The following is a 56540-nucleotide window of genomic DNA, read 5'->3' as shown; positions in this document are numbered from 1 at the left end:
ATGTAGTCGACGTCCTCCGGGTCCGTCCTCGCCTCGTCCAGCGCCGCACGGATCGCCTCGGCCATCTCCCTGCCGTCAGGGCGCAACCCGGTCATGTGGAAGGCGTTGCACCGCGAGGCGTACCCGGCGATCTCGGCGTACAGGTGGGCGCCGCGGCGGCGCGCGGCGCCGAGCTCCTCCAGGACGAACATCGCGGCGCCCTCGCCGAGCACGAAGCCGTTGCGCGTACGGTCGAACGGCCGGGAGGCGTGCGCGGGATCGTCGTTGCGCGGCGTGGTCGCCTTGATCGCGTCGAAGCACGCCACGGTGATCGGCGAGATCGGCGCGTCCGTGGCGCCGGCGATGACCACGTCGGCCGAGCCGTCACGGATGAGTTCGGCCGCGTAGCCGACCGAGTCCAGCCCCGAGGTGCAGCCGGTGGAGATCACGGTGGCCGGGCCCTCGGTACCGGCCGCCCAGGCGACCTCGGCCGCGAAGGAGCTCGGCACGAAGTAGTCGTAGAGGTGGGGAACGGCGTACCGATGGTCGACGAGGTCGAGCCGGCCTCCGTCGCTGACCACGCGGTACTCCCGGTCCAGGCCCATGGTGGCGCCCACGGCGCTGCCGACGGTCACCCCCGCGCGATGAGGCTCGATCTCGCTCAGCTCCACGCCGCTGTCGGCCATCGCCTCCCGCGCCGCGACGACGGCGAACTGCGCCGCCCGGTCCATGCGGCGTATCTCCTGCGGCCCGAGGCCGTGTTCCCAGGGATCGAAGTCCGCCTCCGCCGCGACCCTGGAGCGGAACGCGGACGGGTCGAAGAAGGTGATCTCTCTCGTCGACGTCCGGCCCTCGCTGAGCAGGCTCCAGAAGTTCTTGACCCCGATGCCTCCCGGCGCGAGCACCCCGACCCCGGTGATGACCACTCGTCTGCCGGTCACGCGGACTCCCAGCTGTAGAACCTCTTCGCCATGGCGTCCGCCGGCGATCGCCAGGTCGCCGGGTCGTAGGCCTCGATGAACGGCTTGAGGTCCTCGCTGATCCGGATGAAGCGCGGGTCGGTCTTCGCCTCTTCGATGAGCTCTCCGCCGTTGTCGGCGTCGAAGTCCTGGAGGTGGAAGTACAGGCCGCGGAACGAAAAGAGCTGACGTCGCCGCGTCCCCATGCGATGGGGCATGTCGGTCTCGTCGAAAGCGCTGAAGAGCGCGGCCACCTCGGCACTCGAACGAGGGTCCATCCTGGCCACGATCAGATTACTGTGCATTGCACCGCCACCTCGTTTATTCATGGCGCAACGCGCGAGTCCGCCGGCGGGGAGCGTCCACCTCTGATGTCAAGGACCCAGGCCCTCAGATCGCTCGTCCCCGGCGCACTCCGCCGTCACCTGTCCTAGGGCGGGAAATCAGCCATCGCCAACCTTGCGACGCGGCTCTCAAGAAGGAGCCGAGAAAGCGTCGAAGGTCGCTGGAGTCGCGGGCCGGGTGAGGGCGGGCGGGCCGGTCCCCGCGCCGACACGGGAAAGGGGGTGACGCCGGTGGTGCTGGAAACCTGTCGGTGCCGCGTGGGACGATCTCGCACGTGACCAGCAGATCCGATTCAGCACAGGCGCAGCACCTGCGTGACCTCGCGCGGCTGCGCCGTGTCCGTGACCGGATCGACCGGGAGTACGCCCAGCCGCTGAACGTCGAGGCGCTCGCCTGCGGGGTGAACATGTCGGCCGGGCACCTCAGCCGCCAGTTCCGCCTCGCGTACGGCGAGTCGCCGTACGCCTATCTGATGACGCGGCGCATCGAGCGTGCGATGGCGCTGCTGCGGCGGGGCGACATGAGCGTCACCGAGGTCTGCTTCGCGGTCGGCTGCGCGTCACTGGGCACCTTCAGCACCCGTTTCACCGAGCTGGTCGGGGTTCCACCCAGCACCTACCGGCGGCAGGCCGCGCGCGCGATGGCCGGCATCCCGTCGTGCGTGGCGCAGCAGGTGAGCAGGCCGCTCAGGCATCGAGAGGCACGGCTCTTGGAGCTCCAGCCGGTGTGACCGGCGCGGAGCGCGCCGTTTCACCGGTGCCGCTCACGCGGGACGCCTCGTTCGTGACGTCATCGCGCAGGCCCGGCTCCATCGCGCAGGCCCGGCTTCGGCTCAGGTGGTGGCGAATCCGACCAGGACGCGGGCGAGGATCTCCGTCTCGATCCGGTGCCATGACCCGGGCAGTTCCATTCCCCAGCCGTTCGGCAGCGCGGTCGCGGTCGCCCGCGCCGCGGCGCGCAGCCAATCGCCGGTGCCGTCGCTGTTGACGACCAGCGTCGGCGTCCGGAGGGAGGCCAGCCGCTCGACCGGGACCTGGAAGTCGCCGCAGATCCGGGTGTCGTACGGGAGGGTGTGGGCGTTCGCCTCGTTCGTCGCCCACAGCGGGCCCTGGCGCCAGTCGGCGATCATCTCGGGCGGAAGGCCCAGCAGTTCGGCGAGGAAGTACTCGGCGGCCGCACCGCGCCGCCCGTCCGCCAGCAGGTCCCGAAGGTGGTCCATGAAGTCGGCCGGGGGCTTCTGATAGCCCTCGACCCGGTAGTACGGCTCGTGCAGTGCCAGCTTGGTGATCGGCGCGCCGGCCATCGCCGCTTCGAGCGCCAGGTTCGCACCGATGGACCCGGCGAACACCACCGCCTGGCCGCCGGCCTCGTCGATCACCGCTTCGAGGTCCTCTATCTCCCGCTCGACGGCGTAGGCGGGGGAATCCCCGCTCTCCCCGCGCCCCCGGCGGTCGTAGACGTAGGTGGTGCAGTGCGGCGCCAGCTCGGGAACGAGGAAATCGAAGATCGTGTGATCGCGGAAAGCGCCGTTGAGAAGCACGATCGGCGGGCCGTCACCCGCCTTCTCATAAGCGATCGTCGTGCCGTCCCGCGAAACGACCTTGCGCATGACGCTCTCCTCACGCCGAATGGATGCGTTCGCGTCGTCAATTTCGCACATGCCGGTTGACGGCCGGTCGAGAATCGGTCACACCCATCGCGTACTTGGCAAGCGTAATGACTTCTGTGCAGCGAGTAGTCAGAGGGCCGAAAAGTCGACAAACCGAGACATTATCAGCCGAGCCGACTCGACAGCAAGACACAAAGCCGCACCCGCGCCGTCCTTGATCATTTACGGCCGGAACCCGCACACCGGAGACGATTCAGCAGGTCAGGACCCAGAGACGGCGCGGCGCCGGCCGGCCAATCGATCCGGTAAGCGCGCTCGATCACGGCCGGATCGGGACACGCCCCGTACGCAACCCGAACACGCGAATCGCCACACAATCCAGGTAACAAAACTATGGCTATGCCAGGCAGAGTCCACCAGATTAGTCTCTTATGCCCCGGTTCAAACCCTAGATGCACCGTTCCCGGCACCTTTTTCCATATGTGACATTCTCACTGGAAATTTGAGCCGTCCTAGAGGCATGCTCAGCGGGACAGAGATCCGCCTGTTACACGAGGGGTATGAGGAGACGGCATGAACCGGGATCCCAGGCCGCTGAGCATCGGGCTGCTCGGCCCCCTGTCCCTGCGCCTCAACCAGACGCCGGTGAGGACGAGCGCGCCCAAGCAACGTCAGGTCCTGGCGGTGCTCGCGCTGAATGTGGGCCGGGTCGTCACGGTACCGACGCTCATCGAGGAACTCTGGGCGGACTCCCCACCGCGCAGCTACGCCACGACGTTGCAGACCTACATTCTGCAGCTGCGGAACGCACTCGCCGCCGCGAACTCCGGCGACCCGGACGCGCGGCAGATGCTGAGCACCCACCACAACGGTTATCTGCTCGAGGAGGACGCCTGCCGGACGGACGTCGAGGTGTTCGACCGCCACGTCCGTGCCGGCCGCGGGGCCGCCGAGGCGGGTGATCACCGGCTCGCGTCAGAGGAGTTCAATCGCGCGCTCCAGCTGTGGCGCGGCCCGGCGCTGGTGGACGTGCGGATGGGGCGTGTCCTGGAGATCGAGGCGGCCTCGCTGGAGGAGAGCCGGCTCGGCGCGCTCGAGCGGCGTATCGAAGCCGACCTGGCCCTGGGACGGCACGCCGACCTGCTGGGCGAGCTGACGCTCGTGGCGGCCAGGAACCCGATGAACGAGAACCTCTGCGCGTTCTTGATGACCGCTCTGTACCGCGCGGGGCACGTCGGGCGCTCGCTGCAGGCCTTCCACCGGCTCCGGTCCGTGCTGAACCGCGAACTCGGGGTCGAGCCCTGTCCGAGACTGCAGCGCCTGCAGGCGGCCATCCTGTCGGGGGATCCCGCCCTGGTGCTCCAGGGCTGAGTACGACCGGGTCCGGGAGCCGAGCCCGAAGAGGACAGGCCCACGGGGTCACCGCCGTAACGACGTCGACCGAGGTCGATGAACGGCGGGGCTCCGTGGGCCTTCGGCCGTCGGCGGGCCGGTACGCGCGTCGCCCCGGGATGCGGATGGCGCCCAGGGCGGCTCGAACCGGCGGACCGGGAACGGGAGCGTACGGCGCTACGGGTTCAGCACCCAGGCGGAGTCGTGCCGGCTGAAGCCGATGTGCGGATAGTATTCCGTCGCCGCGGGCGCCGACAGCAGCACGATCTTGGCCTGCGGCGCCTCTTTGCGGGTCGCGTCGATGAGCGCCCTCCCGATCCCGGCCCGCTGGTGCGCGCGGGCGACCGCGATGTCGGAGAGGTACGTCACGTAGGAGAAGTCCGAGACGCTGCGCGCGATGCCCACGAGCGCGCCGTCGATCCGGCAGGTCACGACGAGGTTGGCGTTGCGCACCATCGCCGCCATGCGTTCGATGTCCGCGATCGGCCGGCGTTCACCGAGTCCCGAGGACCGGTAGACCTCCAAGACGTCGTCCAGGTCCAGCTCGGCGCCGTTCTCGCGCTTAATGTCCCAGGTCACGCAGGGCTTCCAATCGCTCGAAGATGACGTCATGGTGCACGAGGAAACGCTCCGGCCGCAGCGGACCGATGTCGATCCCCTCGGCACCGAGAAGAGTACCGAGGTCATCGCCGCCGGAGATCGCGCCGTTCGCGGCGGCCTGGATCGCCCGGTAGGCACGTTCGCGCTCGGTGCCGCCCTCCAGGAGGTCGGCCAGCACCGCGGAGCTGTACGCCAGGCCGTTGGTCCGGTCGATCGCGGCGCGCATCCGGTCCGGGAACACCTCCAGGCCCGCCACCAGGTCCGCGGCGGCGGTCGCCTGGTAGTGCGCGACGATCAGCGCGTCCGGCATGGCGACCCGCTCGACGGACGAGTGGGACAGGTCCCGCTCATGCCAGAGCGCCACGTCCTCCAGCATGGTGCCCGCGTACCCGCGCAGCAGCCGGGCCAGCCCGGTCAGGCGCTCGCCGGTCGTCGGGTTGCGCTTGTGCGGCATGGCGCTCGACCCCTGGTAGGCGGCCGTCCGGGGCTCCTCCACCTCGCGGACCTCGCTGCGCGACAGCAGCCGGACCTCGATGGCGATCTGCTCGACGCAGGCACCGAGCGTCGCCACCGTCTGCAGGAGCTGGGCGTGCCGGTCGCGAGCCACGACCTGGCTCGGCGCGGGCTCGACCCCGAGGCCGAGCTCCGCGCACACGTACTTCTCCACGAAGGGGTCGATCAGCGCGTACGTTCCGACGGAGCCGGAGATCGTGCCCACCGCGACCTCCTTACGCGCGGCCTCCAGCCGGCGTACGGAACGGTCGATGGCGAAGGCGAACCCCGCGAGCTTGTGGCCGAACGTCGTCGGCTCCGCGTGCATCCCGTGGGTGCGCCCGATGCAGACCGTGTCCCAGTGCTCCACCGCCCTGTCCGCCAGCACGCCGCGCAGCCGTGCCGCCGCCTGGAGCAGGAGGTCGCAGGCGCGGGCGAGGGTGTGCCCGAGGGCGGTGTCCACGAGGTCATAGCTCGTCATGCCGAGGTGCACCCACCGAGCGGAGTCGTCGGGGATGTCCTCGCAGAAGGCGGCGAGGAAGGAGAGGATCTCGTGGTCGCGCTCCCGCTCGAGCTCTGCCACCCGCGCCGCGGCCGGCACCCGGGCACGCCGGATGTCGGCCAGAGCGGCCTCGGGGACCCGGCCGAGCAGCGCCTGCGCCTGAGACGCCAGGACCTCCACCCTGGTCCAGGTGGCATAGCGAGCCTGATCAGACCACAGCTCCGCCATTTCGGGCAGCGAATAACGGGAAATCATGATCGCAGTGCCTCCGAAATCATAACCGCCTGATCGAAAGAATACCGATTCGCTCGGCACGGTGCATAGCACGCTTTCGCCGGTACGCGCTTTTTCTCCGTGCGTGCCGTCGTTCGACTGCTGATTCCGCGCAGTTGAACCGGGCGGACCCGCCGACTCCCGGAAATACTTATCCGAGGTTGCCGCACCCGACCTGTTCTCCGGCGTCCGCGACTTGCACGGCGTTCCACCGGCGTCATGTAGTTGGGTCCGTGTCAGTCTCCACCGCCACCGTAAACAGGCAGCCGATCTGCCGCAGCATTCATGAAACACGACAGTTGTTTCTCCAGGGTCATTGCACGGTCGCCGAGCACGTGCGGTCCGTGCTCACCGCCATCCGCGAGACGAACGCGGGCCTCGGCGCCTTCGTCGCGGTCGCCGACGATCGCGTACTCCGGGAGGCGGAGGCGGCCGACCGGCTCATCGCCGACCTCGGCGCGGCCGCCTTCCGCGACCGGCCGCTCCTCGGCGTGACGATCTCGGTGAAGGATCTCATCCAGACGCGGGACCTCCCCACCAGGCGGGGTTCGCTGCTGCCGAACCGCCGCGCCGCCGCGGACGCCCCCGCCGTCGCCCGCCTCCGGGCGGCGGGCGCGATCGTCGTGGGGAAGACGGCGACGTCGGAGTACGGCTGGAGCGCGAGCACGGTCAGCAGGGTCGCCGGTCCCACGCGTAATCCCTGGGCGCGTGACAGGTCCGCGGGGGGCTCGAGCGGCGGCTCCGCCGCCGCGGTCTCGGCCGGGCTGTGCACCGCGTCGGTCGGGACGGACGGAGCGGGCTCGGTCCGCATTCCCGCGGCGTTCTGCGGCGTCGTCGGGTTCAAGCCGTCCTTCGGCCGGATCCCGTACGTGCCGCCCTGCGCCGAGCGGCTCTCGCACGTCGGGCCGCTCGCCCGGAGCGTGGCCGACGTCGCCGCGCTCACGTCCGTGCTGACCGGGCCGGACCGCCGCGACCCGGACTCGCTCACCCGCCCGCCCCTGCCCGGGGCACGGCCCGCCCCGCTGCGGATCGGCTGGCTCGAGTTCCCGCGGACCTCCGGTGAGGTGCGCCGGGTGACCGAGGACGTCCTGCCGGCGCTGACCGGGCTGGGACACCGCGTCGACCGTGTCGACGTCCCCTTCCCCGACCCGTACGCCGCCCTGGTGGACGTCCTCGCCGCCGCCGAGGCGAGCGGCACGGCGCCCGAGGACGAACAGTGGTGCGACGAGGGCCGGCTCGCGGTCGTACGGTACGGGCGCTCCCTGAGCGGCGCGGCGGTCATGCGCGCCGAGGAGACGCGGCTCGCGCTGCGGGCCAGGCTGGCCGCCGTGATGGAGGACTACGACCTCCTGGCGATGGCGACGGTCCCGGCCGAGCCCTTCGCCGCCGACGCGATCGCCCCGCCGTGGGCCGCCGCCCCGGACGACCTGCTCTGGCTCGCGTGGTCGCCCGCCACCTACCCGTTCAACATCACCGGTCAGCCCGCCCTGTCCCTTCCCGCCGGCGTCACGTCCCACGGGCTCCCGGTCGGGCTGCAGCTCGTCGGCCGGGTCGGCGACGACGACCTGGTCCTCTCGGTCGCCGGCCGCGTCGAGGCGGAACTCGCTCTCACGATGGTGCCTCCCGCCGGGCACCCGAAAGGGGAAAGATCATGATCTCCAGGCCATGGTCCCGGCACGGCGACGAGAGCGGCGTCGGACGCCCCTCGTTCGTGGCCGAGTTCGGGCTCTGGGACGACCGGCAGGTCGCCGCGGCCGAGCAGGTGGAGGTGGCGCTCGACGAGGTCGACCTCGTACGGGTCGTGTTCTGCGACCCGCACGGGCTGGCCCGGTCCAAGACCGTGCCCGCGCACGTCTTCCGCACGGTGCTGCGCAACGGCATGGACTTCAGCGCGGGACCGTTCCTCTTCGACACCGGGCACGCCGTGGCCGTCGACTTCCTCGCCGACTCCGGCGTGGGGGTCGGCGAACTGCTCGGCGCGGGCGACTTCGTGCTCGTCCCGGACCCGCGCACCTTCCAGGTGCTCCCCGGGACCGGGACGAGGACCGCCTGGGTGCTCGGGAACGAGTACCTGCGCGACGGCTCGCCGCACCCGCTCGCCTCCCGTGACGTCCTGCGCCGTGTCTGCGCCGAGTACGCCCGGCACGACCTGGCCCCGGTCATCGGGCTCGAGGTCGAGTGGTACCTCACGCGCCTCATGGGCGGGCCGCCCGGCAACGCGGGGAACGGCTTCGGCCTCCAGGGGCCCGCCCCGGCCGTGGAGGCCGTGAACCCCGGCTACCAGTTCAACCTCGACGCGTACTACGACTCGGTGGCCGAGGTCGCGGACCCGATGGCCGCGATGCTCATGGCGCTCGGCCTGCCGCTGCGCACGATCGAGCACGAGTCCGGCCCCGGGCAGCTCGAGACGACCTTCGGCCCGATGCTGGCCCTGGACGCGGCGGACGCGATGCTGCTGTTCCGGACCCAGGTGAAGCGGTTCTGCGGGCGCCGCGGCTTCCACGCGTCCTTCATGACGCTGCCGCGCCTGGACTCTTTCGACCCCAGCGGCTGGCACCTGCACCAGTCCGTCACGAGCACGAAGACGAACGTCAACGTGTTCGCGCCGGACGGCGGCGCACAGGACACGATCTCTCCCGAGGGAGAGGCCTACGTCGAGGGCCTGCTGTCCCACGCGCGGGAGTTCTGCCTGCTGTCCGTCCCGACCGTGAACGGCTACCGGCGGATGGATCCGCGGTTCACCCTGTCCCCCACCTCGGTGGACTGGCGCTTCGAGGACCGCAGCGCCATGGTCCGGGTGCTCAGCGGCGACAGTTCGACGCACGTCGAGAACCGGATCGGGGAACCGTGCGCGAACCCCTACCTGGCCATCGCCGCCCAGCTCCACGCCGGGCTGGAGGGCCTGGTCGCCGGCCCGCCCGCGACCGGCGCCGAACCTCCGGCGCTGCCGGGATCACTCCGCGAGGCGCTCGACGCGTTCCGCGCGAGCGGCGCCGCCGAGGACCTGCTCGGAACGCCGCTCAAGACCTGCCTGACGAAGCTGAAGGAGAGCGAGGCGTCGCGGTTCGACGCGTGGTGCGCCGCGGAGCGCCCCGCCGCGGACCAGGTGACCGAATGGGAGCACCGCGAGTACTTCGGCGTCTTCTGAGCACCGCGGCCCACCGCCCCCGTAATGAAAGGAAGAAGCGTCATGTCTCGGTACGAATGGGGAGAGACCAATCCCGCCATCGAGAGGCTCAAGGACTCCATCGAGCCCGCCCGTCAGAAAGTGGTCCGCCACCCGCTGTATCACCAGCTGAACAGCATGGACGCGGTGGTCGCCTTCATGGAACACCACGCGTTCGCGGTGTGGGACTTCATGTCGCTGCTCAAGTCGCTGCAGCGCACGCTGACCTGTGTCCAGGTGCCCTGGGTGCCGTCCGGGCCGACCGGCAGCCGCAGGCTCATCAACGACATCGTCCTCGTCGAGGAGAGCGACGAACTCGGAACCGGCTTCATCAGCCACTTCGAGTTGTACCTGCAGGGCATGCGGCAGGCAGGCGCGGACACGACGCGCGTCGACGCCTTCCTCGATCTGCTGCGCACCGGCCGGCCGGTCCTGTCGTCGCTCAAGGAGGCCGGCGCGCCGGAGCCGGCGGCCGAGTTCGTGGCGACGACCTGGGAGTTCATCGAGAACGCCCCGGTCCACTGCCAGGCCGCGGCGTTCGCGTTCGGCCGTGAGGACCTCATCCCGGACATGTTCGACCAGGTCGCCGCACTGAACGCGGAGTACGGCGCGCTGTCGACGTTCGTCGACTACCTCAGACGGCACATCCAGGTGGACAGCGAAGAGCACACGCCCATGGCGATGCAGATGCTCGCCGACCTGTGCGGCGACGACCACGGCAAATGGGCGCAGTGCGAGGAGACCATCAACCTCGCGCTCGCGGCCAGGACACGGCTGTGGGACGGCATTCTGGGGAGAATCCTCGAGCGCTCCCGCTGATCAGGCCTGATTTCAATTCCTCCGGGTCCGCGCCGGAAACGGGCCCGGGACGTCGCCAGAGAACCGAGGTGAGAGCACGACATGCCGTGGGCGAAGGAGATCACCCCCGCAGCGAGCACCGGGCGCGCCCAGCGAATCGCGCAGCGAGCCCGTGACGGCAACTGGAAGAAGCCGCCCCGTCGCATCGAGGCGTCGGAATGCATCACGTGCGACACGTGCCTGCGTAACTGCCCCCCTGAATTCGGGGCGATATTCGATCGCGGACTCGACGTCGTCATCATCCCCGAACTGTGCTCCGGCTGCCCGGTGTGCGTGATGGTCTGTCCCGTCGACTGCATCTACGTGGATGAGGACTGGACCCCCACCGAGGCCCAAATGTGGGACCACATCGAGCTGACCGCCGAAGGAGAGCCGCGATGACCCTGCCCATCGAGCGGGACACCGGCCTGTCCCGTAAGGCCGCGCTGGCGAAGGCGCGGCAGAGCCGCCGGCCCAGCCGGCTCGGCCGGCGGGCCGGAACGGCGGCCGAGCCGGACTACCCGGTGGCCGAGGACGCCGGGTTCCCCGGACTGCTCACGCTGGTCTGGCAGGAGGCGGTCGCCGCCCCGGACCTGCCCGCGGCCGTGGACACACTGCTCACGCTCGCCGGGCACGTCCCGGCGGACATCCAGCTACGGGCTCTGCCCGTCGCGGACGAGTGCGCGCTGAGAGTCCTGTTCGGCAGATCGTGGCGGCAGGACGGGCGGACCGCCGGACCGGCCGGCGACGGCCGCGGCGCCGGCCGAGCGGCCCGCGACGTCAGGGCGGCCGGCGATGCCGCGGCGGCTCACGACCTCCGGGGGGCCGGCGACGTCGAGGCGGCGTTCCTCGGCGAGATCGGGCTGAACGCGAGCGGCCGGGTCGTCCTGCGCGTCCCGTCGAGGGGCCCGCTGTCCGGAGAGGAGGATCTGGTCGGCGGCGTGCTGCGCGTGCCGTGGTCCGCCCATGCCCTGGCGGAGTACCAGGCCGAACTCGCCCGTGCCACCGCGGGGGCGCGCGACTCGGTCGCCGACTGCCGCGCATGGCTGGCGGCGGCCGGCCGCGACGGCCGCCGGGACATGCTGGAGACCTTGAAGGAGGCGGCCCGCCGGACGGCACCCTTCGTGCTGTACTCCGGGGACCGGCAGTACACCAACTTCCGCGACCGGAACACGCTGACCGGGAAGACGCTGTGGCCCGGCCATCCCGACTGCGCGCTGAGCAGCCTGGCGACGGTCCCCCTCGAGCTGTGGTCGGACAGCGACGCGCTGATGGTCGCCTGCCTCACCCTGCTCGTGCGGTCGGCCGGATTCGCCCGGATCGAGGAGGCCAACGGGACACAGCTCACGATCGACCACGTGGCCCACCTCCTCGAGCGGACACGCCTGGCCTACAACGGCGTCCCCGGCGGGCAGCGGGTGCCGCCCGCGCCCTCGAACCGGGTGGCGGCGCTGAACGACCTCGCGGAGGCGGTCGCCCGGCGACGCCGGGAGATCACCGCGAAGGTCCGGCTCTACCGTGAGATCCACGGTCCCCTGATGCACAAGATCGAGCGGATCGCCGGCGCGCCCGCCGACGAGGCGCGACGGCTGGAGGCTGACCTGTGCGCGCGCGTGCGCGACAGGCTCCCGGTCACCGGCGGCACGCTCGACGAACTGGGCGCCGGCCTCGAGGAGGCACCGGGGTGGCTGGCCGAGCCGCACGGCGGGTTCGCGACGGGCCTGGAGTCCCTCGTCTACGAGACCGTCCGCGCGGCGGCCGCGGCGTTCGACGCCGACTTCGCGATGAGCCGCGGGATGCGGTCGCTGACGGCCCTGACCACGGCGCTGCGCGAGCGGCGGTGGCCGGAGATCGCCGCCTGGGACCTCCCTCACTTCTTCTGCTGCGTCGTCCCCGTGCCGGAGGCCCGCCGGTACTTCGCGGACTCGCCCGCGCGGCTGGCCGACACCGCCTGGTCGATGTCCGCTCGAATGCAGTACAACTCGTGGCACTTCCTGGTCGGCAACCTGCCGAAGGTCCCCGAGATAGCCGCCCGTGACTACTTCGTCCCGCCCACGATCCCGGACGTCGCGTACTACTCCGACCAGCACCACCACGGCCACGTCGCCGCCAAGGTGCGCTTCAGCATCCGCAGCCCGCAGGCGGTCGAGGTGATGGGCCGGACGTTCAACGGCTTCGTCGACCTGCGGCTGCTGCGCTGCGAGGGGCTGCCGTTCGACGAGCAGGACCTGCTCGCGGCCCATCGAGCCTCGGGCTTCATCGCGCGGGCGACGAGCCTCGCGGCCGGGCTGGCCGCCGACGGCGCGGACCTCGACATCACGGCGTTCGACTCGCGCTGGCACTGGGAGAAGATCACCGGGCGCCTCCGCGGATCGGAGGATCCGTCCTGAGAGGGTGCGGCCGGACTCTGCCGTCGGCGGGGTCCGGCCGCCTGCCCGCCCGCCGGTGGCGATGCCCTCCCCGGACGGACCGAGGTCCGGTCGTGGGACCGCTCCGCGCGGGCGGCCCACGACCGGACGTCGAGCGGCGTCGCCGGACCGGTCAGGTCGCGGCGGGCTGCGGCGCCGACCGGGTGTGGACGACGCGGTAGGTGTTCCAGTCGGCGGCGGTGATCAGCGCGTTCCGCCGGTCCTGCGTCCTGCGCCGCGCGGCGGGCTGCTCGTCCTCGGCGAGCGCGCGGAACGCGTCGTAGGACGACTTGCCGTCCCACTGCGAGTAGACGACCACGAAGTCGTTGTCCGTGCCGATGGCCGCCAGGCCGCCGCCGGGGCCGGTGCCGTCGGGGCCGCGGGACCGGATGCCGCGCAGCACGGTCTGTGACCGGTAGCCCGGCACGTCCACCAGCCAGTCGTGGGCCGCTCCGAGCACGCTGACCAGGTCACTCTGGTCGGCGGGCTGCACTCCGAGGATCTCGATGACCGTGTAGTCGTCGCGGTCCGGTGAGATCTCGGTGACGTCGCCCTGCGCGGGGTGCGGCCGGCTGGACTCCACCTCCGTCTGCATCAACCGCATGTACGTCGTGATCTGCTGGAACACCGGCACCGTGTGGTGCTTGAACTCGGCGCCGTCGTACCGCGACTCCAGGTCCTGCCGGCCGCGCCACTGGATGAAGTTCGCGGTTCCCGCCCTCTCCTCCCCCCGGTGCACGGTGCTGGAGATCCAGCCGGGGAAGGCCGCGGTGTCGACGATGGCCCGCATCTCGTTGACCAGCCGGTCCACGCGTTCCGGCGCGTCCGTCTTGAACAGGTTGAGGACCGTCAGGTACCCGTCCTCGGGGTCGATGAATGGCATGCTCTCCTCGCATCCTCCGATTACCGTGCCTACGGCCGGGCGCCCGCCGCGGCGGGCGTCACGCCGTGGTGACCTTCGTGGGGCCGGCCGAACCATCGGGTCAGGGCCTCCGGCAGGCCCGCCGCGCCGGTTCCGCCGGAGCCGGTCGCGCCCGGGCTGGTCGCGCCCGAGCCGATCCACGCGATGTAGCCGTCCGGGCGCACCAGCGCGGCCTCGACGTCCGCCAGCGCGCCGTGCGGTCGGGACTCCGTGGTGACGACCTCGATCCGGTCCGCCCACGGCGCGGCGGCGGCGCGCACCTCGTCGTCACCGGCCAGGTCGAGGACGACGCCGCGCCCGGCGTTCAGGAGCCGGAGGGCGCGTACCGTGCCGGACGGCGCGAAGTCGCCCGTGAGCTCGGTGTCCGGCAGCCGCCGGCCGAGCAGCGGGTGGTCGCCCGGCCCGACGTCGTACCGGATGTCCAGGCCGGTGACCATGCCGACCAGCAGCCGCTGGACGTCCTCGTAGGCCAGCAGTTCGGTCATGACCGCCCGCATCGGGTCCATCTCGTCGCCGCCGAGGTACAGGATGCGCTGGGCGAGGGTGTTGGCCAGGATGCGTGCGCCGACGGGGTGCCGCTCGGTGTGGTAGGTGTCCAGCAGGTCCGCGGGGGCGTGCCCGTTGATCGCGGCGCCGAGTTTCCACCCGAGGTTCACGGCGTCGCCCACGCCCGCGCTCATCCCCTGGGCGCCGATCGGCAGGTGGATGTGCGCGGCGTCGCCGAGCAGGAAGACCCGCCCGCGGCGGTACTCCGCCGCCTGCCGGCTCGCGTCGGTGGTCCAGCTCGTCCACAGCGGCGTGGCGCCGCCGATGTCCTCGCCGGTCAGCCGGTTCCAGGCTGCGGCGATCTCCGCGAAGTCGGGGGCGCCGTCGCCGCGCCGCGTCCCGGCCCGCTCGTGCAGGATCACGCGGTTGATCCCCGGGCCCAGCGGCAGCACCATGACCATCCCGCCCGGAACGCGCTCGCCGGAGAAGCGCGGCCGCAGGTCGCAGCCGGCCACGTCGGCGAACCACAGCTCGATGGCCGGGTCGGTGCCGGGGAAGCCGACGCCGATCGATCGGCGGACGGCGCTGCGCGCGCCGTCGCAGCCCGCGACGTACCGGGCGCGCAGGCGTTCGCCGCCCGCCGGCGTGACGACGTCCACCTCGACGCCGTCGTCGTCGCAGGTGAGCCCGGTGACCTCGCACTCCCGGCGCACTTCGGCGCCCTGCTCGGCGGCCCACCCGGCCAGCACCCCCTCGGTGAGGGACTGCGGCTTACCCCGCGCGCCGTACGATCCGCCCTCGATGACCCGGTAGTCGATGGGCAGTCCGCCGAAGTGGCCGAACGGGATGGTCTGCAGGTCACCGAACCGCGGCAGCAGTCCGCGCTGGTCGAACTCCTCGATGGCGCGTGCGGAGAACCCCAGGGCGCGCGACTGCCTCATCGGCTCGGCCAGCCGCTCGAGGACCACGGCCCGGACCCCGGCCAGGCCCAGCTCACCCGCGAGCATGAGCCCGGTGGGGCCGGCCCCCACGATGACGACGTCCGCGTCAAAGTCTCGCATCGTCCTTGCCTCCTTCCACGCGCAGCAGCTTCGCGAGCGCTCGGTCCAGGTCCTCCTCGCCGTCGCCGGCCCAGGCGACGTAGCCGTCGGGCCGCAGGAGGAGGGCGGTGATCCCCGGGAGACGACCCTCGTGCGCGGTCGCGCGGATCGTCGGGACGGCGAACCGGCCGGGGCCGTCAGGGGTGTCCCTGAGCCGTACGCGGTCGTCAGGGGTGTCGCTGAGCCGTACCGGGTCGTCAGGGGTGTCCGTGAGCCGTACGAGGACGGGCTCGGTGCCCGTCGCCCGCAGCGGACCCGACTCCGTCCGCAGCCGGAGGTCCGTGACGCGCCGCCCGGCCAGTGCGGATCCGGGCGGGCCGTACCGGTCGTCGAGGTTGGCGGCGACCCTGGCCAGGTGGTCGCGGACCTGGCCCAGGCCGGTCAGCTCGGCGAGCACCGCGCGCAGCGGCTCGATCTCGGGACCGCCCAGCAGCAGGAACTCCTGGGCGGCGACGTGGTCGAGCACCCGGGCCGCGACGGGATGCCGCTCGGCGTGGTAGGTGTCCAGCAGGTCCGGTGACGCCCAGCCGTTGATCGTCCCGGCGAGCTTCCAGCCCAGGTTGACGGCGTCCTGGAGTCCCACGTTGAGCGCCTGGCCGCCGATCGGCAGGTGCCAGTGGGCGGCGTCGCCGGCCAGCAGCACGCGCCCCCGCCGGTAGGAGTCCGCCTGGCCCTGTGCGTTGTCGAAGGCGTCCAGCCAGACGGGGGTCCCGCCGGAGATGTCCTCGCCGGTCACCTTCTCCCAGAGCCGTACGACCTCCGCGAACTCCGGCGGCCCGGTGCGCTCGGCCACTCCCTGGCCGAACGCGTGCGTCATCACTCTCGTGACGCCGTCGCGGGTCGCCGCCACCGCGAACCCGGTCTCGAGCCGTTCGAATCGCCGGTCGCGGATCTCGACGCCCGTCACGTCCGCCCGCAGCAGCTCCTTCGTCGCCGCCGTGGCCGTCACCGGGAAGCCGCACAGCCGGCGTACGGTGCTGCGGGCTCCGTCACAGCCGACCACGTACCGCGCCTCGATCCGTACGCCGCCTCCGGGGCCCCGCACGTCGCAGACGACATGGTCCGGCAGCTCGGTGAGCCCGGTCAGCTCGTGCGCCCGCAGCAGGGTCACGCCCAGCGCCTCGGCGCGCCGGCCGAGGACGGCCTCGGTCCGGTGCTGCGGCACCTTCCAGTTGCCCGCGTGGTCACCGTCCAGGCCGGACAGGTCGAACCCCAGGCCGCCGAAGTGCGCCCGCGGCTCGTGGGCGGCCTCGGCGAGCAGCTCGCCGAATCCGCGTTCGTGCAGGAGCTCGGCGGTCAGGGTGCTGAGCTGGCTCGCCCGTGACTCGGTCATCGGGGCGGCCAGCCGCTCGACGATGACGACCGGCACCCGGGCCCGGCCGAGCTCGCAGGCGAGCAGCAGCCCGACCGGTCCCGCGCCGACGATGACGACGGGCGCGGTCGCCGCGGGCCGGGTCACGACGCCGCGCGCTCGCCGCCGGAGCCCTCGGCGTAGGCCTTCGCGGCGCGCAGGGTGGTCATGCTGTTGCCGCTGAGGGCCGTGCGCACGAACTGCCGCGCGGCCTGAACGTCGGCTCCGGCGCCGAGGACCTCGGTGATGCGCTCGGTGTTGATCCGCACCGTGTGCCGCGACGTCACGGACACCCCCGCCCCGTCGCGCTCCTCGATGAGCCAGCGCCCGGTGTGCAGCGTCATCAGCGCGGGCACGACGATCTGCTTGTACACGATGCTGGTGTACGGCCGGCAGACGCGCACGGACCGCGTGGTGTGCACGGACCCGTCCTTCGTCAGGGTGTCCATCTCGAGGATCTGCAGGCCGGGCGTCTCCTCCTCCAGCGACACCCGGGCGACGTGCGGGAGCCGCCGCGACCAGTGCTGGGCCTCGTTGATGAAGTCGTAGACGTCCTTGGCGCTGCCGTCGACCGTCACCGTGTCCTCGAACGTGATGAGCCGGTCGGGCCCGGTCAGTTCCGCGCTCGTCTTGAGCGCCTGCAGCTCCGACCTGCTGTTCCGGTCGACCGCCCGGTCGATCCAGTCGAGATCGGCGGGATCGTCGGTCGCCGCGAAGTAGTCGTGCAGCAGGCGCACCCGGCACTCGGACGCGGAGAGGGGTTCCACGATCCAGATGCCGCCCATGCCGCCGACCGGATGCTGGGACCGCTCCTGGCGGAAGGAGACGCGCCTGCGCTCCGGGTCGTGCTCACGCCTGGACGTCCAGGTCTTGGCGGTACCGTTCGCGGTCGCCCAGAGCCGGATCAGCTCGGAGTTCCCCTCCCTCTCGACGCACTCGGCGTGCACGGTCGGGGGGAAGACCTCCGGCCACCTGCCGACGTCCTCGATCAGCTCGTACACCCGGTCGGCGGGAGCCCCGACGTTGATCTCGTGCTCCGTCTCACGCACCGCGCTCGCAGCCACGATTCCTCTCCTCTGCGTAACCGAACGTCTAACGGGCGGAGGCCATCGGCTGGGAGTCCCGCGGTTCCGGGAACCCCCGCGCCTCGCCGAACCAGCGCCGCAGCGCCTCGGCGAGCGGGCCCGCGCCCGGCGCCGCCCAGGCGACGTATCCGTCGGGGCGGACCAGCACCGACTCCGTCGCGGCGCCGTCCTCTCCCGGGCCGGCCGGGATGCTCCGCACCCGGATCACGTCGACGCGGTCGGACCACCCGGCGGCGCACCGGGCGGGTTCCCCGGAGTCGTCGGCGGTGATCAGGACGCCCCGCGCCGGGTGGAGCAGCCGCGCGATCCGCGTACGGCCGCCGCCGGCGAGCTCCAGTTCGCGGTCGGCCATCCGCGCGCCCGGCAGCGGGTGCCCTTCCTGCCCGACGTCGTACCGGACGTCGAGGCCGCTCACCATGCCGGACAGGTGACGCGCCACCGCCGGGATCGCGACGAGCTCCGTCATGACGGCCCGCAGCGGCTCGACCGGTTTGCCGCTGAGGTTGAGCGTCCCCTGGGCGCGCGTGTTCCGCAGCACCCGCGCGCCGACGGGGTGCCGCTCACCGTGGTAGGTGTCGAGCAGGCCGTCCGGGGCCTGCCCCCTGACCGTCGCGGCCAGCTTCCAGCCGAGGTTGACCGCGTCCTGCACGCCGACGCTGAGGCCCTGGCCGCCGGCCGGGAGGTGGATGTGCGCGGCGTCCCCCGCCAGCAGCACGCGGCCGCGCCGGTACTCCGTGACCTGGCGCGTCGCGTCGGTGAAGCTGCTCACCCAGCGCGCCCGCCCGCCGTGGATCGACTCGCCGGTCAGCCGCTGCCAGGCGTCCGCGACGTCGGTGAAGGTCACCTGGCGGTTCCGGTCGGGCGGCGGCGTCCCGTTCTCGCAGACGATGATGCGGTGGTAGCCCTGCTCGAGCGGTGCCGACATCACCATGCCGTTCGGCACCAGCTCACCGATCATCCGGGGCCGGATGTCGCAGCCGGTGACGTCCGCGAGGTACATCTCGCGGGTGGCGTCGGAGCCGGGGAAGTCGAAGCCCGCGAGGTCCCTGACGGTGCTCCGCCCGCCGTCGCAGCCCACGAGGTAGGGGGCCGAGTGCTCGTGACGGCCGTCGGGCCCCTGGACGACGGCGGTGACGCCGTCCCCGGTGTCCTCCAGGCCGGTGAGCTCGTACCCGCGGCGCAGCGACACGCCGAGCTCCAGCGCCCAGCCCTCGAGCATCTCCTCGAGCTTGTACTGGGGCACGCCGCGCACGCCGAAGTGCGAACCCTCCAGCATCCCGAAGTCGATCGGGATGCCGCCGAAGTGCCCCTGCCGGGTGATCTCGGCGTTCTCCAGCCGCCCGAGCAGCCCGCGCTGGTCCAGCACCTCGGCCGCCCGTGCGGTGAAGCCGATGCCGCGCGACTCCCAGCTGCGCTCGGTCCGCCGCTCGAATACGGTGACGTCCGCGCCGCCGAGGCGCAGCTCGCCCGCGAGCATCAGACCCGTCGGCCCGGCGCCGACGATGATCACATCAGTGTCCATTTTCCCTCCTCGGCTTCCCGTGGGGCGTCTGGGACCGGTACCGCTCCGCGGGCCTCAGGCGGGCACCGCCTCGATGATCGAGACCGGCGCGGTGGTGGGGACCGCCCCGACGACCTTCAGGCCCGCCTTGGCGAACAGCTCGGTGTACTCCGGCAGCGTGCGCTCCCGGGCGCCGAGGAGCAGGAGGAGCCAGAGGTCGATGATGTTGCCGATGTGCCGCTCGTTGTTCCCGCCCAGCACGTACTCGATGACGAGGACCCGGCCGTCGGGAGCGATCGCCTCGCGCACGTTCTTCAGGACCGCGAGGCACTCGGACTCGGGGAAGTCGTGCAGGATGTGCTTGAGCACGTAGGCGTCCGCGCCCGCCGGCAGCTTGTCGAAGAACGTCCCGTTCTTGACCGTGACCCGGTCCCCGACGCCGGCCGCGTCGAACACCTGCGGCGCGTCCGCGGTCGCGGACTCGGAGTCGTACAGCACACCGTGGGTGCGGGGCGCCCGCGCGAGGATCCCCGCCAGGAGGGCGCCGCGCCCGCCGATGACGTCCACGACCGTGCGGAACCGCGAGAAGTCGTACGCCGCCAGCACCGGATCGGTCTCCGGATCCGACATGCTCCGCATCCCCTGGAAGAACACGGCCGCGTAGTCGGGGTTGGCCATGAGGAACTCGTACGCGCCCATGCCGCGCAGTTTCGGCATGTTGGCCTCGCCGCTGCGCACGGAGTCGAGCAGGTGCCCCCAGTCCTCCCAGAGGAGGGGGTGGCCCATCAGCATGGCGATGCCGCGCATCGAGTCCGGCGCGTCGTCGCGGAGCGCCTCGGCCATCGGCGTGAGCTCGAACCGGCCGTCCGGCCGGACCGCGAACACCGAGTAGCCGGACAGCGTACGCAGCAGCCGGTGCGTCGCCTCGGGGTCGGATCCGACGCGCTTGGCTATCTCCTCCGCGGGCAGCGGCCCGTCGCGGAGGACGTCCGCCACGCCGAGCTTGGCCGCGGCGGAGATCGCCTGGGTTATCACCGCGCCCTGGATCAGATCGAGCAATGAGTACGCGGCGGACTGATCCCGCACCGCAGGCGATGTGGACATGGTTTCCCTCCCGCATTTCCCGACCGCTGGAGGCCGACGATAGATCGGCGCGATTTTTACCCGCTACTTCCGTTTTGCGGTGACCGTCGCGGACGTTCAACCGGAAAGACGCCGCAGTCGAACCGGATCGGATCAACCCGCACTCGACCGGGATTAGAAGAATCCCCGCCAGACTGCCACGGCACCGTATTCACGAAAGGGGCAGGCCGAATGGCGGAGAACGGACAGCAGGTCGCGCTGGTCACCGGCGGGACGAGCGGAATCGGCCTGGCGGTCGCCGAGACCCTCGCGGCTCGCGGCCTCAAGGTCTTCATCTGCGCGCGGAACGCCGGCGCCGTCGAGGAGACGGCCGGCAAGCTCCGGTCGAACGGCCACCAGGCCGACGGCACGGCCGCCGACGTCCGGCGCCCGCAGGAGGTGGAACGCCTCGTGCGCACCGCCGTCGAGCGGTACGGGCACGTCGACGTCCTGGTGAACAACGCCGGCCGCAGCGGCGGCGGTGTCACGGCGGAGATCGACGACGAGCTCTGGTACGACGTCATCGACACCAACCTGAACAGCGTCTTCCTGATGACCCGCGCGGTGCTCCGATCCGGCGGGATGCTCGAGCGCGGCTGGGGACGGATCATCAACATCGCCTCGACCGGCGGCAAGCAGGGCGTGGTGCTCGGTGCCCCCTACTCCGCCTCCAAGCACGGCGTCGTCGGATTCACCAAGGCGCTGGGCCTGGAGCTCGCGAAGACGGGGGTCACCGTCAACGCCGTCTGTCCCGGTTACGTCGAGACCCCGATGGCGCAGCGGGTGCGCCAGGGCTACGCCGCGCACCACGGCACCACCGAGGAGGCGATCCTCGAGCGCTTCCAGGCGAAGATCCCGCTCGGCCGCTACTCCACTCCCGAGGAGGTCGCCGGCCTCGTCGGTTACCTGGTCACCGACGCCGCCGCGCCCGTGACGGCACAGGCCATCAACGTCTGCGGTGGTCTGGGCAACTACTGAGGCCGGGCGCGAACGGTCCCGCTCCTGACGAGACCCGCCTGGACGCGACGTCCAGGCGGGTCTCGTGTGCCGGGTCCGCGGTCAGCGCCGCGGCGCTGCCTCCGGCGGGGTCCAGTGAGCCCGCAGCCAGTCCTCGAGGGTCATGAGGTCCGGTCTGATCCGGCGGAGCCGGGGCAGGTCCGCGCGGTAGCCTTCGCGCTCGAACCAGTCGAACATCGTGGCCAGGTCCTCGCGCACCGCGCGGAGCCGCTCGATGGGCTGCTCGCGATACCGGGTCGGGATGCCGGACACGCGCTCGAACGCCTCCGCCATCCGCGGCCCGGTCAGTTCGTCGCTCGCGATCTCGACCTGGCGGCCGAGCCAGGCCGCCGGGTCCTCGAAGGCGTCCGCGGCGAACGCGCCGATGTCCCTCGTCGCGATGACCTGGACGACGGTCTCCGGGCGGAGCCACAGTCCCAGGACGAGTTCGCCGTCCACGAGACGCGGGCCGATGTCGTGGAAGACGTCGTAGAACATGGTCGGCCGCAGCACGGTCGCCGGCAGGCCGAGCTTCTGGATGTGCTGCTCGATGTTCCACTTGCTCTCGAAGTGCGGGACGCCGCTCGAGCGTTCCGCGCCGCCGACCGAGCTGTAGACCAGGTGCGCCACGCCGGCGTGGGCCGCGGCGTCGGCCACCGCCCTGCCCTGTCGCTCCTCGGTCTCCACCCCGCCGGGCGTCCTGAAGGTCTGGACGCTGAAGACGCCGTGGACCCCCTTCATCGCCGCCCGCAACGACGCCTCGTCGTCCATGTCACCGCGCACGAGCACCGCGCCCGCGTCCGCGAGCGCCCGTGCCGCGGGCGCCCGCGGGTCGCGCACCAGGGCGTGCACGGTCCGGCCACGGCGCAGCAGCTCGCGGGCCACCGCGCCGCCCTGCCGGCCGGTACCGCCGAGTACCAGGATCGTCCCGTTTACCGCCACCGCGTTCCTCCATGTCCACTCGATATCGGAAACTCGCCGGGAGCCGGAGAAGCCGGAATCTCTCCGGGAGCCAGGGGAGCCGCCGGAGTCACCACGGGACGACCCCGTCCTCCGACAGGCACGCCCCCGACGGCCCCGCGTCGTCCAGCAGCGCCAGCCGGACCGCGATCACGGCGCCCTCCGCGGGGGTCCGCCGCCCCTGGTGGTGGTTGATGTCCGTGGCGACCACGCCGGGATTGGCCGCGTTGACCTTGATCGGCGTCCCCCGCAGCTCTTTCGCGTACGCGACCGTGAGGGCGTTCAGCGCGGTCTTCGAGGACTGGTAGGCCATCAGGTTGAGGCCCGCGAACGGGGAGTCCGGATCCGAGTTGAGCGTCAGCGACCCAACGTGGCTCGACATGTTGACGATGCGCCCGGCCTCCGAACGCCGTAGGAGCGGCAGCATCGCGTTGGTCACCGACACCACGCCGAACACGTTGGTCTCGTAGACCTCCCGCAGGTCACCGGCGGTCGCCGCGCTGGGCGCCCCGGTGAAGGCGCCGGCGATGCCGGCGTTGTTCACCAGGATGTCCAGGCGGCCGTGGCGCCGCTCGATCTCGGCCGCGGCGCCGGCCACGGAGGCCGCGTCCCGCACGTCGATCCGCAACGGCACCGCCGCGATGCCGCGGCCCGCCAGCGTGTCGGCGGCGTGCTTGCCTCGCACCTCGTCCCGGGCGCCGACGAGGACGACGTGTCCCCGTTCGCCCAGCTGCCGCGCCACCTCGAAGCCGATGCCCTTGTTGGCGCCCGTGATCAGCGCGATCCTCTCATCCGGCACGTCGGGACTCCCTTCCGTCGCAGGAGGCTCGTCAGCCCGCTCCGCAGGAGGTTCGCGTCAGCCACGCCTCGCCTCTCCGGGATCCGTGCGGTGCCGCGGGCGTTCCGCCGCGCGCTGCCACGGATCCGGCAGCCGGCCCGCCGCGCCGGGACGCGCCCAGCCTCCGCTCCCCCACGAACGCCGCGCCGGCGTGCCGGGAAAAGCGCCGTGCGGTTCGCCGAGCGCTCCGCCTTCGATGACCAGATTGCCGATGCGGACGATGACAGGCCGCATACCGATCCTTTCACTGGGCATGATCGCAAGGCTTCCGCGTTCACGGTGAAGGATCACTCCACAGGCCGGCATCTTCCACATTGCCGTGGAATCTCCCGGGCGTTCAACCGAACCTATTCCGCAGTCGAACGGACCTCACGGAACCGGGCTTGCATTCTCATTGAACCCGAACGCGGAAATGTGTAGCTTGACGCTTCCCATTCTCTGAATACCGCGCGCGGAAGGCCGGAACATGAGAACTGGCGTAATCGTCGTCGGCGCCGGGCCGGTCGGTCTGATGCTGGCCCTGGAACTCCGCCTGGGCGGGGTCGACGTCACCGTCTACGACAGGTCGGCCGCCCCGACCGGGGAATCCCGCGCCCTCGGCTTCAACCGGCGGGCCGCCGAGTCGCTGGACCAGCGCGGGCTGCTGCCCCGGCTGGGCGACTTCAGGTGGGGCCCGATGGGGCACTTCGGCGGTGTCCGGTTCGACCTCGGCATGCTCGATGAGGATCACAGCGGTGTGCTGGGCCTGTCCCAGGCCCGGACGGAGGAGGCGCTGGCCGGCCGGCTGGCCGAACTCGGGGTGCCGGTGCGGCGCGGATACGAGGTGACCGGCTTCCGCGAGACCCCGGATGGTGTCGTGGTCGCCTTCGACGGCCCGGACGGCCGTGGCGAGGACACCGCCGCGTACCTGGTCGGCTGCGACGGCGCGGGGAGCACCGTCCGCGCCCTGGCCGGCATCGACGCTCCCGGCCGGGAGGCCACGCGCGGCATGTACACCGCGGAGATCACCGGGGTCGCCCCGCGCCCGCGGCCGATCGGCGAGCGGCTGCCCGGCGGCAACATGGTCGTGTGCACCCCTATGGGGGACGGCCGCTGCCGCATCGTGATCCACGACAGGAGCCTGCCGCCCCGCCCGGACCCTGACACTCTGACGTTCGCGCAGGTCGCCGACGCGTGGCAACGGCTCACGGGCGAGTCGATCCACGACGCGCGGGCCCAGTGGGTGTGGGCCTGCGGCAACGCCACGAGGCTGGCCGCCGAGTACCGGCGCGGCCGGGTGTTCCTCGCCGGTGACGCCGCGCACGAGATACCGCCGCTGGCGGCGTGGGGGCTGAGCGCGGGCCTGCAGGACGCGGTCAATCTCGGCTGGAAGCTCGCGGCGGCGGTCGGCGGCCGGGCGCCGGACGGCCTGCTCGACACCTACCACACTGAACGCCACCCGATCGGGCGGCGGCTCATCCGGGACGCGCAGGCGGCGTCGATGCTGTACCTCGGCGACGCCGACATGGACCCGTTGCGCAGTGTGCTGTCGGAGCTGGTGGCGTACAAGGACGCCGCCGGGCACCTCGCCGGGATCGTGAGCGGGCTGGGCATCCGCTACGACATGGGCCCGGGCGACCACCCCCTCCTCGGCAAACGCATGCCACCCGACCACGAGCTCACCCTGCCCGACGGCACCCGCACCCGCGTCGCCGACCTCCTGCACACCGCACGCGGCCTCCTCATCACCACCCCTGACAACGACCAGGCCGCACGACTCGCCCACGACCGGGCCGACCGGGTCCAGACCATCACCGCCACCTGGGCCCCCGGCCACGACCCCGCACTCGACACCGTCCTCATCCGGCCCGACGGCTACATCGCCTGGACCTCCCCCGGCACCGACGGCGACCTCACCAACGCCCTCGACCGCTGGTTCGGCACCGGCCGGGGCAGTGACATCGGCGGCGCCGCCGTCGCCGCCCAGCCGGCCGGCCGTTGACCGGCGGCACCGACCGAACGGGAGCGTGAGAATGACAACGGACGTGATAGTCGTCGGCGCGGGTCCGGTCGGGCTGATGCTCGCCGGCGAGCTGCGCCTCGGCGGCGTGGACGTCGTCGTCTACGAGCGGCTGCCCGCCCCGCCACGGGAGTCGCGGGGCGCCAGCTTCACCCGGCGCACGGCCGAGTGCTTCGACCAGCGGGGGCTGCTCGGCCGGCTCGGTGCGACCGAGCGCGCCGACAGTCACTTCGGCGGCGTGCCGATCGACCTCGGCATGTTCGAGGAGGATCACTTCGGAGCCCGGGGGATCTCCCAGTTCCGCACCGAGCGGATGCTGGAAGGCTGGGCGGCCGAGCTCGGGGTGCCGATCCGGCGTGGCCACGAGGTGACCGGCTTCCGCGAGACCCCGGACGGCGTCGTGGTCACCTACGACGGCCCGGACGGCCGTGGCGAGGACACCGCCGCGTACCTGGTCGGCTGCGACGGCGGGCGCAGCACCATCCGCAGGCTGGCCGGCATCGACTTCCCCGGCCCGGAGCCCACGCGCGGGTTCTACACGGCCGACGTGACCGGGATCGACACCCGTCGCCGGCGCATCGGCGAGAACCTGCCGGGCGGCAGCATGGTCATGGCGATGGACCTGGAGAACGGCGTCACCAGGGTCGTCGTGCACGAGAGCGGGATGCCGCCGCGGGACCGGGACTCGCTCAGCTACACCGAACTCGCGGACGCCTGGCAGCGGCTCACCGGCGAGTCGATCCACCACGGGCGGTGCCGCTGGATCAGCTGCTTCACCGACGCCTCCCGGGTGGCCGCCGAGTACCGGCGCGGCCGGGTGTTCCTCGCCGGTGACGCCACGCACGTGCAGCCTCCGGCCATGGCGCAGGGGCTGAGCGTGGGCGTGCAGGACGCGGTGAACCTCGGCTGGAAGCTCGCGGCGGCGGTCGGCGGCTGGGCGCCGGACGGCCTGCTCGACACGTACCACGCCGAACGCCACCCGATCGGGCGGCAACTGGCGCGCAACGCCCGCGCGGCGATCGAACTGCGGCTCACCGGCGAGGAGATGGACCCGGTCCGCAGTGTGCTGTCGGAACTGGTGGCGTACAAGGACGCCGCCGGGCACCTCGCCGGGATGCTGAGCGGGCTGGGCATCCGCTACGACATGGGCCCGGGCGACCACCCCCTCCTCGGCAAACGCATGCCACCCGACCACGAGCTCACCCTGCCCGACGGCACCCGCACCCGCGTCGCCGACCTCCTGCACACCGCACGCGGCCTCCTCATCACCACCCCTGACAACGACCAGGCCGCACGACTCGCCCACGACCGGGCCGACCGGGTCCAGACCATCACCGCCACCTGGGCCCCCGGCCACGACCCCGCACTCGACACCGTCCTCATCCGGCCCGACGGCTACATCGCCTGGACCTCCCCCGGCACCGACGGCGACCTCACCAACGCCCTCGACCGCTGGTTCGGCACCCGGAGGACCACCGGCACCACGGGCACCGCCGGACCGGCCCGGGTACGTCCACCCGCGCTCGACTGCGGCTAAAGATCCCCTTGCCAGGCTCCTCGGGTGCGGCGCAGAGAGGGGAGCGAACGCAATGGTTCGGAACAATGGACAGGCCGTTCTGATCGCAGGCGGCTTCGGTTCTGTCAGGCCGGAGCACGACGAATCGGTGACCGACGACGGATTCGATCTGAGGAATTTCGAGAAGCTGCCGGCCCAGGATGTGGCGGTGAGCGCATTGTCCTCTGGACTGTACTTGCGCCAAGGCGGGATGAACGCGGCCCACGTTCAGTCGCTCATCGACGCGGCGGGCTCGGCGGAACTTCCCCCCATCCTCGTGCAGGAGGACGGCTGGCGCGTCATCGACGGACTGCACAGACTGGAGGCCGCCAGGCTCCGCGGCGACCAGACGATAAAGGCACGATTCCTCGACTGCACGGACTCCGAGGCGCTCGTGCTGGCCATGAAGGCGAACAGTTCCCATGGGCTGCCGCTGTCGAGGGCCGATCGCGTCGCCGGAGCCAAACGGGTCCTGACCGCGCATCCCGACTGGTCCGACCGCGCCCTCGCCGACATCACCGGGCTCAGCGCGAAGACGATCGCGTCGTTGCGCAGCCGGTCGGCGGACGGGGCGCGCGGCGGTGGCAAACGCCTCGGCCGCGACGGGAAGCGGCGCCCGGTGACCGCGGGTGAGGGCCGGCGCCGCGCCGCCGAGTACATCAGCGCGCATCCGAACGCGCCGCTCCGGCAGGTCGCCCGGGAGACCGACGTGTCGCTCGGCACCGTGCACGACGTGAGCGCCCGCCTCCGCCGTGGCGTCAGCCCGGAGCGGACCGGGCACCGGACGGTGAAGCCGGCCGCGCGTCCGACCGGCGAGGTCTCCGAAACGATCACCAAGGCGCCCGCGGCGAACGCCACGCCGCTCCGGCGCAGGAACCACACCGACACCCCGCCCACCTGGGCCGAGGTGGCCGCCAAGGTGGCCAACGACCCGGCCATCCGCTACACCGAGGGCGGCAAGGAGTTCCTCCGGTGGATGGGGCTGCACGCGGCCGACCCGGACCGGTGGCGGCAATTCCTCAACACAATCCCGGCCCACTGGCTCAGCGTCATCGCTCCGATAGCCGAGAGCATCGGCAAGGAGTGGAGCCTGTTCGCCGAGCGGCTCAAGAGCAAGCAGGAAACGGTGCGTTAGGCGCTCACCAACACCTACAAAAGGAGCAGGTGGAATGGCGGACAACGGACGGGATCGAACAGACGCGGCGCCGCACGTGGTCGTCGTCGGGGGCGGCATCGCGGGGCTGGCGGCGGCGTTCTTCCTCAAGGACGAGCCGGTGCGGGTGACGGTCCTCGAAGGGGCGTCGAGGCTCGGCGGGAAGCTGGCCGTGTCGGAGGTGGCGGGCGTCGCCGTCGACGAGGGCGCGGAGGCGCTGTACGCCCGGCGCCCGAAGACGACCGGGCTGATCAAGGCGGCCGGGCTCGGTGACCGGATCGCGATGGCGGGCACCAAGGCGGCCGCCGTCTGGACCGGGAACGGGATACGGCCGCTGCCCGGCCGTCAGCTCATGGGCGTGCCCGCCGACATGGACGACCTCGCAGCGACCGGCATCCTGTCGGGTGACGGGGTGGCCCGGGCGCGCGAGGACGCCACGATGCCGCCGTCCGAGCGGGACGGCGACGTCTCCGTCGCGGCGTACGTCGCGGGACGCCTCGGCCAGGAGGTCGTGGACCGCCTCGTCGACCCGTTCCTGTGCGACGTCTACGCCGGACGCGCCGAGGAGCTGTCGTTCGAGGCCACGCTGACCCCGCTGGCCGTCGCGTCGCGCAAATACCCGTCGCTCGCCGCCGCGGCCGCCTCGGTGACGCCGCCGCCGGACCCGGCCGAGGAGAAGGTGCCCCCGGGCATCGCCACCCTCGCCGGCGGGCTCGGCACGCTGCCCGGCGTCCTCGCGGAGGCCGTGCTCGCCGCCTCCCCCGGGGCGGCCGTACGGACCGGGGCCACGGTCAGGGAGCTCGCCCGCGCCGAGCACGGCTGGCGGCTGACCGTGGGAACCGGCGCGAACCCGGAGTACATCACCGCGGACGCCGTGGTGGTCGCCGTTCCCGCCGGCCCCGCCGGCACGCTGCTGGCCGGGGTGCCCGGGGTGGCGCAGGCCGCCGCCGGGCTCGCCGAGATCCCGTACGCCGACACGGCGGTCATCACGCTCGCCTACCCCCGCGAGGCGTTCTCCGGTGGACCCGCCGGGCGGCGGCTCAGCGGCTACCGGGTGCCGCCGGTGGAGGGACGGACGGTCAGCGCGGTCACGTTCACGACCGTGAAGTGGCCGCACCTGGCGGGCGAGGTGGAGATCGTGCGGTGCCAGGCGGGCCGGATCGGCGACGAGAAACTGCTGCAGCGCGACGACGCCGAACTCGCCGCGCTGGCGGCCTCCGAGTTCGCCGAGGCCACCGGGGTGACCGGCGCCCCGGTGGCGACACGGGTGACGCGGTGGGACGGCTCGCTGCCGCAGTACACCGTCGGTCATCTCGACCGGGTCGCGCGGATCCGTGCCTCGGTGGCGACCCAGCCCGGGCTCGCGGTCTGCGGTGCCGCGTATGACGGGGTGGGGGTCGGCACGTCCATCGCGACGGCGCGTAAGGCCGCCGACCAGGTGCTCACCTGGCTGCGGGAGAAGGCCACCGCTCGTTCCGTGCGGTGAGATCGCGGGCCGCCGGCTCCGCGGAGCCGGCGGCCGGTGCGAACGCGGGGCGGGGCGCGAGGTGCGCACCGGCCCGTGGCCTCGGGGCCTGTCTCGAAGCCCGCCGCCCTACGGCGCGGCGCGGACTTGAGACAGGCCACAACGGCGTCGTGCCCCGGCCGGCGACCGCGTGAGGGCGCGGCCGGGGCCGGGGACCGCCTGATCAGACGCCCTGGGGAACGCGGTGGGCGCCGGCACCGGGGTTCAGGACGCGGGACACCGCGTTCGCCAGGGCGCCCACGGGATCCTCACCGGCGCCCCTGCTGCGCCATGCCACGTGATTGTCGGGCCGCACCAGTACGGCGCCCTCTCCGGTCACCTCCCGTACGGTCTCCCACCCGCCGTCGACGTCGGCGAACTCGGCGCCGTTCCCGATCCGGGCCGCGAAGACGGGGATCGAGAACTTCTCCGCGACCTTCGCGGCGGCCTCGCACCACGGCGTTCCCTCCGGGCCGGTGAGCAGCGCGAACCCGGTCCCGCTGCCGGTCAGGTCGTGCGTGGACAGGCGCCGGCCGCCGCGCTCGAGCCAGGCGTGGGGCAGCCGGTGCCCGGGGCGGGTCGTGGGGTGGTACACGTCCCGCATGGGCGTGCGCGCCGGCGGCCGGCCGCCGTCCGGGACGACCGCGCCCTCCTCGTAGGCGAAACCGATCTCCACGTCGAGCGCCTGGCAGCCGCCCCGGTGCGTGCGGAACATCTCCTCCGCCCGCGCCCGTACGGTCGCGCCGAGCGGAGACGGGTCGAAGAAGGCGGAGATCCTCGGCACCCGGCGCTCCGGCGGGACGCGCTCGCCGAAGCCGATGGCGTCGAGGAGCGCCTGATGGTGGGTTGCCGCGGACATCGCCCAGTCGATGTTGTGCCGGCCGACCGGCCGCCGCTCCGCCTCGTAGGTGTCGAGCAGGCCGTCGTCCGCGCGGCCGGTGAGGACCGCGGCCAGCTTCCACGCGAGGTTGTGCGCGTCCTGGATCCCACTGTTGAGGCCGAGCCCGACGGCGGGCGGCTGGCGGTGCGCGGCGTCGCCGGCGAGCATCACCCGCCCGACCCGGTACCGGTCGGCGAGCAGCGCCTCCACGGTCCAGTACGTCACCCGGTGCAGGGTCACGTCCAGGCCGGGCAGCCCGAGGACCTCGCGGATCCGGGTGATCGCCGTCCGCTCGTCGTAGCGGGTCGGATCGTTCGGGGAAAAGTGCAGGCCCCACTCCTCACAGCCCTTCCCCCAGGTCGGCCCCATCTCGATGAGCGTGCTGGAGAGCCTCGGGTCCTCCGGGTGGAGGAGGTGCGTGAGGAGCGTGCCCTCGTGCCACCACGCCGACAGGTCGGCGGAGAAGTACACGGTCGTGGTGTGCACCAGCCCGTGCAGGCCCTGCATCTCCACGCCGAGGGCGGAGCCGAAGGTACGGCCGCCGTCGGCGGCGATGACGTACTGCGCGACGACCGTGGTGATCTCCCCGGTCTGAAGGTCGCGGACCGTGGCGGTCACGTGGTCGCCCTCATCGGAGAAACCGGTCAGTTCGTGGCTGAACAGCACGCGCCCGGGATTGCGCTGCTCGGCGTGGCGGCGCAGGATCGGCTCCAGCCGGAACTGCGGCAGTTTGGAAGGCAGGATGGGCCCGGCCGCCTCGTACGCCTCGCGCAGCGCGCCACCGCCGAAGGCGTCCATCTCATGGATCAGCCGCGCGTCCAGCGGTCCGTCACCGGCCAGGGAGGTCTGCCAGCGCACCTTGCCGAACTTCTCCAGTGGCGCCCCCTCCTCCACCACCTCTTCGTCGAGCCCGTGCTGGCGGTAGATCTCCATCGTGCGCTGGTTGAGATAGTGCGCCTTCGGAATCCTCGACGTGTCCGCGTGCCGTTCCACCAGCAGGTGGCCGATGCCGTGGTCGGACAGGAATACGGAGGCGGACAGGCCGCACCCGCCACCGCCCACGATCAGAACCGGAACCTCGATTGCGCCCATGTCCGTCCTTCCAGAAGGTGACAACAAGGAGGCGAGCGTTGGGCGCAGCCTGACGAAGGTTCCTGCAATCCCGGTCAAGGACGGGTGGACTCTGCCAGGCACGACGTGTCCCGAACAGAGCTGAGGGCCGGCCGGAGAGGAGGGCGGCCGGCCCTCAGCGATCAGCGGACGGCCCGGGTCAGCTCGCGGTCGCGACCTTCCACAGGTAGCCGTCGGGGTCGGCGAAGTAGCCGAAGTACCCGCCCCACTGCGCGCTCTCCGGCTTGCGGACCACGCTGCCACCGGCGGCCTCGGCCTTGGAGATCACCTCGTCGACCTCTTCACGGGACCCGGCGCCGTAGTGGAACGAGACACCGCGGAATCCGGAGCCCTCCGACGAGACCCCGGCGTCCTGCGCGGCGGCGTCCCACTCGTAGAGGGCCAGCGACGAGGAGCCCTCGCCGAGGGTGAGCGAGACGAAGTTCGGATAGTCCTGCTCGATCTCCGCGCCCAGGCCCTCGGCGTAGAACCTCTTCGCCCGGGCCATGTCCCGGACGCCGAGCATGATGACGTTCACCTTCGGTGCCATCGCTACCTCCTCCGTATCCGTGCCTGCGTAAGTCGCCCCCGAGCCCCGGCGATCCGCGGTGGGAACGTTCAACCGGGCGGGCCTCCGGTGGCTCGCCTGTCTCACCCGTCGACTGGTATGACAGGTGCGGACGGAGGAATGTGACATGAGCGAGCAGCACGACTGGCTGACGCAGCGCTTCGCCGAGCACCGGAGCCGGCTGACGGGGCTGGCGTACCGGATGCTCGGCTCGCGCGGTGACGCCGAGGACGCGGTGCAGGAGGCGTGGCTGCGGGTCAACCGCGCCGACCCCGACCGGGTGGAGAACCCCGCGGGATGGCTCACCACGGTCGTGGCCCGCGTCTGCCTGAACATGCTGGAGTCCCGCCAGTCCCGGCGTGAGGAGCCCGCCGGGGCGCTGCCGCCCGACCCTGCCACGCCGCACCCGAGCCGTGATCCGGCCGGCCAGGCGGGTCCCGAGGACGAGGCGCTGCTCGCCGATTCGGTGGGCGTCGCACTGATGGTGGTGCTGGACAGGCTGACGCCCGGCGAACGGCTCGCGTTAGTCCTGCACGACGTCTTCGACGTGCCCTTCGGCGAGATCGGCGCCATCATCGACCGCTCCCCGGCGGCGGCCCGGCAACTCGCCAGCCGGGCCCGGCGCCGGGTGCGCGGGGCGGCCGCCGGATCCGACGGCGCGCACTCCCGGAAGCGGGAGATCGTCGCCGCGTTCCTGGCCGCCTCCCGGGACGGCGACTTCGCCGGCCTGCTCGCGCTGCTCGATCCCGGCGCCGTGCTCGTCGCCGATCCGGCGACCGTGCGGATGGGCGCCGCCGCCGAGGTCCGCGGCGCCGACGCGGTGGCGGCCACCTTCAACGGACGGGCTCAGGCCGCGCGGCCGGCGCTGGTCGACGGCGTCCCGGCGGCCGTCTGGGCGTACCGCGGCCGGCCGAAGGTCGTCTTCACGTTCACGGTCACCGACGGGAGGATCACCCGCATCGCCATGGACGCGGACCCCGACCGGCTCCGCGACCTCGACATCGTCTTCCTGAGCGCCGGCGGCAAGGAGCGGTCATGAACCTCGAGCAGGGCGAGATGCGAGGCCGGGTCGAGCGGGAGCGGGTCGTGCGGCTCGCCACGGTCGACGACCGTGGCCGGGCGCACGTGGTGCCGGTCATCTTCGCGGTCGACGGCGACGTCTTCTACTCGCCGACGGACAAGAAGGCCCGGCCGCCCAAGCGGCTACGGAACCTGGACCACGACGAGCGGGTCACGATCCTGGCCGACTTCTACGACGAGGATTGGGTGAAGGCGTGGTGGGTGCGGCTGCGCGGCACCGGCCGGGTGGTCGGCGACGGCCCGGAGCGCACCCATGCGATCGGCCTGCTGGACCGGAAGTACCCGCAGTTCGCCGGCCCCGCGTACGCCGAGGACGGCGGCCCGATGCTGGCGGTCGACATCGGCGAGTGGACCGGCTGGGCGTACAGCGGCCGGCCTTTGGGAGGCCGCGGGTGGTGGCCGTGGCGCGGGCGGCCGTGGCGGCGCTCCCGGTGACCCCCCGGCCCGCACGCTCGGGAGACCGGCGGGACCTTCCCTGGTGACCCGCCGGCCCGCACGCTCGGCGAACCGGCGGGGCCGTCCCCCGGTGACCCGCCGGCCCGCAGGCTCGGCGAGCGGGGGGCCGTTCCCGGTGGTCGGCCCGGTAGGGCAACCTCGGAGATGGCCGCGCCCGGCGATCGGCGCAGGCTAAGAGGCATGCACGAGGCGTACCGGCCCGTGCTCGGCGGCCACGGCGAGGTGCGGATCAGCTCATGAGAATCCTGGTGACGGGGGGTGCCGGCTTCATCGGCTCGCACTACGTGCGGACGCTGCTCGGCGGCGGCTATCCCGGCTGCGAAGACGCGCGGGTGACCGTGCTGGACAAGCTCACCTACGCGGGGAACCCGGCGAACCTCGACGCGGTGGCCGGGCGATTCAGGTTCGTGCGCGGTGACATCTGCGACGCCGGCCTCCTGGCGGACCTGCTGCCGGGGCACGACGCGGTGCTGAACTTCGCCGCCGAGACGCATGTCGACCGGTCCATCGCCGGAGCGGCCGAGTTCGTCTCGTCCAACGTGACCGGTGTGCAGGTCCTGCTCGACGCGTGCCTGGCGGCCGGAGTCCCGCGTGTCGTCCACGTGTCCACCGACGAGGTGTACGGGTCGATCGCCGCGGGGTCCTGGGCCGAGGACGCGCCGCTGGATCCGAACTCGCCGTACTCGGCGGCGAAGGCGGGCGGCGACCTGCTGGCCCTGGCGTACGCCCGCACGCACGGGCTGAACGTCTCGGTCACGCGGTGCTGCAACAACTACGGCCCCCACCAGTACCCGGAGAAGGTCGTCCCGTTGTTCGTCACCAACCTGCTGGACGGCAGGCCGGTCCCGCTGTACGGCGACGGTCTCAACGTGCGCGGGTGGATCCACGTCGACGACCACTGCCGCGGCGTCCAGCTCGTTCTCGAGCGAGGCGAGCGGGGGCGGGTGTACCACATCGACGGCGGCACCGAGTTGTCGAACCGGGAGCTGACCGCGGCGATCCTGACGGCCTGCGGCGCGTCGTGGGACATGGTCGTGCCGGTCACCGATCGCAAGGGCCACGACCGTCGCTACAGCCTGGACGACTCGCTGCTGCGGTCGATGGGCTACGCGCCTCGGGTTCCGTTCGCCGAGGGTCTCAAGGCGACGGTCGAGTGGTACGCGGACCACCGCGACTGGTGGGCGCCCCTGAACCGGCCCGCGCCGCCCGCGCGGCCCGGATCATGAGAGGCCCCGGCCGGTCGTGGTCCTCCCATTTCCCTGGAAACGATGAGGGTGATCATGAATTCGACCCCGAACGGCACGGTGCGCGCACGGCGGTCCGCGGAGCGGCCGGTCATCGGCGTATGCGCCCGGACGGCGCCCGTCACGCTTCAGGGCGCCCCCATGACCGTCAGCCTCGCGCTGCAGTCGCACGTGGACTTCCTGGCCGCCGCGGGCTGCGCTCCCCTGCTGCTTCCCCTGCTACCCGGCGTCGAGCACCCCGTCGACCACCTCGACGGCCTGCTCGTGCCGGGCGGCCCGGACCTGGATCCGGCACTGTACGGAGCCGCCCCGCACCCCCGGACCCGTGGCGCGAACCCGGCCGTCGACACCGCCGAGCTCGCGCTGGTCGCTGCGGCGCTCGACGCCGGCCTGCCCGTTCTCGCCATCTGCCGCGGCATGCAACTGCTCAACGTGCGGTTCGGGGGCACGCTGCACCAGCATCTGCCCGAGGTCACGGGCCATGACGGTCATTGCCCGGAGACGGAGAAGTTCACCTTCGGCGGGAACCGCCTGGACCTGCGGCCGGGCAGCCGGATCGCCGAGATCCTCGGCGACGGCCCGTCCGAGGCCGCCTGCCACCATCACCAGGCGATCGACCGGATCGGCACCGGCCTCACCGCCACCGCATGGGCCCCGGACGGAGTCGTCGAGGTGGTGGAGGTGACCGGCCACCCGTTCGCGATCGGCGTGCAGTGGGAGGCCGGCCAGACCGAGGACGAGCGGCTGCACCGGGCGCTCGCCGAGGCGGCCGGGCGTTCCGCCGCGCAGGCGGCCGGCCGGCGCGCCGTCGACGGCAGCGGTCCCGTTCGACCGGCGACCACGCGCGGTTGAACGCGGCCGGACCGTGTCCGGGCGGAGCGTCCGCCCGAGTCACCACGGCACCGTCGAAGATGCCGACCGGCCATGCGGCTGTCCACCATGTGGAGTGGACGGAATGCGGATGACCCGGTGGCGAGCCTCGCCATGGGTCTTCGCTGTGCCGGTACGGACAGGGCGAGGAGGCGGGCCGTGAAGGGGATCATCCTGGCCGGCGGCCATGGCACGCGGCTGCACCCGGTCACGCTCGGTGTCTCGAAGCAGTTGCTTCCGGTCTACGACAAACCAATGATCTATTACCCGCTGTCGGTCCTGATGATCGCGGGTATCACCGAGATTCAGATCATCTCGTCGCCGGACGACCTGAAGGTCTTCCGGAAACTGCTGGGCGACGGTTCCTGGCTGGGCATCTCCCTGAGCTACGCGGAGCAGGACAAGCCGCGGGGGATCGCGGACGCGTTCCTCGTCTCCGCGGACCACATCGGAGATGACCCGGTCGCCCTGGTGCTGGGCGACAACATCTTCCACGGAGCGGGGTTCGGGACCCTGGTCCACCGGGCGGCGCGGAACGTCGAGGGCTGTGTCCTGTTCGGCCACCCGGTACGGGATCCGCAGCGCTACGGGGTCGGTGAACTGGACGAGCGGGGCAGGCTCGTCTCGATCGAGGAGAAGCCGGCCAGACCGCGGACGAATATGGCGATCACCGGCCTTTATCTCTATGACAATCGCGTGGTGGAAATCGCCGGAAAACTGCAGCCGTCCGAACGCGGGGAGCTGGAGATAACCGATGTCAACCGAGCCTATCTGGAGCGGGGCGAGGCCACGCTGATACCCCTGGGCCGCGGCTTCGTCTGGCTGGACACGGGAACGCACGACGCCCTCATGGAGGCGGGGCAGTACGTGCAGGTCCTGGAGCACCGGCAGGGCGTGCGGATCGCCTGTCTCGAAGAGATCGCCTGGCGACTGGGATACATCGATCGGGAGGCCTTCCATCGCCTCGGCCGTCGCCTGGCGAAGTCGTCCTATGGCCGCTACATCATGGAAGTGGCCGAATCCGGTTGAGGCCGGTCATCGACGTCGCCGTCTCACCGAAGGAAAACGGATTGCCATGAAGATTCTGTTCATCGCCACCGGCAGCCAGGCGACCGTCTATGGCATGGCGCCTCTCGCGGCGGCCGTGCAGAATGCCGGACACGAGATCATCCTGGCCGGCAATGACCCGCTGATGAGATTCGCGGAGGCCATCGAGATCCCCGCGGTCTCCGTCACGCCCGAGCCGATCCGGCATTTCATGGGGAACGGCGGCGCGGGGAGCACCCCGAACCCTCCCAGGGATCTGCGGGAGGAGGAGTCGCTGAACTTCGGCCGGGCCTTCGCCAGGATGGCCTCCGCCGAATGGGACGCGCTGCTGGACCTGGTGGAGGACTGGCCGCCCGACCTGGTCGTCGGCGGCTCGATGAGCTATGCGGCGGGGCTGCTCGCCACCCATCTCAAGGTCCCCTACGTGCGCCACGCCGAGTACCTCCGGATCCCGATGGCGGAGATCGACCCGGTCGCCGAGGAGGGGCTCCGGCCCGACCTGGAGCGCCTGGGCCTGGCGAACCTGCCGGACCCGGACCTGTTCATCGACGTCTCCCCGCCCTCGCTGCGGCCCGCCGGCGCCCCCGACGCGCAGCCGATGCGCTGGATCCCCCGGAACCCGCAGCGCCGCCTCCAGCGGTGGATGTACGCCCGGCCCGAGGGACGCCCCCGCGTATTGATCACCTCGGGAACGCACTTCCGGATGCTCTCGGGCGGTTCGATGCGCCGCCTGGTGGACCGGCTGACGCGGATCGGGGCCGAGGTTCTGGTCGCGGCGCCCGAGGAGACCGCCGAGGAGCTCGGCGGAGACCTCGGTGACGTCCGCGTCGGCTGGATGCCGCTCGACGTGGTGGCCCCCACCTGCGACCTGATGGTGCACCACGCGGGCGCGGCGACCGCCATGACGGTCATGACCGCCGGGGTGCCCCAGCTGATCGTGCCACCGAACTTCCACACGAAGGCCATCGCGCGGGCGCTGTCCGGCTTCGGTGCCGCGCTGACGGTTCCGCCGGAGCAGGAGCCCGGTCGGGACCCGGTCGAGACGATGGCCGCCGGCTGCGGGGAGATCCTCTCCACCCCGCGGTACCGGCAGCGGGCCCAGGCCCTCGCCGAGGAGATCGCCGCGCTTCCCGGCCCGCCGTCGGTCGTACGCACGCTGGAGACGCTGACCGCTTCATGAGACCGGCCGCCGGAACCACGACGGTGCCGGACGCCGCAGACGATTCCCCGCGCCTCGGGGTGCAATCGGGAGAGCGAGATGAAGTCCACCTATCAGGCCAGCGCGCAGTGGGAGCACATCAGCAGGCGCTGGGTCACCGAGGACGTGCCGAAGAATCTGGCGCATTTCAAGTCGGGTTCTCCGAACCACAAGATCGCCCTTTGGAATCCCGCGGCGAACGGGATCAGGTACCTCAAGACCCTGATCTACAATCTCGCGTCCGGTCTCGGGCCCGACGGCTGGTCCCGGCTCCGGCGCATCCGCAACCGCGAGATCGGCGATCCGTTCAGCGTGACGATCGACGGCGAGAGCGTCTGCCTGGATTACCTGCAGGCGGTGCTCGAACTCGAATTCATCGAGGAGGAGATCGACCTCGCGGGCGCGCGCGTCCTGGAGATCGGGGCCGGTTACGGCCGGACGTGCCACGCCATGCTCGGCAACCACGACCTCGTGTCGTACCACATCATCGACCTGCCGAACACGCTCGGCCTCTCCCGGACCTACCTGCGCGCCGCCCTGGACGACGAGCAGTTCGCCAAGGTCACCTTCATCACGGTGGACGAGCTCGACGACGCGCTCGGCCCGCATCGTTTCGACCTGGCCATCAACATCAACTCCCTCACCGAGATGCCGTTGGACACGGTGCGCAACTACCTGGCGCTGATCGATGGCCGTTGTGCCGCGTTCTACGTCAAGAACCCGGTCGGCAAGTACATGGACAAGAGCCTGGACGGGCACGCGCAGGGTGACGAGGCCGTGCGCATGGCGATGGAGACCGGGCCGCTGCGGCAGGTGGTCGACATCGACGACAGCCGGGCCGTGGAGGCCGCCGTGCCGGCCTTCCTCGCCGCCTACCGGCCGGGTGACCGGTGGACCTGCGTCGCCGACGGCTGGGCCGTTCCCTGGACGTTCTTCTGGCAGGCCGTCTACAAGCGCCTTCCCGCCACGAGCGGTTCCTGACCGGACGGCCGGAGGCGCCGCCCGCCGGCCGGGCACGCGGCTCCCCGCGCACGGGCCCTCCCCCGGCCCGACGACCCTGGAGGTAACGAGTGTCGGACGAAGAAGTGGATTTCCGGGCGCTGAGCGACCTGGCGACCCCCTGGTGCGTACGAGTGGTGGCGACCCTGGGCGTCGCCGAGCACATGGCGGCGGGCGTCACCCACGTCGACGAGCTGGCCCGGAAGGCGGACTGCGACGGCGATTCGCTGGCCCGGGTCCTGCGCCACCTGGTGGACAAGGGCCTCTTCCAGGAGCCGGCCGAGGCCGAGTTCACCCTCAACGAGCCGGCTCGTGTCCTCCTGGACCCCCGCGTACGCGGCGGCCTCGACCTCGACGGCTCGGCCGGCCGGCTCGCCGGAGCGTGGAGCGGCCTGCTCGCCGCCGTCCGTACAGGCCGCCCCACCTACGAGCGGGTCTTCGGGCTCCCGTTCTGGCAGGACCTGGAGGCCAATCCCGATATCGCCGCCAGCTATGACAGGCTCATGGGCCTTCAGGGCCGCGGCGTCCCGGACCCCGCGATCCTGGTCGACGACGACTGGGCGGACGTCCGTCACGTCGTCGACGTCGGCGGTGGGACCGGCGCGATGCTGGCCGAGATCCTGCGGGCCCACCCGCGGGTGCGCGGCACCCTCGTGGATCTCCCCCGCACGGTGGCCCGGTCCGCCGAAGTGTTCGAGGCCGCGGGGGTGGCCGATCGGGTGACGGTCAGCGGGCAGAGCTTCCTCGACCCGCTGCCCGGCGGAGCGGACGTCTACCTGCTGGCCTCCGTGCTCCTGGACTGGCCCGACGACCAGGCGATCACGCTGCTCACCCGCTGCGCCGAGGCCGCCGCTCCGAACGGCCGCGTCGTCGTCATCGGTGGCGTCACCCCTGGGAGCGCGGCCAGCAAGGGCGCCCTCGTGCTGATGGTGATGACCGGCGGCCGGACGCGGAACCTCGACCAGTTCCGCGCGCTGGCGGCGAAGGCGGGTCTCACGGTCACGGCGTCCGGCCAGGGACCGTCCGGCCGTTTCATCGTCGAGAGCCGCCCGGCCTGACCCGTAACTCCGCACCAGCCGTCCTCAACCGGGGTGCGAGGAACCCGCGGAAGACTCCGGTTCCCAGGGAACCCGTGCGCGACCGATGGAGATCCGGGCATGAAGCAGAAAGTCGATGACCTCGCTCTTTTCGGCGGACCCGCGGCGTTCCTGCACCCCCTCTTCGTAGGACGGCCGAGCATCGGTGACCGGGCGCGTCTCCTCGAACGGCTGAACTGGGCGCTGGACAACAAGTGGCTCACCAACGGTGGCCCGCTGCTCCGCGAGTTCGAGGAACGCGTGGCGGACCTGGCCGGTGTGCGCAACTGCGTGGCGACCTGCAACGCGACCACGGCGCTGCAGCTGATGTACCGGGCGATGGAGCTGTCCGGTGAGGTCGTCATGCCCTCGATGACCTTCATCGCCACCGCGCACGCCGCCCGGATGGCGGGGCTCGAGCCGGTGTTCTGCGACATCGACCCGGTCACCGGCTGCATCGACCCTCGGGAGGCGGAGGCCGCGGTGACCTCCCGCACGTCCGCGATCGTCGGCGTCCACCTGTTCGGGCGGCCCAGTCCCATCGACGAGCTGGCGAAGGTCGCGGCCGAGCACGGCCTGCGGCTGGCCTTCGACGCGGCGCACGCGCTCGGCTGCGGCTACCAGGGCCGGCGCATCGGCGGCTTCGGGGCGGCCGAGGTGTTCAGCTTCCACGCGACGAAGGTGGTCAACACCTTCGAGGGCGGCGCCGTCGTCACCGACGACGACGCCCTCGCACAGCACCTGCGCTCCCTGAACGCCTTCGGGGCCGGAGCCGACGGCCGCATCGAGCGCGTCGGAACGAACGCCAAGATGAGCGAGGCCGCCGCGGCGATGGGGCTGACCTCGCTCGACGCGTTCGACCAGACCGTACGGCACAACCGCGCCAACCACGCGCTCTACCGGTCGGAGCTGCTCGGGGTGGACGGCGTCTCCGTCTTCTCCTTCGACGAGGACGAGAGCCCCAACTGCCAGTACGTCGTGGTCACGATCGACGAGGCCGTCACCGGCATCCACCGGGACCTGCTGATGCGGGTGCTCAGAGCGGAGAACGTCGTTCCACAGCGCTACTTCTCCCCCGCCTGTCACCAGGTCGAGCCGTACCGCTCGGAGCGCCCCGTCGAGCTCCCGCACACCGAACGCCTGGCGGACCAGGTGCTCGTCCTGCCGACCGGCCCCGCGGTGACCGGAGAGGACATCCGGCGGGTCTGCGACATCGTACGGTGCGCGGTCCTCAGGGGCCGGCGGGTGACCGAACGGTTCCGTCGCGGGACGGATCAGGCGACCGCGTCACGTTGACGCCCCTCACGGAAGGCGTTCCTGTCATGAGAATCCTGTTCACCGCCGGCGGCAGCCAGGCGACCGTCTTCTCCGTCGCGCCGCTCGCCATGGCCGCGCGGAACGCGGGGCATGAGATCCTCCTGGCCGCCGAAGAGCCGCTCCTGGACGCCGCGGCGGCCATCGCGATCCCCGCGGTTCCCGCGCCCGAGCCGAGGATGATCTCCGCCCGGCTGGACGCGCTGCTGAGCCTGGCGGAGGACTGGCCCCCGGATCTGGTCATCGGCGGCACGATGAGCCATCTGGTCGGCGTGCTCGCCGCCCGCCTCAAGATCCCGTACGTGCGTCAGGCCTGGGACATCGGCCCGATGCCGCCGGAGTTCGCCCGGAGGATCGACGAGCGGATCCGGCCCGAGCTCGACCGCCTGGGGCTGGCGGAACTGCCGGGCCCCGCCCTGTCCATCGACGTCTGCCCGCCCTCGCTGCGGCCCGCCGGCGCCCCCGACGCGCAGCCGATGCGCTGGATCCCCCGGAACCGCCAGCGCCGCCTCGAGCCGTGGATGTACGTCCGGCCCAAGGGACGCCCCCGCGTGCTGATCACCTCCGGGACCCGCACCCGGTTGTTCTCCGGGGGCTCCATGCGGCGCCTGGTGGACGAGCTGGCCGGGACCGGCGCCGAGGTGCTGGTCGCGGCCACCGACAAGACCGCTGAGGAGCTCGGCGAGGACCTCGGCGACGTCCGTGTCGGCTGGATTCCTCTCGACATGGTGGCCCCCACCTGCGACCTGACGGTGCATCACGGCGGCGGAGCGACCGCCATGACCGTCCTGAACGCCGGGGTGCCGCAGCTGATCATTCCCGAGAACGGCTACGCGAAGGCCATCGCACGGGCGGTGTCCGGCTCCGGTGCCGCGCTCACGGTGCCGCCGGAGCGGGAGGACTCCGACGAGGACCTGGTCGAGGTGGTCGCAGCCGGCTGCCGGGAGATCCTCTCCACTCCGCGGTACGCCGAGCGGGCGCGGGCCATCGCCGAGGAGATCGCCACGCTTCCGACCCCCGCCGAGATCGTGCGCACGCTGGAGACGCTGGCCGCGCCCTGAGCCGGCCGCCCGGCCCGAGCGGGTTCAGGCGGTGACGCGCACCGCGGCCGAACGGACCCGGTCGACCAGCCGGGCCTGCCGGGTGATCGCTTCGGCCTGGGCGGTGTAGTCCGCGCCCTGGAGGATCGACCGGGCGAAGGACTCGAGGATGTTCCTGAACTGGTGGTCCGCGGGCAGGGTCAGTTCCTCGGCGCGGTCCTGGGACTCGACGCGGATCACCGGCTGCCAGGCCGGGGGCGGGGTGAACGCCCGGTCCAGGGTCAGCCGGCCCTGGTCGCCCCACAGCGCGTAGCGGGAGCGGTAGGCGTGCTCGAAGCCGAAGGACAGCTCGGCCGTGACGCCCGAGGGAGTGCACAGCAGGGCGTGGCCGGCCACGTCGACGCCCCGGTCCGGGTGCAGGCGCAGCACCGAGCCGACGACGTCCAGGTCGTCGCCGAGGAAGTAGGAGGCGGCGCGGATGGGGTAGACGCCCACGTCGAGCAGGGCGCCACCGCCCAGATCGGGGCGGTACCGCACGTCGGCCGGGTCCAGGGGCGGGATGCCGAAGCTCGCCGAGAACACGCGGGGCTCGCCGATCCGGCCGCCGGCGACGAGGTCACGGACCTTCCGGTGCTGACCGTGGTGGAGGAACATGTAGTTCTCCATCAGCCACAGCCCGGCCTTCCGCGCCTGGTCCACCAGGTCGAGGGCGGTGGCGTGGTCGCAGGTGAGGGGCTTCTCCGACAGCACGTGCTTGCCGGCGGTGAGCGCGCGGCCCGTCCACTCGGCGTGCAGGCCGGTCGGCAGCGGGATGTAGACGGCGTCGATGTCGGCCCGGTCCAGCAGGTCGTCGTACCCGCCGGCCGTCTCGCAGCCGAATCGCCGGGCGACCTCGCGCGCCTTGTCCGGATCGCGGCTCGCGACGGCCGTCAGCTCGACGCCCTCGGCCTCGGTCATCGCCGGCAGGACCCGGCGCAGCGCGATGCTCGCGCATCCCAGAACTCCCACGCGGACTACGGATGGCATGCGGCGGGTCCTTTCACCAGAGGCTGTGGAGACAGGCGACGAGACTGCGGGCCTGGACGTTCAGGTAGTGCCCGTGGCGGAGCAGCGCGCCGAGCTGCCCGAGGGTCACCCAGCGGTAGTCCGGGGGGCAGTGCACCGGGAAGTCGTCCTCGACCTCGATCACCACGTACCGGTTCTGGGCGTCAAAGAAGCGGCCGCCCTCCTCCGAGAGGTACGCGTCGAACCGGATCCGGGCGGGGTCCGCGCCGAGCACGTAGTCGAGGTAGCGCGGCTCCGGCAGCCCGGCGTAGTTCTCCCGGATGGCCTGGACGGTCGGCCCGAGCTCGACGGTGTCGACGAAGCCGGGCTCGACGCGCGCGTGCACGAGGACGTGCGCGACCCCCTCGATGGACTTGGCGAGGAACGCGATGACGCCCCGCCCGGCCGGCGCGAGCAGCGGCTGCCGCCAGGACGGCACCTCCCGGCTGCTCGCCTCGACATTGACCGCGATCACCCTGAAGTGCCTGCCGTCGTCACGGGCGATCTCGTGGGCCGTACGTCGCCAGCCGGCGACCCGGCCGGCCGGGATCAGCCGCACCGTCATCTCGTGCCGGGTCTTCTCCTCCGTGAACCAGCTGAGGACGTCGCCGAGGTCGTGCAGGGCACCGGCGGAGCGGTGCAGGGACCGCGCGAGGGCGCGGCGGAACGCCACGGGAGCGTGGCGTGACCCGCTGTCGGCCTCCGGAGGGGCGAACGGCATGCACGACAGCACCGTACGCGCGTCCATGTTCACGAGGTTGTCCGTGTGCAGCAGGTCCAGCACCTCGCGCAGCGGCAGCCAGCAGAAGTCCTCGTGCGGCGGAACGTCCCCGGTCACCTCGACGACCATGTTCCGGTTGCGCTTGCGGTAGAACCACGAGCCCTGCTCGGACTGCAGGACGTCGACGAGCACCCGTCCCCGGGAGGGGCCGGCGAAGTACTCGAGGTAGCGGGTCCGGCCGCCCCGGTGCACGCGGGTGTAGTTGCTGCGGGTCGCCTGGACCGTCGGGGACAGCTGGAGCGTGTTGACGTTGCCGGGCTCCATCTTGGCCTGCATCAGGCAGTGCGGCACCCCACCGAAGCTCTTGACGAGGATGCCCAGGATCCCGATCTCCGCCTGGTTGATGATCGGCTGCGACCATTCCCGTACGGGCCCATAGTCGCTCCGGACGTGCAGCCCCTCGATCGTGAAGAACCCGCCGCTGGAATGGGCCAGGTTCCCGGTCTCCGGGTCGAAACGCCAGTCGACGAGCTCATCGAACGGGATCGGAGTCACGTTGAACCGGTTGGCGCGTGCCCGTTCCGACCACCACTCCCGGAACCGCCCGGCCGGCCGGGTCGCCGACGCCGATTCGGTGAACATGTGGCCGGCGCTCCGGGGCGCCGCCGTCCTGGACGTCATTCGGGGGACCCTTCGGGAATCGTGATCGCGCGCCGCGGCGGCAGGGGGCGGGAGGGGCACTGTTCGTAGGTGGGCAGCAGGCCGGCGGCCGCCGCCTGGGCGAGGGTGGGGGCGGCGGCGTCCTTGGCCGAGCGAACGGGTGGCCCGGTCAGGTTCCAGGGCAGCGCCAGGTCCGGGTCGAGGGCGTCGATCTCGATCATGGTGCCCGGGACGTACTCGGTGGAGCACAGGTAGCACATGCAGGTGTCGTCGGTGAGGGCGAGGAAGGCGTGGCCGAAACCGTCGGGGAGGTAGACCGCGGTCCCGGTCTCGGGGCTCTGGTACGTCAGGTCGTAGTGGCCGAAGGTGGGGGAGCCGGCGCGGATGTCGACGACGATGTCGAGGGCGCGCCCGCGTACGCAGGTGATGAACTTGGCCTGGCCGGGCGGGACGGTGGTGCCGTGGATCCCCCGCAGGACGCCGCGCCGCGACACCGAGTAGTTGACCTGGCGGATCTCCAGGTCCCAGCCGGTGGCGGCCAGGAGGGCGCCGGCGCGTACGGACTCGTAGAAACATCCCCGCGCGTCGGTCAGGGGTTCGGGTTCGACCCGGTACGCGCCCGGGACCGTCATCTCCGTGATCAGCACCGTGGGTTCCTTTCGGTCAGCCGATCCAGGCGTCGGGGGCGGGCAGGCCGTTGCCGACGGGTGGGAACAGCGTTTCGAGCCGGGCCGCCTGCGCCTCCGGCAGGGGCGTCTCGAGCGCGCGCAGCGCGTCGTCGACGTGGGCGATCGTGCGCGGGCCGATGACGGCCGCGGTCACCCCGGGCCGCGAGAGGACCCAGGCGAGTCCCACCTCCGCCGGGGAGCGGCCGAACTCGGCGCACAGACGCTCGTACTCCGCGATCGCGTCGCGGTGATCCGCCAGAGCGGCCGCCGCGCGCCCTTGAGCGGACTTGACCGCGGTGCCTTCCGCCTGCTTGCGCAGCACTCCGCCGAGCAGCCCGCCGTGCAGCGGTGACCAGACCGACACCCCGATGCCGTAGGCGCCCGCCGCGGGCAGCACCTCCAGTTCGGGGTGGCGCGTCACCAGGTTGTACAGGCACTGCTCCGAGGCCAGGCCGAGGAGGCCACGGCCGGTTGCGGTCTCCTGCGCGGCGGCGAGGTCCCATCCTGCCGCGTTCGACGAGCCGACGTAGCGGATCTTCCCCTGGCGCACCAGGATCTCCATGGCCTCCCAGACCTCGTCCCAGGAGACCGCGCGGTCGACGTGATGAAGCTGGTAGAGGTCGATCCAGTCGGTCCGCAGCCGGCGCAGCGACGCCTCGCAGGAGGCCACGATGTTCCGTGCGGACAGGCCGCCGTCGTTCGGCGCGTCGCTCATCGGATGACCGACCTTGGTGGCCAGCACGACCTGGTCCCGCCGGGACCGGCGGCCGAGCCATCGGCCGATGACCTCTTCGGTCCACCCCTTGCGGACCCGCCAGCCGTAGATGTTCGCGGTGTCGATGACGTTGACGCCGCGTTCCAGGGCGTGGTCCAGGAGCCGCTGCGCCGCGGGCTCGTCGACGCGCCCGCCGAAGTTCACGGTCCCGAGCCACAGCCGGCTGACGATCAGCCCGGTGCGCCCAAGCCGCCGATGAAGCCGATCGTCGCTGGACATGCGGTCTCCCCTGCGCCCCGGCCTTCCCTCCCGCTCATCTTCGCCGCGCGTCCCTCAGGGGTCTTCTTTCACATTGCCGACAATCCGGCTCAGCGGCCCAGCCAGCCGCCGTCGACCGGGATGAGCGCGCCGTGCACATAGTCGGAGGCGGCCGAGGCGAGGAACACCGCGACGCCGCCGAAGTCCTCCGGCCGCCCCCAGCGCCCGGCGGGGATCCGGTCGAGGATCGCCGCGTGGCGGGCCGGGTCCTCTCGCAGCGCACGGGTGTTGTCGGTCTCGACGTAGCCGGGGACGATCGCGTTGACGTTCACGCCCCGTCCGGCCCACTCGTTGGCCAGCGCACGGGTCAGGCCCGCGATCCCCGACTTCGCCGCGGCGTAGCCGGGCACGTTGATCCCGCCCTGGAAGCTGAGCAGCGACGCGGTGAACACGATCTTGCCCTGGCCGCGTTCGAGCATCCGGCGGCCGACCTCGCGGGTGAGCGTGAACTGGCTGCTGAGGTCGACGGCGATGACGTGGTCCCAGTCCGCGTCGGAGTGCCGCTCGGCCGGGGCGCGGGCGATGGTGCCCGCGTTGTTGACCAGGATGTCCACCGGCCGGTCGAGCCCGGCCAGCCGGGCGGCCAGGTCGGCGACGGCAGCGCGGTCGGCGAAGTCGGCGCTCAGCGTCAGGCATTCGCGGCCGAGCGCGGTGACGCGGGACTCGACCTCGCTTCCGGTGGGCTCCAGGTGCGCGCTGACCGCGACGATGTCGGCCCCGGCGGCGGCCAGCGCCTCGGCGATGGCGAGGCCGATCCCCCGCCGCGCGCCGGTGACCACCGCGAGCCGTCCGCTCAGGTCGAAGGCCTGTGGGCCGAATCGGATCATCGTGCGTCCGCCTTTCCGTTCGCCCGGCAGTCGACCAGGACCTTCATGACACCCGCGCCCGACTCGAGCGCCGCGAAGGCCTCCGCGGCGCGGTCGAGGGGCTCGATCCGGGAGATCAGCGTCCGGGCGGGGATCTCGCCCTCGGCGAGGAGCCCCACGGCCGTCTCGAAGTCGGCCCGGTCGTACAGGCGGGCACCGAGCAGGGTCAGCTCGCGCCAGAAGAAGCGGTGCAGGCTGACTTCGCGCGCGACGGGGTGGATGGCGACCTGGACCATGCGGCCGCGTGTGGCCAGCGAGTCGACGGCGGTGGCGACGCCGGCCGCCGCGCCGGAGACCTCGAACGCCACCGCGGCGCCCGCCCCGCCGGTCCACTGATCGACGAGCCCGGCGAGGCCGTCGCCGCCCGGGTCCGCGGAGGTCAGGCCGAGCCCTTCGGCGACGGAGCGCCGGTACGGGTCGGGTTCCACCAGCAGCACGTCGCCCCCGGACCGGCGGGCGACGATCGCGATGAGCAGCCCGATCGGCCCGCCGCCGACCACGAGCGCCTTCTCCCCTGGCCGCAGCTCCGCGCGGCGTACGTCGTGGACGGCCACGGCGGTGGGCTCGACGAGGGCGGCGTGGTCCAGGGCGAGGTCCTGCGGGAGCCGGACCAGCGCCGCCGCCGGGACCGTCCAGCTGTTCTGCATGGATCCGGCCGCGTCGATGCCGAGGAAGACCAGGCGATGGCAGATGTGCGCGTGGCCCGCCCGGCAGGCCGGGCAGGTCCCACAGGGAACCAGCGGCATGACGGTGACGTGGTCGCCCGGCCGCCATTCGGACAGGCCAGGGCCGACCTGCGCGATCCGGCCGGACATCTCGTGGCCGATGACACGGGGCGGGTCGACCCTGCCGTCCATGTCACCGTGGAAGATGTGCAGGTCCGTCCCACAGATTCCGGTGTAGGCGACGTCGACGCGGACGTGCCCCGGCGGCGGTGCCGTGGGCTCGGCGGTGTCGATCGTCAGCCGCCGCGCTCCGGCGTAGGCGACGTGCCGGGCGGTCATGCGGTCTCCCCTGCGCGGGGTGGGGTCGCGTGCCGGGAGGTCTGGTCCGCGCGGCGGACGGGCTTCGGCCGGGTGGACCGGGCTGGGCGTGTCACTGCGGGTCCTTTCGTGTCGTGGCGGGGCGGCGGCGGACCCGGTAGATCCGGGCCGCGGTGTCGTACAGGACCGCCTCGACGGCGGCGGGCGGGTGTCCGGCGAGTGCGGCGCGGACGAGATCGAGCCAGGACTCGTAGTCCGTGGCGAGGGTCATCACCGGCCGGTCGCTGCCGTACAGGCATCGCTCGGGGCCGAAGATCTCCAGCGCCTCGCGGAGCGTGGCGAGCAGGTGCGGGCGCTCGGTGCCCGGACCGGCCTCGGTGGCCAGACCGGAGAGCTTGCAGACGACGTTCGCGCACTCCGCCAGCCGGCGGAACGCCTGCCGCCACGCCGTGTCGCCCGGTGGCACCGGCTTGCCGAGGTGGTCGAGGACGATGGTGGTCTGCGGGCAGGCGGCGGCCAGCTCGGTCAGCTCCGGCAGCTGGTGCGCGCGCACGCAGGCGTCGAAGGGCAGTCCGGCCGCGCCGAGGAGGCGCACGCCGGCGCGGAAGTCCGCGGTCGCGGTGAAGCCGGCGGCCTCGTCCTGGACGTTGCGGCGCACGCCGACGACGAACGGATCGCCGGTGTAGGCGCGGATCACTTCACGGGCACGGCCGGGGTCCTCCAGGTCGGCGTGCGCGACGACCCCGCGGATCCACGGCCGGGCCCGGGCCGCGCGGCGGACCCACTCGATCTCGGCTGCCGCCTCCCGCGCGGCCCGCCCCGCCTCCACGAAGATCACTTCAACGGGCTCGGGACGGCCCTGCGGGAAGTCGCCGGCGGTGAAGGGACGGTTGAGCGGCGCCACGTCCTCCAGCCACGGGTACGTGAGGTTCCGCGGATCCCAGAAGTGGACGTGGGAGTCGAGGATCGCCCGGCCGCCGAGCCCGGCCCTCGCACCGTCGGGCGTGACGTTCACGGCCGGCCTCCCAGACTTTGGTTCTCCGGGCGGCCGCTGGGCCAGCCGACGTCCCGTACGGGGGCGAGGCACTCCTCGACGTCGCGTAGCAGTGCCTCGTCGAGGGGTTCGCGGAGCCACCGGACGTTGCGGCGGACCTCGTCCGGGTGGGCGCCGCCGACGACCGTGGTGGCGAAGCCGCCCGTGCTGACGGCGAAGCGGAGGGCGAGCCGGGTGAGGTCCGCCCCACGCGAGCGGCACAGCGCGGCCGCCGCCGCGCAGCGTTCGAGGACCGGCGCGGGCGCGGGATGCCACGGCGGCGCGCCCCGCGACGTCAAGGCCCCCATCGCCAGCGGCGCGGCGTTCAGCACGGCGACGCCCCGCCCGGTGAAGTGCTCGCGCCAGGCGGCGAGCCGGCGGTTCTGGAGGGTGTACTGGCAGTAGGACATGACGGTGTCGACCTCGGCGCGCTCGGCGACGTACGCGAGCGCGGGCAGGGGGAGGCCGGTCACGCCGATGAAGCGGACCAGGCCGGCCTCCCGCAGCTCACGCAGCGCGGGGATGGTCTCCCCGGCGATCCGGTCGAGGTCGCCGAACTCGATGTCGTGGCACTGGATCAGGTCGACGTGGTCGGTGCCGAGCCGTTCGAGGCTCTCGTGCACGCTGCGCTTGACCCGGTCGGCGCCGAAGTCGAACGCGGCGTCGCCGTACCGGCCGACCTTGGTGGCCAGGACGTAGCCCGCCCGGTCGACGCCGCGCAGCGCCTTCCCGAGCACCGCCTCGGCCGCCGTCGCCCCGTAGTAGGGGGACACGTCGAAGAAGGTGACGCCGGAGTCGAGCGCGGCGTGCACGGCGTCGATGCCGTCCTGCTCGGCGAAGGCGCCGTACACCGCGCCCAGCGGCGACGCGCCGAATCCGAGTTCGGAGACCTCCAGGCCGGTACGGCCGAGTGGCCGACTCCTCATGACGGGTCCTCGTCCGCGTCGAACGGCGTGCGGTAGGACGGCGGGCTCGTGCGCAGGTCGAGTTCCAGCGTCAGGCGGATCCGAGTCGAACGGGGCAGCTCCACGAGCAGCCAGGGCCCGTCGACGCGGGCCTCGCCCGAGGTCACCGCCGGCCGGCCGTGCCCGTAGTCGTACATGTCGCCGATCCAGGAGGGGTCGTCGCAGACCGTGTGGCGCACCGTGCGGATGGTGTGCTCGGCGCACGCCCCGGCCTGCACGATGACGCGGTGCACCGACTCCGGGTCGAGGTTGACCAGGTCGACGACGGTGGCCTCCGGATCGATGCGGGACACGAGGGCCGCCACCGAGGACGGCAGGCCCGGGCGCCGCGCGTCGGCGTCGTAGTAGCGCACCCGCGCCTGCTGCAGGCCGCCGTTGTAGACGACCTGCGGGCCGCCCCAGGTCAACTGGACCAAGGCCTCGGTGACCACCGGGTTCGACTGCTGCCAGACATGGATGTCGGCCTCGGGCACGTCCATGCCGCGGTAGCGCTCCATGCGGGTCAGCCGGTGCCGTACCTGGGCCTGCGCGGCGGCGAGGATCCGCTCCGGATATCCGGGGTCGTCACCGGTGAGGAAGGCGAACCAGGGTTCCTCGTGCCCGGCCTCCTCTTTGCTGCGGAACGACCGGACCATACGCCAGTCGTAGCCGGCGGCCGCGCGCAGGCGCTCGAGGCGGTCCCGGTCGGCGACCGCGGCGGAGTGGTGCCACAGCGCGGTGGGCACCGCCATCAGCATGGGGTTGTAGTCGAACCAGCCGCGATCGCCGTACCGGAACGGCACGTGCAGGGTCGGCGTGCGGACGTCCTCCTCGAGCTGGACGCTCCACTTCGACTCCAGGCTGGAATCGGCCTCCGTGAAGGTCATCACCTTGCCGTGGGCGATGACCTCGTCCAGCGCCGGGCGTACGAGGTCGAGGTAGGAGTCGTCGCCGGTCGCGGCGGCCGCCGCGAGGGCGCCGACCATCGCGGCGTGCCCGACGCTGTACCAGCCGTGCGGCCACGACCAGCCGTAGTGGCCGCCGTACCAGCGTCCCTCCAGCAGCCCGCCGACCGTGCCGTCCGGGGCGACGTTGTCGGGCACGATGCCGCCGTTGGCGGCGGCCCGCTCGCGCCACGCGCCGACGTACTCGGCGATCCAGTCGCGGTAGCGCGGCTCGCCGGACAGGATCAGGGCGTTGAGGACCAGCCCGGAGGCGGCCAGATTGACCGCGGTGTCCCCGACGCCCATCCTGCGGCGCATCTCCGCGCCGAGCCGCGGATCGCGGTCCGGATCCTCCGGCTCGGCGCCGGGCGGCAGCACCCAGTCCAGCGGGAAGCCGTACATCCGCGCCTCTTTGGGCAGCCAGGGATAGGCGTCACCGTCGAACAGCCCGTCCCGCCGCGGGTCGCTGCCGTTGTGCGGCCGGCGGATGATGCGGTGCTCGGGGTCGTAGTTGCCGTGCGCGGGGTCGACGTACAGGTCCGCGAACCGCAGCGCCCGCTCGGTCCAGCGCTCGGGGGCGGCCATGCACAGGAAGTAGAACAGCAGCAGGCTCTCGCCCTGGTGGAACCAGTCGTAGCCCCGCTCGTACTCCTCGTGCAGCATGCCCAGCTCGGTCAGCTGCCGGGTGACCCCCTCCCAGTGCCGCTCGGACGCGGCGAGCAGGTCGTCGGCTCCGCCGAGGAGGTAGAGCTGGGGCCAGTTGAAGAAGGTCTCGTAGAAGTCGTCCACGCCGTCGCGCGAGGTGAGCCGGTCGTTGTAGAGCAGGCGCCCGTCCGGGCCGGTGAAGTCGCGCGCGAACCGGCGCCAGGCATGGTCGAGCAGGTCGAACAGCTGGCGCTGCGCTATCGCCCAGCCCGGTGGTTCGAGCAGCGGTACCGAGGCCGTGATGACGGGGAGCATCCGGGAGTTCTCCATTCCAGGGCGCGGTCGCGCCCGCGGTGAGCGGACCCGTGCCCGCGCGCCGGTCGGGCCCGCGGCGGGTCCGGGCCGGTCAGTCCTTGGTCGCGCCGGCGAGCATCCCGGCGACCAGGAAACGCTGTGAGAACAGGAAGACGACGAGCACGGGAGTGATCGCCAGCAGCGTGGCCAGCGCCAGTTCGGGGCGCTGCACCTCCAGCGAGCCGACGGTCGGGTTGAACTGCGGGACGTTGTTCAGCAGCGTGCCCAGGCCCACCTGCACCGGGAATTGATCACTGTCCGGCAGCAGGACGTACGGGAGGAAGTAGTTGGTCCAGTTGGCCACGAAGCTGAAGAACCCGACCAGGGCGACGACCGGGGTGGCCAGCGGCAGGGCGATACGGCGGAAGACGCCGAACTCCGAGCAGCCGTCGAGCTTCGCGGCGGCCAGCAGCTCCTTCGGCATCGCGGTGCTGAAGTAGATGTAGGTCAGGTACACGCCGAACGGATAGAACGAGTACGGCAGGATGACCGACCACATCGAGCCGGCCAGGTGGACGGCGTTGATCTCCAGGAACAGCGGCACCACGAGCGTCGCGTTCGGCATGAGCATGACGACGAGGGTCGCCACCAGGAGCGTGCGGCGACCGCGGAACTCGGTCATCGCGAGCGCGTACCCGGCGGGGATCGTCACGCACAGCGTGATCGCGAGCGCGAGGAACGAGTAGACCGCGGAGTTGCGCAGCCACAGGAAGATCGCGTCGCCCTGGTAGGACGTCAGCGCCTGCCAGTTGTGCCGTAGCCCGGACCAGGACCCGAAGGACAGCGGGTCGCCGTGGACGAGCTGGTCGTCGGTCTTGGTGGCCGCCAGCAGGAGCCACAGGACGGGGACCACGAAGAACAGCAGGAACGCCGTGAGCGCCAGGGCGCGCAGCGGGTTCGGCGGCCTGCGGCGAGCGGGGCGGCCCGCCCGCCCGGCCCGGCGGGCCGTCGATCCGGCGGCCGGGCCGGCGTGGGCGGCCGCCGCGGGCCGCCGGATGTCAGTCGGCATCGAAGAACCCCGATCTGGCGACGAACAGGCCCGCGACGACGAGCCCGACGACCAGCAGTTCGACCGAGATGGCCGCTGCGGAGCCGACGTTGTCGTTCTGGAAGGCGAAGTCGTAGGAGAGCTGGTTGAGGGAGTAGTCCCGGCCGGCCACGCCGTTGCTCGCCTGCGACAGCAGCTGCGGTTCGACGAACAGCTGGGTGCCCGCGGCGAAGGACAGGATCACCATGTAGACGATCCACTTGCGCAGGAGGGGCAGCTGGATGTGCCGCGCGATCTGCCAGGGGCCGGCCCCGTCGATCCGGGCCGCCTCCAGTACGTCCGCGGAGATGTTGTTCAGCGCGCCGTACATCACCACGATCCAGCCGCCCGCGCCCGTCCAGAACGCGATGACGGCCAGCAGGATCGGCAGGTGCCCGGGCGCGATGACCTGACCGAATGTGCCGAGACCGGACGCGCGCAGCAGGAAGCCCACCGGGCTCACCGTCGGGTCGAGCATGAACAGCCAGACCATCGCGCTCGCCGCGCCGGCCAGCGCCCCGGGGATGTAGTAGAGGAAGCGCAGGGCCCTGTCGGCCGCGCGGGCGGCCAGGCCGTGCAGCAGGAGCGCGAGCCCGACGACCAGGACCACCAGCGAGACCAGCCAGATCAGCAGGTAGAGCGCCACGTGGCCCACGGCCGGCAGGAAGCGGAAGTCGGTCGCCGCGGTGGCGAAGTTCGACAGCCCGGCGAACCGCTCGCTCGCGTCGGTGAAGGCGAAGTAGATCGCGTAGATCGTCGGCACGAGGCCGAACGCGATCAGCAGCACGACGTACGGGGCGACGAATCCGTGTCCGGCACGGCCGGGCCACGACAGGCGTCGCACCCGGCCGCCACCGGCGCTCGACGATGCGCTCACCGGCCGACCTTGTATCCGTCGGACCGGGCGTAGTTGGTGATGGCGTTCTGCCAGGCCGGGAGCAGCGAGACGATCGTCTTGCCGGCGGTCACGCCCGTCGTGACGGTTGCCGCCCAGATCGCCTCCTGGCTGAACTGGCCGTAGCCCCAGCCGGACCACACCTGCCCGGCCGCCGTCTGGAGCGGTCCGGTGATGTCCCCGGCGTAGTAGTGGGAGGAGGCCTGGTTCTCCAGCCAGGTCTTGGCCGCGGCGGCGTTCGCCGGATATCCGGGGGCGAGCTTGCCCTGGTAGTCGTTCGCGGTGGTCACCCAGGTGAGGAAGTCGACGCCGGCCTTCAGGTGGGCGCTGTGCGCCGACAGTAGCCAGGTGCCGCCGCCGACGTTGCCGACGGTCGGGGTCGGGTCACCGGACCACTGCGGCATGGGAGCGACCGCGATCTGGCCCGCGGGGGTCTTGAAGGTGCCCTGGAACAGCGCGCCGCCGAACCAGGACGGGCCGGGCAGCATCAGGATTCTGCCGGCCTGGTTCTTGTCGAAGTCGGAGCTGAACACGCTGCTCATCGACATCGTGTGGTTTTTGATCAGGGTGTCCAGCAGCGCGGCCATCCGGGTGCAGTTCGCGCTCATCGTGTCGACCGTGACCGCTTTGGGACCGGTGATCTGGTTGGCGCCGCACTTGCTCGCCCACATGTAGATCTCCGGGGTGAAGGCGTCGCCCGCGGAGCCGACGATGTAGCCGGGGTGCTCGGTGGCGACCTTCTCCCCCAGCGCCCGGTAGTCCTCCCAGGTCGCCGGGACCTTGTAGCCCCACTTCTTCATGAGGCCCGCGTTGTACCAGAGCACGGTCTGGGACAGGTCGTTGCGCAGGCAGTAGACCGTGCCGTTCACCGTGCACGGGTCATTGGCGCCGTGGGCCCAGCCGTCGAGGGTGGACTGCGGGATCAGGCCCTTGTTCAGCGGGGCGGTGAAGCCGGCCGGCACTGCCCAAGAGGCCTCGTTGTTCTGTGAGCTGAAGACGACGTCCGGCCATCCCTTACGGGTCCGGTTGAACAGGCTCACCTTGGTCTGGAGGTAGTTCGAGCCGTTGGCGTCACCGTCGTAGGTGACGATGTCCATCTTCACCGCGGGATGCTGCTTCTGGTACAGCTGGGCGGCCGCCAGGCGCGTCGAGTCCACCCATACCGTCAATGGCCCGTCGTTCTTCTGCGGCTCCTGCCGGAAACCGCCGCCCTGTGCGCCGGCGGTTCCCCCGCCCCCGCCGCCGCAGGCCGTGGCGGCCGCCAGCGTTACCGCGGCGCCGAGGGCAGCCAGCGCTGCGCGGCGGCTCTTGCCTGCTCTCCTCGCGCCGTCGGCGCGGACCTTGTCTGTCATGGCTACTCCACTGACGTCGTGGGGCCCGCCGACCGGTTGTGGCGGGCAGAGGAGAATGTGTCTGACTTATCCGTGGACCTTCGAACGGTCGAGACGGTCCGGGACACTGCGGACAACACCCCAGGGACCACCTCGGACCAGGCGACTTCCGTGGTCCCTCATCAGAGCGCCGGAGCGCCGCTACGTCAAGGGGATGGCTGGGCTTATTTTTACGGATGTGTTACTACACGACGGGACAGACGGTGACTATTCGGGCAGTTCATCTGGCATGTTCGCCCACCAGGTAGCAGATGAGTCATACTCATTCACTGGGCACAGAACGAAGATGTATGCTCTCCGGCAGGCGAGGGTGGCTTGCCCTCGGGGGACCGCGACGAAGGAGGCAGGCCGGTGGACGGCACGCCCAAGCCGGCTGCGACCGATGCGCCGACACCGGGGCAGGGCGGCGACGCGCAGCGGACCGGTGCGTACCGGCCGCGCTATGAGCTGGTGGCCGAGCAGATCCTTCAGCTCATCGCCGAGCTGCGGCTTCAGCCCGGCGACCGGATGCCCACGGAGAACGATCTCGCCGCGCGCCTGGGCACCAGCCGGACCGTCGTGCGGGAGGCCGTGAAGATCCTGTCCGCGATCGGCCGGGTGCGCGCCCAGAAGGGCCGCGGGCTCTACGTCGCCGACGACGAGGGGATGCTGGGCTCATCGCGCTGGGAGGGCTTTTTCCTTCCGACGGACCTCGACCACGTCTACATGCTCTTCGAGTTCCGCCGGGTCCAGGAGACCGCGGCGAGCCGGGGCGGCGCGGGCCGCGGCACCCCCGCCGAGCTCCGCGCCATCGAGGCCGCCGCCGAGACGTGCCGCGAGGGGCACGTGACCGGGCAGTCGGCGCTTTTCGACCGGGGAGACGACGACTTCCACATGGGCATCGCCGCCGCCTCGCACAACCCGTTCCTCGTCGCGGCGGTCCGCGAGGCCCGCCGCCTCCAGCGCCAGTCCAGCACGATCGGCCTGCACGGCACGGTCGGCGGCCACGCGGAGGAGGCGATCGAGGAGCACGCCGCGATCTACCAGGCCATCCGCGACGGCGACCCCGACGCCGCGGCCGAGGCCGCCGCCGTCCACCTTGACAAGACCCTCGAGGACTACCGGCGCGAGATCCAGCGCCGCGTCTTCGGCTGACCCCTCGCCGTCCGGCGGCGGCCCGCCGGTCATCGTCTGGCCCGGCGGGCGGGCGCGACCTGGGGTCGGGCGCCCGCCCGCCGGCGTACGGAGGGGTGCGGTTTCAGGAGGAGGGGTCAGCGGGGGGTGAAGTCCTGGTTGGTGCCGGCCGCGTTCTTACACGGCCACTGATCCAACTGCTG

The 56540-nt window shown here is 72.0% G+C and carries 51 protein-coding genes (1 of these 51 running past the window's edge); 23 read left to right on the top strand and 28 right to left on the bottom strand.

Annotated elements, in window-relative coordinates; genetic code table 11:
* Window positions 1–920, bottom strand: the 5' portion of a protein-coding gene (locus tag NE235_RS00255) for a beta-ketoacyl-[acyl-carrier-protein] synthase family protein (protein WP_252798579.1). The gene continues 352 nt to the left of window position 1, outside the view; the window shows 920 of its 1272 coding nt (coding positions 1–920); its start codon is at window positions 918–920; the stop codon falls past the left edge of the window.
* Complete coding sequence (locus tag NE235_RS00250) at window positions 917–1243, bottom strand: TcmI family type II polyketide cyclase (protein ID WP_289847985.1); 327 nt, start codon at window positions 1241–1243, stop codon at window positions 917–919. The genes NE235_RS00255 and NE235_RS00250 overlap by 4 nt, the downstream gene beginning before the upstream one ends.
* 305 nt (window positions 1244–1548) lie before the next feature.
* Here NE235_RS00250 and NE235_RS00245 point away from each other — a divergent pair, with 305 nt between their 5' ends.
* Complete coding sequence (locus NE235_RS00245) at window positions 1549–2013, top strand: helix-turn-helix transcriptional regulator (protein WP_406567525.1); 465 nt, start codon at window positions 1549–1551, stop codon at window positions 2011–2013.
* 102 nt (window positions 2014–2115) lie between these two features.
* On the opposite strand, the gene NE235_RS00240 is transcribed toward NE235_RS00245, so the two are convergent.
* On the bottom strand, window positions 2116–2892 hold the full coding sequence (locus NE235_RS00240; protein WP_252798576.1) for an alpha/beta fold hydrolase: 777 nt from the start codon (window positions 2890–2892) through the stop codon (window positions 2116–2118).
* Between the two features lie 573 nt (window positions 2893–3465).
* Here NE235_RS00240 and NE235_RS00235 point away from each other — a divergent pair.
* Window positions 3466–4263 carry an AfsR/SARP family transcriptional regulator gene (locus NE235_RS00235; protein ID WP_252798575.1) on the top strand — a complete coding sequence of 266 codons (798 nt, stop codon included), beginning with the start codon at window positions 3466–3468 and terminating at the stop codon, window positions 4261–4263.
* Window positions 4264–4461: 198 nt separating this feature from the next.
* Here the strand turns inward: NE235_RS00235 and NE235_RS00230 are convergent, their stop codons facing one another.
* Together NE235_RS00230 and purB are read right to left on the bottom strand one after the other, a co-directional pair.
* The gene (locus NE235_RS00230) at window positions 4462–4863 is read right to left on the bottom strand and encodes a GNAT family N-acetyltransferase (protein WP_252798574.1); all 402 of its coding nucleotides are present in this window, start codon (window positions 4861–4863) and stop codon (window positions 4462–4464) included.
* Window positions 4847–6133 (bottom strand): adenylosuccinate lyase, encoded by a 1287-nt coding sequence (gene purB / locus NE235_RS00225; RefSeq protein ID WP_252798573.1) that lies wholly within the window; start codon window positions 6131–6133, stop codon window positions 4847–4849. The genes NE235_RS00230 and purB overlap by 17 nt, the downstream gene beginning before the upstream one ends.
* Window positions 6134–6495: 362 nt before the next feature.
* Between purB and NE235_RS00220 the strand changes: the two genes are divergently transcribed.
* The 5 genes from NE235_RS00220 to NE235_RS00200 all read left to right on the top strand — a co-directional run bounded on the left by NE235_RS00220 (window position 6496) and on the right by NE235_RS00200 (window position 12544).
* Window positions 6496–7806 (top strand): amidase, encoded by a 1311-nt coding sequence (locus NE235_RS00220; RefSeq protein ID WP_252798572.1) that lies wholly within the window; start codon window positions 6496–6498, stop codon window positions 7804–7806.
* Complete coding sequence (locus tag NE235_RS00215) at window positions 7803–9299, top strand: glutamine synthetase family protein (protein WP_252798571.1); 1497 nt, start codon at window positions 7803–7805, stop codon at window positions 9297–9299. The genes NE235_RS00220 and NE235_RS00215 overlap by 4 nt, the downstream gene beginning before the upstream one ends.
* A 42-nt stretch (window positions 9300–9341) precedes the next feature.
* Entirely contained in the window at window positions 9342–10136 is a 795-nt protein-coding gene (locus tag NE235_RS00210) for a DUF3050 domain-containing protein (RefSeq protein WP_252798570.1), read from the top strand.
* An 81-nt stretch (window positions 10137–10217) separates the two neighbouring features.
* Complete coding sequence (locus NE235_RS00205; protein WP_252798569.1) at window positions 10218–10556, top strand: 4Fe-4S dicluster-binding protein; 339 nt, start codon at window positions 10218–10220, stop codon at window positions 10554–10556.
* Window positions 10553–12544: a hypothetical protein gene (locus tag NE235_RS00200; RefSeq protein WP_252798568.1), complete on the top strand. Its 1992-nt coding sequence runs from the start codon at window positions 10553–10555 to the stop codon at window positions 12542–12544. Before NE235_RS00205 ends, NE235_RS00200 begins: the two co-directional genes overlap by 4 nt.
* 151 nt (window positions 12545–12695) lie before the next feature.
* Here the strand turns inward: NE235_RS00200 and NE235_RS00195 are convergent, their stop codons facing one another.
* Genes NE235_RS00195 through NE235_RS00170 form a run of 6 tightly spaced genes read right to left on the bottom strand, consistent with a single transcriptional unit; the run spans window position 12696 to window position 20111 of the window.
* Window positions 12696–13445, bottom strand: coding sequence for a hypothetical protein (locus NE235_RS00195; RefSeq protein ID WP_252798567.1), 750 nt, complete (start codon window positions 13443–13445; stop codon window positions 12696–12698).
* A gap of 29 nt (window positions 13446–13474) precedes the next feature.
* A complete protein-coding gene (locus NE235_RS00190; RefSeq protein WP_252798566.1) occupies window positions 13475–15031 on the bottom strand; it encodes an FAD-dependent monooxygenase in 1557 nt (518 codons plus the stop codon).
* On the bottom strand, window positions 15018–16529 hold the full coding sequence (locus NE235_RS00185) for an FAD-dependent monooxygenase (RefSeq protein ID WP_252798565.1): 1512 nt from the start codon (window positions 16527–16529) through the stop codon (window positions 15018–15020). The genes NE235_RS00190 and NE235_RS00185 overlap by 14 nt, the downstream gene beginning before the upstream one ends.
* A complete protein-coding gene (locus NE235_RS00180) occupies window positions 16526–17485 on the bottom strand; it encodes an aromatase/cyclase (RefSeq protein WP_252798564.1) in 960 nt (319 codons plus the stop codon). The genes NE235_RS00185 and NE235_RS00180 overlap by 4 nt, the downstream gene beginning before the upstream one ends.
* A gap of 28 nt (window positions 17486–17513) precedes the next feature.
* On the bottom strand, window positions 17514–19028 hold the full coding sequence (locus NE235_RS00175; RefSeq protein ID WP_252798563.1) for an FAD-dependent monooxygenase: 1515 nt from the start codon (window positions 19026–19028) through the stop codon (window positions 17514–17516).
* Window positions 19029–19082: 54 nt separating this feature from the next.
* Window positions 19083–20111, bottom strand: coding sequence for an acetylserotonin O-methyltransferase (locus NE235_RS00170; RefSeq protein WP_252798562.1), 1029 nt, complete (start codon window positions 20109–20111; stop codon window positions 19083–19085).
* A gap of 210 nt (window positions 20112–20321) precedes the next feature.
* On the opposite strand from NE235_RS00170, the gene fabG reads away from it, so the two are divergent.
* Complete coding sequence (fabG, locus tag NE235_RS00165) at window positions 20322–21107, top strand: 3-oxoacyl-ACP reductase FabG (RefSeq protein WP_252798561.1); 786 nt, start codon at window positions 20322–20324, stop codon at window positions 21105–21107.
* An 81-nt stretch (window positions 21108–21188) separates the two neighbouring features.
* On the opposite strand, the gene NE235_RS00160 is transcribed toward fabG, so the two are convergent.
* The 3 genes from NE235_RS00160 to NE235_RS00150 form a co-directional block, all read right to left on the bottom strand.
* Entirely contained in the window at window positions 21189–22067 is an 879-nt protein-coding gene (locus tag NE235_RS00160; protein ID WP_252798560.1) for an NmrA/HSCARG family protein, read from the bottom strand.
* Window positions 22068–22155: 88 nt separating this feature from the next.
* Window positions 22156–22884 (bottom strand): SDR family oxidoreductase, encoded by a 729-nt coding sequence (locus NE235_RS00155; RefSeq protein ID WP_252798559.1) that lies wholly within the window; start codon window positions 22882–22884, stop codon window positions 22156–22158.
* Between the two features lie 57 nt (window positions 22885–22941).
* Window positions 22942–23157, bottom strand: a complete 216-nt coding sequence (locus NE235_RS00150; RefSeq protein ID WP_252798558.1) for a hypothetical protein — start codon at window positions 23155–23157, stop codon at window positions 22942–22944.
* A gap of 232 nt (window positions 23158–23389) precedes the next feature.
* On the opposite strand from NE235_RS00150, the gene NE235_RS37060 reads away from it, so the two are divergent.
* From NE235_RS37060 to hemG, 4 genes are all read left to right on the top strand, one after another.
* Window positions 23390–24904, top strand: a complete 1515-nt coding sequence (locus NE235_RS37060) for an FAD-dependent monooxygenase (RefSeq protein ID WP_289847982.1) — start codon at window positions 23390–23392, stop codon at window positions 24902–24904.
* A gap of 31 nt (window positions 24905–24935) precedes the next feature.
* Window positions 24936–26459 (top strand): FAD-dependent monooxygenase, encoded by a 1524-nt coding sequence (locus tag NE235_RS00140; protein ID WP_252798557.1) that lies wholly within the window; start codon window positions 24936–24938, stop codon window positions 26457–26459.
* A 229-nt stretch (window positions 26460–26688) separates the two neighbouring features.
* On the top strand, window positions 26689–27612 hold the full coding sequence (locus NE235_RS00135; protein WP_252798556.1) for a ParB/RepB/Spo0J family partition protein: 924 nt from the start codon (window positions 26689–26691) through the stop codon (window positions 27610–27612).
* A 34-nt stretch (window positions 27613–27646) separates the two neighbouring features.
* Window positions 27647–29116, top strand: coding sequence for a protoporphyrinogen oxidase (gene hemG / locus NE235_RS00130; RefSeq protein WP_252798555.1), 1470 nt, complete (start codon window positions 27647–27649; stop codon window positions 29114–29116).
* Between the two features lie 202 nt (window positions 29117–29318).
* On the opposite strand, the gene NE235_RS00125 is transcribed toward hemG, so the two are convergent.
* Both NE235_RS00125 and NE235_RS00120 read right to left on the bottom strand, forming a co-directional pair.
* Window positions 29319–31106 carry an FAD-dependent monooxygenase gene (locus NE235_RS00125; protein ID WP_252798554.1) on the bottom strand — a complete coding sequence of 596 codons (1788 nt, stop codon included), beginning with the start codon at window positions 31104–31106 and terminating at the stop codon, window positions 29319–29321.
* A 178-nt stretch (window positions 31107–31284) separates the two neighbouring features.
* A complete protein-coding gene (locus NE235_RS00120; protein WP_252798553.1) occupies window positions 31285–31674 on the bottom strand; it encodes a VOC family protein in 390 nt (129 codons plus the stop codon).
* Window positions 31675–31819: 145 nt separating this feature from the next.
* Between NE235_RS00120 and NE235_RS00115 the strand changes: the two genes are divergently transcribed.
* From NE235_RS00115 to NE235_RS00070, 10 genes are all read left to right on the top strand, one after another.
* A complete protein-coding gene (locus tag NE235_RS00115; RefSeq protein ID WP_252798552.1) occupies window positions 31820–32731 on the top strand; it encodes a sigma-70 family RNA polymerase sigma factor in 912 nt (303 codons plus the stop codon).
* A complete protein-coding gene (locus NE235_RS00110; RefSeq protein ID WP_252798551.1) occupies window positions 32728–33207 on the top strand; it encodes a pyridoxamine 5'-phosphate oxidase family protein in 480 nt (159 codons plus the stop codon). Before NE235_RS00115 ends, NE235_RS00110 begins: the two co-directional genes overlap by 4 nt.
* A 257-nt stretch (window positions 33208–33464) precedes the next feature.
* Window positions 33465–34454, top strand: coding sequence for a dTDP-glucose 4,6-dehydratase (gene rfbB, locus NE235_RS00105; RefSeq protein WP_252798550.1), 990 nt, complete (start codon window positions 33465–33467; stop codon window positions 34452–34454).
* Window positions 34455–34508: 54 nt separating this feature from the next.
* Window positions 34509–35324, top strand: a complete 816-nt coding sequence (locus NE235_RS00100) for a gamma-glutamyl-gamma-aminobutyrate hydrolase family protein (RefSeq protein ID WP_252798549.1) — start codon at window positions 34509–34511, stop codon at window positions 35322–35324.
* A 177-nt stretch (window positions 35325–35501) separates the two neighbouring features.
* On the top strand, window positions 35502–36371 hold the full coding sequence (gene rfbA, locus NE235_RS00095) for a glucose-1-phosphate thymidylyltransferase RfbA (RefSeq protein ID WP_252798548.1): 870 nt from the start codon (window positions 35502–35504) through the stop codon (window positions 36369–36371).
* Between the two features lie 46 nt (window positions 36372–36417).
* Window positions 36418–37569 carry a nucleotide disphospho-sugar-binding domain-containing protein gene (locus NE235_RS00090; protein WP_252798547.1) on the top strand — a complete coding sequence of 384 codons (1152 nt, stop codon included), beginning with the start codon at window positions 36418–36420 and terminating at the stop codon, window positions 37567–37569.
* A gap of 78 nt (window positions 37570–37647) precedes the next feature.
* Entirely contained in the window at window positions 37648–38568 is a 921-nt protein-coding gene (locus tag NE235_RS00085) for a putative sugar O-methyltransferase (protein ID WP_252798545.1), read from the top strand.
* A gap of 89 nt (window positions 38569–38657) precedes the next feature.
* Entirely contained in the window at window positions 38658–39644 is a 987-nt protein-coding gene (locus NE235_RS00080; RefSeq protein WP_252798542.1) for a methyltransferase, read from the top strand.
* A 99-nt stretch (window positions 39645–39743) separates the two neighbouring features.
* The gene (locus NE235_RS00075; protein WP_252798535.1) at window positions 39744–40958 is read left to right on the top strand and encodes a dTDP-4-dehydro-6-deoxyglucose aminotransferase; all 1215 of its coding nucleotides are present in this window, start codon (window positions 39744–39746) and stop codon (window positions 40956–40958) included.
* 26 nt (window positions 40959–40984) lie between these two features.
* Window positions 40985–42037: a glycosyltransferase gene (locus tag NE235_RS00070; protein ID WP_252798531.1), complete on the top strand. Its 1053-nt coding sequence runs from the start codon at window positions 40985–40987 to the stop codon at window positions 42035–42037.
* Window positions 42038–42061: 24 nt separating this feature from the next.
* Here the strand turns inward: NE235_RS00070 and NE235_RS00065 are convergent, their stop codons facing one another.
* From NE235_RS00065 to NE235_RS00010, 12 genes are all read right to left on the bottom strand, one after another.
* Window positions 42062–43042, bottom strand: a complete 981-nt coding sequence (locus NE235_RS00065) for a Gfo/Idh/MocA family protein (protein ID WP_252798527.1) — start codon at window positions 43040–43042, stop codon at window positions 42062–42064.
* A gap of 13 nt (window positions 43043–43055) precedes the next feature.
* Window positions 43056–44462: an NDP-hexose 2,3-dehydratase family protein gene (locus NE235_RS00060; protein WP_252798526.1), complete on the bottom strand. Its 1407-nt coding sequence runs from the start codon at window positions 44460–44462 to the stop codon at window positions 43056–43058.
* A complete protein-coding gene (locus NE235_RS00055) occupies window positions 44459–45088 on the bottom strand; it encodes a dTDP-4-dehydrorhamnose 3,5-epimerase family protein (RefSeq protein WP_252798525.1) in 630 nt (209 codons plus the stop codon). Before NE235_RS00055 ends, NE235_RS00060 begins: the two co-directional genes overlap by 4 nt.
* A gap of 16 nt (window positions 45089–45104) precedes the next feature.
* Window positions 45105–46103: an aldo/keto reductase gene (locus NE235_RS00050; RefSeq protein ID WP_252798521.1), complete on the bottom strand. Its 999-nt coding sequence runs from the start codon at window positions 46101–46103 to the stop codon at window positions 45105–45107.
* Window positions 46104–46192: 89 nt separating this feature from the next.
* Entirely contained in the window at window positions 46193–46969 is a 777-nt protein-coding gene (locus NE235_RS00045; RefSeq protein WP_252798519.1) for an SDR family oxidoreductase, read from the bottom strand.
* Window positions 46966–48012, bottom strand: a complete 1047-nt coding sequence (locus NE235_RS00040) for a zinc-dependent alcohol dehydrogenase (RefSeq protein ID WP_252798518.1) — start codon at window positions 48010–48012, stop codon at window positions 46966–46968. The genes NE235_RS00045 and NE235_RS00040 overlap by 4 nt, the downstream gene beginning before the upstream one ends.
* Window positions 48013–48103: 91 nt before the next feature.
* Window positions 48104–49006 (bottom strand): amidohydrolase family protein, encoded by a 903-nt coding sequence (locus NE235_RS00035; protein ID WP_252798516.1) that lies wholly within the window; start codon window positions 49004–49006, stop codon window positions 48104–48106.
* Window positions 49003–49950: an aldo/keto reductase gene (locus NE235_RS00030; protein ID WP_252798515.1), complete on the bottom strand. Its 948-nt coding sequence runs from the start codon at window positions 49948–49950 to the stop codon at window positions 49003–49005. The genes NE235_RS00035 and NE235_RS00030 overlap by 4 nt, the downstream gene beginning before the upstream one ends.
* Window positions 49947–51872, bottom strand: coding sequence for a hypothetical protein (locus NE235_RS00025; protein ID WP_252798514.1), 1926 nt, complete (start codon window positions 51870–51872; stop codon window positions 49947–49949). Before NE235_RS00025 ends, NE235_RS00030 begins: the two co-directional genes overlap by 4 nt.
* 91 nt (window positions 51873–51963) lie before the next feature.
* Window positions 51964–52920 (bottom strand): carbohydrate ABC transporter permease, encoded by a 957-nt coding sequence (locus NE235_RS00020; RefSeq protein WP_252798512.1) that lies wholly within the window; start codon window positions 52918–52920, stop codon window positions 51964–51966.
* Window positions 52910–53815, bottom strand: coding sequence for a carbohydrate ABC transporter permease (locus NE235_RS00015; protein ID WP_252798511.1), 906 nt, complete (start codon window positions 53813–53815; stop codon window positions 52910–52912). The genes NE235_RS00020 and NE235_RS00015 overlap by 11 nt, the downstream gene beginning before the upstream one ends.
* Window positions 53812–55185 (bottom strand): ABC transporter substrate-binding protein, encoded by a 1374-nt coding sequence (locus NE235_RS00010; RefSeq protein ID WP_252798510.1) that lies wholly within the window; start codon window positions 55183–55185, stop codon window positions 53812–53814. Before NE235_RS00010 ends, NE235_RS00015 begins: the two co-directional genes overlap by 4 nt.
* A 390-nt stretch (window positions 55186–55575) precedes the next feature.
* On the opposite strand from NE235_RS00010, the gene NE235_RS00005 reads away from it, so the two are divergent.
* Entirely contained in the window at window positions 55576–56358 is a 783-nt protein-coding gene (locus NE235_RS00005) for a FadR/GntR family transcriptional regulator (RefSeq protein WP_252798509.1), read from the top strand.
* The last annotated feature ends 182 nt before the right edge of the window (window positions 56359–56540 follow it).

The sequence above is a fragment of the Actinoallomurus spadix genome (assembly GCF_024055725.1).
GTDB classification, from domain to species: domain Bacteria; phylum Actinomycetota; class Actinomycetes; order Streptosporangiales; family Streptosporangiaceae; genus Actinoallomurus; species Actinoallomurus spadix.
Note: the sequence above shows the minus strand (reverse complement) of the source record. Positions and strands in the feature narration are given on the sequence as shown.

Excerpts from the sequence above, each read along its gene's own strand:
- NE235_RS00205 (WP_252798569.1), top strand. The coding sequence starts at position 10,218 with ATGCCGTGGGCGAAGGAGATCACCCCCGCAGCGAGCACCGGGCGCGCC.
- NE235_RS00040 (WP_252798518.1), bottom strand. The coding sequence starts at position 48,012 with ATGACCGCCCGGCACGTCGCCTACGCCGGAGCGCGGCGGCTGACGATC.
- NE235_RS00025 (WP_252798514.1), bottom strand. The coding sequence starts at position 51,872 with ATGCTCCCCGTCATCACGGCCTCGGTACCGCTGCTCGAACCACCGGGC.
- NE235_RS00090 (WP_252798547.1), top strand. The coding sequence starts at position 36,418 with ATGAAGATTCTGTTCATCGCCACCGGCAGCCAGGCGACCGTCTATGGC.
- NE235_RS00190 (WP_252798566.1), bottom strand. The coding sequence starts at position 15,031 with ATGCGAGACTTTGACGCGGACGTCGTCATCGTGGGGGCCGGCCCCACC.
- NE235_RS00120 (WP_252798553.1), bottom strand. The coding sequence starts at position 31,674 with ATGGCACCGAAGGTGAACGTCATCATGCTCGGCGTCCGGGACATGGCC.
- NE235_RS00115 (WP_252798552.1), top strand. The coding sequence starts at position 31,820 with ATGAGCGAGCAGCACGACTGGCTGACGCAGCGCTTCGCCGAGCACCGG.
- NE235_RS00085 (WP_252798545.1), top strand. The coding sequence starts at position 37,648 with ATGAAGTCCACCTATCAGGCCAGCGCGCAGTGGGAGCACATCAGCAGG.
- purB (WP_252798573.1), bottom strand. The coding sequence starts at position 6,133 with ATGATTTCCCGTTATTCGCTGCCCGAAATGGCGGAGCTGTGGTCTGAT.
- NE235_RS00175 (WP_252798563.1), bottom strand. The coding sequence starts at position 19,028 with ATGGACACTGATGTGATCATCGTCGGCGCCGGGCCGACGGGTCTGATG.
- NE235_RS00210 (WP_252798570.1), top strand. The coding sequence starts at position 9,342 with ATGTCTCGGTACGAATGGGGAGAGACCAATCCCGCCATCGAGAGGCTC.
- NE235_RS00030 (WP_252798515.1), bottom strand. The coding sequence starts at position 49,950 with ATGAGGAGTCGGCCACTCGGCCGTACCGGCCTGGAGGTCTCCGAACTC.
- rfbB (WP_252798550.1), top strand. The coding sequence starts at position 33,465 with ATGAGAATCCTGGTGACGGGGGGTGCCGGCTTCATCGGCTCGCACTAC.
- NE235_RS00110 (WP_252798551.1), top strand. The coding sequence starts at position 32,728 with ATGAACCTCGAGCAGGGCGAGATGCGAGGCCGGGTCGAGCGGGAGCGG.
- NE235_RS00140 (WP_252798557.1), top strand. The coding sequence starts at position 24,936 with ATGACAACGGACGTGATAGTCGTCGGCGCGGGTCCGGTCGGGCTGATG.
- NE235_RS00060 (WP_252798526.1), bottom strand. The coding sequence starts at position 44,462 with ATGACGTCCAGGACGGCGGCGCCCCGGAGCGCCGGCCACATGTTCACC.
- NE235_RS00045 (WP_252798519.1), bottom strand. The coding sequence starts at position 46,969 with ATGATCCGATTCGGCCCACAGGCCTTCGACCTGAGCGGACGGCTCGCG.
- NE235_RS37060 (WP_289847982.1), top strand. The coding sequence starts at position 23,390 with ATGAGAACTGGCGTAATCGTCGTCGGCGCCGGGCCGGTCGGTCTGATG.
- NE235_RS00075 (WP_252798535.1), top strand. The coding sequence starts at position 39,744 with ATGAAGCAGAAAGTCGATGACCTCGCTCTTTTCGGCGGACCCGCGGCG.
- NE235_RS00195 (WP_252798567.1), bottom strand. The coding sequence starts at position 13,445 with ATGCCATTCATCGACCCCGAGGACGGGTACCTGACGGTCCTCAACCTG.
- NE235_RS00235 (WP_252798575.1), top strand. The coding sequence starts at position 3,466 with ATGAACCGGGATCCCAGGCCGCTGAGCATCGGGCTGCTCGGCCCCCTG.
- NE235_RS00240 (WP_252798576.1), bottom strand. The coding sequence starts at position 2,892 with ATGCGCAAGGTCGTTTCGCGGGACGGCACGACGATCGCTTATGAGAAG.
- NE235_RS00250 (WP_289847985.1), bottom strand. The coding sequence starts at position 1,243 with ATGCACAGTAATCTGATCGTGGCCAGGATGGACCCTCGTTCGAGTGCC.
- NE235_RS00020 (WP_252798512.1), bottom strand. The coding sequence starts at position 52,920 with ATGCCGACTGACATCCGGCGGCCCGCGGCGGCCGCCCACGCCGGCCCG.
- NE235_RS00200 (WP_252798568.1), top strand. The coding sequence starts at position 10,553 with ATGACCCTGCCCATCGAGCGGGACACCGGCCTGTCCCGTAAGGCCGCG.
- NE235_RS00010 (WP_252798510.1), bottom strand. The coding sequence starts at position 55,185 with ATGACAGACAAGGTCCGCGCCGACGGCGCGAGGAGAGCAGGCAAGAGC.
- NE235_RS00100 (WP_252798549.1), top strand. The coding sequence starts at position 34,509 with ATGAATTCGACCCCGAACGGCACGGTGCGCGCACGGCGGTCCGCGGAG.
- NE235_RS00050 (WP_252798521.1), bottom strand. The coding sequence starts at position 46,103 with ATGTCCAGCGACGATCGGCTTCATCGGCGGCTTGGGCGCACCGGGCTG.
- NE235_RS00070 (WP_252798531.1), top strand. The coding sequence starts at position 40,985 with ATGAGAATCCTGTTCACCGCCGGCGGCAGCCAGGCGACCGTCTTCTCC.
- NE235_RS00135 (WP_252798556.1), top strand. The coding sequence starts at position 26,689 with ATGAACGCGGCCCACGTTCAGTCGCTCATCGACGCGGCGGGCTCGGCG.
- NE235_RS00215 (WP_252798571.1), top strand. The coding sequence starts at position 7,803 with ATGATCTCCAGGCCATGGTCCCGGCACGGCGACGAGAGCGGCGTCGGA.
- hemG (WP_252798555.1), top strand. The coding sequence starts at position 27,647 with ATGGCGGACAACGGACGGGATCGAACAGACGCGGCGCCGCACGTGGTC.
- NE235_RS00125 (WP_252798554.1), bottom strand. The coding sequence starts at position 31,106 with ATGGGCGCAATCGAGGTTCCGGTTCTGATCGTGGGCGGTGGCGGGTGC.
- NE235_RS00150 (WP_252798558.1), bottom strand. The coding sequence starts at position 23,157 with ATGCGGCCTGTCATCGTCCGCATCGGCAATCTGGTCATCGAAGGCGGA.
- NE235_RS00065 (WP_252798527.1), bottom strand. The coding sequence starts at position 43,042 with ATGCCATCCGTAGTCCGCGTGGGAGTTCTGGGATGCGCGAGCATCGCG.
- NE235_RS00170 (WP_252798562.1), bottom strand. The coding sequence starts at position 20,111 with ATGTCCACATCGCCTGCGGTGCGGGATCAGTCCGCCGCGTACTCATTG.
- fabG (WP_252798561.1), top strand. The coding sequence starts at position 20,322 with ATGGCGGAGAACGGACAGCAGGTCGCGCTGGTCACCGGCGGGACGAGC.